36 protein-coding genes (1 of these 36 running past the window's edge) are annotated in these 52,258 nt (G+C 38.4%); 31 read left to right on the forward strand and 5 right to left on the reverse strand.

The window, feature by feature from the left end:
* On the reverse strand, nt 1-381 hold the 5' portion of the coding sequence (locus tag ACERJO_RS08960) for a hypothetical protein (RefSeq protein WP_373647272.1). Its footprint begins 171 nt before the window's first position; the window shows 381 of its 552 coding nt (coding positions 1-381); the start codon lies at nt 379-381; the stop codon falls past the left edge of the window.
* Between the two features lie 205 nt (nt 382-586).
* Here ACERJO_RS08960 and ACERJO_RS08965 point away from each other — a divergent pair, with 205 nt between their 5' ends.
* The gene (locus ACERJO_RS08965) at nt 587-1,939 is read left to right on the forward strand and encodes an alpha/beta hydrolase (protein WP_247104306.1); all 1,353 of its coding nucleotides are present in this window, start codon (nt 587-589) and stop codon (nt 1,937-1,939) included.
* A 19-nt stretch (nt 1,940-1,958) separates the two neighbouring features.
* Nucleotides 1,959-2,369 (forward strand): DUF3887 domain-containing protein, encoded by a 411-nt coding sequence (locus ACERJO_RS08970; RefSeq protein WP_247104305.1) that lies wholly within the window; start codon nt 1,959-1,961, stop codon nt 2,367-2,369.
* A 212-nt stretch (nt 2,370-2,581) separates the two neighbouring features.
* Here the strand turns inward: ACERJO_RS08970 and ACERJO_RS08975 are convergent, their stop codons facing one another.
* The gene (locus ACERJO_RS08975) at nt 2,582-3,073 is read right to left on the reverse strand and encodes a CBO0543 family protein (protein ID WP_247104302.1); all 492 of its coding nucleotides are present in this window, start codon (nt 3,071-3,073) and stop codon (nt 2,582-2,584) included.
* A 264-nt stretch (nt 3,074-3,337) separates the two neighbouring features.
* Between ACERJO_RS08975 and ACERJO_RS08980 the strand changes: the two genes are divergently transcribed.
* The 7 genes from ACERJO_RS08980 (at nt 3,338) to ACERJO_RS09010 (ending at nt 9,078) form a co-directional block, all read left to right on the forward strand.
* The gene (locus ACERJO_RS08980; RefSeq protein WP_373647273.1) at nt 3,338-3,787 is read left to right on the forward strand and encodes a MarR family winged helix-turn-helix transcriptional regulator; all 450 of its coding nucleotides are present in this window, start codon (nt 3,338-3,340) and stop codon (nt 3,785-3,787) included.
* Between the two features lie 102 nt (nt 3,788-3,889).
* Nucleotides 3,890-5,122: an MFS transporter gene (locus tag ACERJO_RS08985; RefSeq protein ID WP_373647274.1), complete on the forward strand. Its 1,233-nt coding sequence runs from the start codon at nt 3,890-3,892 to the stop codon at nt 5,120-5,122.
* 47 nt (nt 5,123-5,169) lie between these two features.
* The gene (locus tag ACERJO_RS08990; protein WP_247104299.1) at nt 5,170-6,228 is read left to right on the forward strand and encodes a flavin-containing monooxygenase; all 1,059 of its coding nucleotides are present in this window, start codon (nt 5,170-5,172) and stop codon (nt 6,226-6,228) included.
* A gap of 23 nt (nt 6,229-6,251) precedes the next feature.
* On the forward strand, nt 6,252-6,794 hold the full coding sequence (locus ACERJO_RS08995; RefSeq protein WP_247104298.1) for an NAD(P)H-dependent oxidoreductase: 543 nt from the start codon (nt 6,252-6,254) through the stop codon (nt 6,792-6,794).
* Nucleotides 6,795-6,839: 45 nt separating this feature from the next.
* Nucleotides 6,840-7,640 carry an arsenite methyltransferase gene (locus ACERJO_RS09000; RefSeq protein WP_373647275.1) on the forward strand — a complete coding sequence of 267 codons (801 nt, stop codon included), beginning with the start codon at nt 6,840-6,842 and terminating at the stop codon, nt 7,638-7,640.
* Nucleotides 7,641-8,184: 544 nt separating this feature from the next.
* Nucleotides 8,185-8,388 (forward strand): helix-turn-helix transcriptional regulator, encoded by a 204-nt coding sequence (locus tag ACERJO_RS09005; protein WP_247104296.1) that lies wholly within the window; start codon nt 8,185-8,187, stop codon nt 8,386-8,388.
* Complete coding sequence (locus ACERJO_RS09010; protein WP_247104295.1) at nt 8,389-9,078, forward strand: DUF3169 family protein; 690 nt, start codon at nt 8,389-8,391, stop codon at nt 9,076-9,078. It begins immediately after the preceding gene.
* Between the two features lie 134 nt (nt 9,079-9,212).
* On the opposite strand, the gene ACERJO_RS09015 is transcribed toward ACERJO_RS09010, so the two are convergent.
* A complete protein-coding gene (locus tag ACERJO_RS09015) occupies nt 9,213-9,755 on the reverse strand; it encodes a GNAT family N-acetyltransferase (protein WP_373647276.1) in 543 nt (180 codons plus the stop codon).
* A gap of 90 nt (nt 9,756-9,845) precedes the next feature.
* On the reverse strand, nt 9,846-10,811 hold the full coding sequence (locus ACERJO_RS09020) for a 2-hydroxyacid dehydrogenase (RefSeq protein WP_373647277.1): 966 nt from the start codon (nt 10,809-10,811) through the stop codon (nt 9,846-9,848).
* A 274-nt stretch (nt 10,812-11,085) separates the two neighbouring features.
* Here ACERJO_RS09020 and ACERJO_RS09025 point away from each other — a divergent pair, with 274 nt between their 5' ends.
* On the forward strand, nt 11,086-12,555 hold the full coding sequence (locus ACERJO_RS09025; protein WP_373647278.1) for a glycoside hydrolase family 43 protein: 1,470 nt from the start codon (nt 11,086-11,088) through the stop codon (nt 12,553-12,555).
* Between the two features lie 205 nt (nt 12,556-12,760).
* Here ACERJO_RS09025 and ACERJO_RS09030 read toward each other — a convergent pair whose 3' ends face one another.
* A complete protein-coding gene (locus tag ACERJO_RS09030; RefSeq protein ID WP_247104287.1) occupies nt 12,761-13,525 on the reverse strand; it encodes a response regulator transcription factor in 765 nt (254 codons plus the stop codon).
* A 269-nt stretch (nt 13,526-13,794) separates the two neighbouring features.
* Here ACERJO_RS09030 and ACERJO_RS09035 point away from each other — a divergent pair, with 269 nt between their 5' ends.
* The 21 genes from ACERJO_RS09035 (at nt 13,795) to ACERJO_RS09135 (ending at nt 52,151) form a co-directional block, all read left to right on the forward strand.
* Nucleotides 13,795-15,180, forward strand: a complete 1,386-nt coding sequence (locus ACERJO_RS09035) for an ABC transporter substrate-binding protein (protein ID WP_373647279.1) — start codon at nt 13,795-13,797, stop codon at nt 15,178-15,180.
* Between the two features lie 115 nt (nt 15,181-15,295).
* Nucleotides 15,296-18,193: an extracellular solute-binding protein gene (locus tag ACERJO_RS09040; RefSeq protein ID WP_373647280.1), complete on the forward strand. Its 2,898-nt coding sequence runs from the start codon at nt 15,296-15,298 to the stop codon at nt 18,191-18,193.
* An 82-nt stretch (nt 18,194-18,275) separates the two neighbouring features.
* Nucleotides 18,276-19,169, forward strand: a complete 894-nt coding sequence (locus ACERJO_RS09045) for a carbohydrate ABC transporter permease (RefSeq protein WP_247104507.1) — start codon at nt 18,276-18,278, stop codon at nt 19,167-19,169.
* Nucleotides 19,169-20,047 (forward strand): carbohydrate ABC transporter permease, encoded by an 879-nt coding sequence (locus ACERJO_RS09050; protein WP_247104285.1) that lies wholly within the window; start codon nt 19,169-19,171, stop codon nt 20,045-20,047. Before ACERJO_RS09045 ends, ACERJO_RS09050 begins: the two co-directional genes overlap by 1 nt.
* Before the next feature lie 17 nt (nt 20,048-20,064).
* Complete coding sequence (locus ACERJO_RS09055) at nt 20,065-21,525, forward strand: hypothetical protein (RefSeq protein ID WP_373647295.1); 1,461 nt, start codon at nt 20,065-20,067, stop codon at nt 21,523-21,525.
* Nucleotides 21,522-22,148: a YIP1 family protein gene (locus ACERJO_RS09060; RefSeq protein ID WP_373647281.1), complete on the forward strand. Its 627-nt coding sequence runs from the start codon at nt 21,522-21,524 to the stop codon at nt 22,146-22,148. The genes ACERJO_RS09055 and ACERJO_RS09060 overlap by 4 nt, the downstream gene beginning before the upstream one ends.
* Before the next feature lie 15 nt (nt 22,149-22,163).
* On the forward strand, nt 22,164-24,719 hold the full coding sequence (locus tag ACERJO_RS09065) for a DUF5696 domain-containing protein (RefSeq protein ID WP_373647282.1): 2,556 nt from the start codon (nt 22,164-22,166) through the stop codon (nt 24,717-24,719).
* Entirely contained in the window at nt 24,716-25,630 is a 915-nt protein-coding gene (locus ACERJO_RS09070) for a carbohydrate ABC transporter permease (RefSeq protein WP_247104280.1), read from the forward strand. Before ACERJO_RS09065 ends, ACERJO_RS09070 begins: the two co-directional genes overlap by 4 nt.
* 127 nt (nt 25,631-25,757) lie before the next feature.
* Nucleotides 25,758-26,705 (forward strand): carbohydrate ABC transporter permease, encoded by a 948-nt coding sequence (locus ACERJO_RS09075; RefSeq protein ID WP_247104279.1) that lies wholly within the window; start codon nt 25,758-25,760, stop codon nt 26,703-26,705.
* A 376-nt stretch (nt 26,706-27,081) separates the two neighbouring features.
* The gene (locus ACERJO_RS09080) at nt 27,082-32,373 is read left to right on the forward strand and encodes a family 43 glycosylhydrolase (RefSeq protein ID WP_373647283.1); all 5,292 of its coding nucleotides are present in this window, start codon (nt 27,082-27,084) and stop codon (nt 32,371-32,373) included.
* Between the two features lie 291 nt (nt 32,374-32,664).
* Nucleotides 32,665-33,684 (forward strand): endo-1,4-beta-xylanase, encoded by a 1,020-nt coding sequence (locus tag ACERJO_RS09085; protein ID WP_373647284.1) that lies wholly within the window; start codon nt 32,665-32,667, stop codon nt 33,682-33,684.
* Nucleotides 33,685-33,717: 33 nt separating this feature from the next.
* The gene (locus ACERJO_RS09090; protein ID WP_247104276.1) at nt 33,718-35,232 is read left to right on the forward strand and encodes a glycoside hydrolase family 43 protein; all 1,515 of its coding nucleotides are present in this window, start codon (nt 33,718-33,720) and stop codon (nt 35,230-35,232) included.
* Between the two features lie 426 nt (nt 35,233-35,658).
* Nucleotides 35,659-37,209: an extracellular solute-binding protein gene (locus tag ACERJO_RS09095; protein WP_373647296.1), complete on the forward strand. Its 1,551-nt coding sequence runs from the start codon at nt 35,659-35,661 to the stop codon at nt 37,207-37,209.
* A gap of 161 nt (nt 37,210-37,370) precedes the next feature.
* Nucleotides 37,371-39,110, forward strand: coding sequence for a sensor histidine kinase (locus ACERJO_RS09100; RefSeq protein WP_306421088.1), 1,740 nt, complete (start codon nt 37,371-37,373; stop codon nt 39,108-39,110).
* Between the two features lie 2 nt (nt 39,111-39,112).
* Nucleotides 39,113-40,741: a response regulator transcription factor gene (locus tag ACERJO_RS09105; RefSeq protein ID WP_373647285.1), complete on the forward strand. Its 1,629-nt coding sequence runs from the start codon at nt 39,113-39,115 to the stop codon at nt 40,739-40,741.
* A gap of 308 nt (nt 40,742-41,049) precedes the next feature.
* A complete protein-coding gene (locus tag ACERJO_RS09110) occupies nt 41,050-41,997 on the forward strand; it encodes a carbohydrate ABC transporter permease (protein WP_373647286.1) in 948 nt (315 codons plus the stop codon).
* A 15-nt stretch (nt 41,998-42,012) separates the two neighbouring features.
* Nucleotides 42,013-42,846 carry a carbohydrate ABC transporter permease gene (locus ACERJO_RS09115; RefSeq protein ID WP_373647287.1) on the forward strand — a complete coding sequence of 278 codons (834 nt, stop codon included), beginning with the start codon at nt 42,013-42,015 and terminating at the stop codon, nt 42,844-42,846.
* A 33-nt stretch (nt 42,847-42,879) separates the two neighbouring features.
* Nucleotides 42,880-44,247, forward strand: coding sequence for an ABC transporter substrate-binding protein (locus tag ACERJO_RS09120; protein WP_373647288.1), 1,368 nt, complete (start codon nt 42,880-42,882; stop codon nt 44,245-44,247).
* 154 nt (nt 44,248-44,401) lie between these two features.
* Entirely contained in the window at nt 44,402-46,234 is a 1,833-nt protein-coding gene (locus tag ACERJO_RS09125) for a sensor histidine kinase (RefSeq protein WP_373647289.1), read from the forward strand.
* A complete protein-coding gene (locus tag ACERJO_RS09130; RefSeq protein WP_373647290.1) occupies nt 46,215-47,816 on the forward strand; it encodes an AraC family transcriptional regulator in 1,602 nt (533 codons plus the stop codon). Before ACERJO_RS09125 ends, ACERJO_RS09130 begins: the two co-directional genes overlap by 20 nt.
* A 330-nt stretch (nt 47,817-48,146) precedes the next feature.
* A complete protein-coding gene (locus tag ACERJO_RS09135; protein WP_373647291.1) occupies nt 48,147-52,151 on the forward strand; it encodes an S-layer protein in 4,005 nt (1,334 codons plus the stop codon).
* The last annotated feature ends 107 nt before the right edge of the window (nt 52,152-52,258 follow it).

The following is a 52,258-nucleotide window of genomic DNA, read 5'->3' on the forward strand; positions in this document are numbered from 1 at the left end:
TGGGATGCCCCATGAATACCATTGACCTCTTGTCGATTCTGATACGAGCTTTCCATCAATGAATAACTGCTCTTTATTATATTTATTAACGATATGGAGACTGTGATTTTCATATGTAAGGTCCCATGATCTTTCGAAGTCTTTTTTCACTTCTTCCATCATCGCACTCCATGATTCAGGATCCTCTTCTTTAGTTTCTTTTGAGGGTGTTTTTTTCTGAATAGCCGAAAAGATGGATTCGACCACGAAAATAAAAATGAAAAGAGAAAGCAGCATGATAAAAAAGTTATCAAAGAAAGTATCTTTTGTTAATGATCCATATGCATATCCAATGAAAAAGAGAGCGGCTATGTAAATTGCGAACTTTGTTGCCTGTAACATATTCGTTTAAACTCCTCGTTGTATAAAATTTCCTGTTTATTATATCATAGCATTAGAAATTCGCGAAGAGGTGAATTTTTGAGAATATTAGATTTGTATGAAACCTTTTTTCTTTTCTTTCGTAAAAAATAGGTAGACAAACAATTGGTGATCCTTTTGCATAGTAGGAGGGAAAGGATGTTGAATATAAAAAGTGGTGAAGGTGATGAGTAACCAAGGATTGGTATCTATTATGATCTTTTTAATTGTCATGATTTTTACAGGTTGCATATCTCTTTCGTTTGATGAAGGTGAGATGGAAGACTTAGGAAAGGAAATAGTTGAGCTACTTATTAAGCAAGAATATGAAGTTGTTTATGATGAATATGGTGCTAATGAATGGATAGAATCAACGTCACTTTCAAGTGTCATTTCTAATTGGGAGAAGCAAATTGATTTAGAAGGTCGTTATGTTCAATTGACATCAATCGATGCTTCTGAGCGGGGAGAGCATAGTGTAGTAGAAATAGAAATTCAATATACAAATATGAGTGTGGATGTTCGAATGATATTTAATAAGGAGCAGGAGCTGGTCGGCTTACATAGAGCAAGTGGAGAGGTCAGTGCAGTGGTACCTAAGTCGATTATTGAAGAGGAACTGATTGTGGGAGAAGGTACGAAATTCGAACTTGAAGGCGTTCTCACAATGCCAAGTGAAATCGATCAAGCTCTACCTGCAGTTGTTCTCGTGCATGGGTCAGGACCGAGCGATCGAGATTCAGCTGTTCACTCATATAAGCCGTTTCGAGACATTGCATGGGGACTGGCGGAGCGTGGAATTGCAGTATTACGCTATGATAAGCGTACGTATTCATATGGAGATCAATTAACACCAGAAGAAATGACTCATTTTACCGTACATGAAGAAACAGTGGAAGATGCAGTTCGAGCTAGCAACCTTTTAAAGTCTGATGAACGGATTGATTCAACAAATGTTTATGTGGCCGGTCATAGTCAAGGTGGGATGTTAGCTCCGAGAGTTGACGATTCTGGAGGATACTTTGCTGGGATTATGATTTTAGCTGGTTCTCCTCGTCCAATGTGGGAAATTGTCTATGATCAAAATATCGCCTTTCTTGATAGTGATGTGATTGATGAGTCAGAGCGAGAGTCTTTAATAACAGAGGTCGAGCAGCATTATGAACTTGCGCAAAGGTTAGATGATTTATCTCTCAAAGAAATTGAATCAACTCAAGTGTTTGGGCTCCCAGCTTATTATTTACTCGATATGGACAAATATAATCCGGTTGAGCTGTTAGAAGGCAGTAGTAAACCGGTACTGATCCTACATGGGGAAACCGACTTTCAAGTCACCTATGAAGCTGACTTCTTGGCATGGCAAGAAGCGTTAGAAAGCCGAGAGAAAGTTACTTTTAAAAGTTATCCACAATTAAATCATTTTTTTATTGAATCACGAGGTGACAATCAAGGTACGATCGGTGAATATGAGCAACCAGGTATAGTAGCTGACGAAGTCATAGAAGATATGGCCCAGTGGGTATGGATTCAATCCGATTAAGAAAAAGGGAGGAAGTAGAATGAACATGAAGAAATATGTATCTGTTTTTGCAGCAGGATTAATCGCGTTAATGTTAGCTAGTTGTAGTAATGAAGAAGGGGATACAGGGAATACAGAAGGTACGGAAGGGAAAGAGCGAATAGCAGAATCCTTTATTCAGCAATTAGCTGATGGAAGCTATAACGAAGCAGCTGAGCAATTTGATGAAACAATGAGTGAAGCAATTTCTGAAGCGGAATTAGCGCAGACATGGGAAGAGATTGAGTTGCAATTAGGAGCGTATATTGATCACAGATATCAGTCAACAGAAGAGGCTGAGGGGTACTCAATTGTCATATTAGAAGGATTATTTGAAGGACAAGATGTGATTATTAGTGTATCTATTAATGAACATGAAGAAATTTCTGGTTTTTACATTCATGAAAACTAAGTAAATCTAAATGGAATAAATACGCCAATTCAAACAGGTGATAAAAAAATAATAATGGAAGAGCAGCTTCTTTGTATGTATTCTAGTTCGTCATTGATAAAACAAAAGGTGAGAGCATTAAAAGGTTTAATAGTTAACTTTTTATAGTGCTCTCGATTAAAGTAGGTGTAAAAGGGAGTGTATGAGGTTTAAAGGCACTCCCTTTTCTTGTATTATTTAACCGATACTGATCCGTTGTTTACAACACGAATTGTAGCAATGATGCTTCGACAAAGAAGGAATTTAATAGCTAAACTGCATAAAGAATGGTACCAGGTCCAACCTTTTTTCCAATTAATTAAGTGCGATTTCTTAGCAGCCCACGTCTCGACAATAACTAGAGGGATGATAAAAGGAAACAGCTTTAAGATACTGATAAAAGGCTTGTTGTGAAGAGTCCACTGGTTATAATATAGAAGCATTAATGGATAGTGGATAAAATCAAATGGGAAATGAATGGAGAACAGCTTTTTAAACGGTCTCACATTGTAACCTAAGTAGCCTTTAGAGACTAAGTAACGATCGATAAACGAATTACCGATGACACTTACTAAATATACAATGATCCAATCCTTAAAAGAACGTTTGATGATGGCAAAAGGAAGGAATACAATGGAAATGACTGTTATGATGAAAAGAAAGCTTTGCTCTTGTTTTTTTGACATAATGATTCACCTCCTGTTGTTAGAGTGAGTTGTTTTTGTAAAGTTATACATCCATTGATTAAAAGACGAGTGAATGAGCGAAGTATCCATCGGAAAATCGATCTCTTTAGGAAAGTAAAAGTCGATTGAAGAGAAATTTTCTAACGCAAAATAAGAAAAGAGTAGGGATCATTGTCATGAAAGACGAGTTACGGCTTCTTTTAGATTTATACTTGCAAATTGCAAATAAATGCTATATAATTAAAAGTGAGGTAGGTGATAAGAATGGAAAATGTTCGCGAACTATTTCAAATCATGACGCGCCGATTCGGCTTTCTTGATAAAAATTGCTGTTCGGTCGGTGGTACTGATATTTCGTTAATTCAAAGCCATATTCTTTATGAAATCGACCGTCAGCATCACCCGTCGATTCAGCAGGTAGCCGAAGCTTTGGGAACGGATATAACCACGTTCAGTAGACAGATTCAATCCTTAATTAAGATGAACTTGGTGCAGAAAACGCCCGATCTGGCTGACCGCAGAGTATCAATACTTTCCTTGACGACAGAGGGGAAATATGTGGCGACAACCATTGACGAACAAATGAAGATGTATTTGAACGAAATTTTCTCCCACATGAATGAATTTGAAAAAGAAACGGTGATCCGTTCCATCAAGCTACTTAATGACGCTATGGCCAAATCTGGAACGTGCTGTACGCCCCCAGTGGGGTGATTCTTTTGCCTTATATTTGTAAAATGCAAATAATTAGTTGGAGGTAGATACTCGGCTTCTAGACTCATTCAGTCAATTACTCAAAAGGCGGTATGCTAGCATATGACAGAAAAAGGTTTAAAACTTTCAGCACCGTCGTCGCAGGTGAAATTTGCGGCGTTCATAACGGCAATATGTTTATTGGGAGACATGATGCTTTATGTGGTCTTACCGATTCATTGGGAGCAATTTGGTTTGTTGTCATTGTGGGAAGTAGGAGTTTTGCTATCCATTAACCGTTTTGTACGGATTCCTTTACATCCAATTGTGAATCAATTTTATAAGAAGTTTAGTTTAAAACAAGGCTTTATGATTGGGCTAGTCTTAACGGTATTGTCTACAATAGCTTACGGCGTATTGAAATCATTTTGGCCTCTGTTGCTTGCAAGGGTTTTATGGGGGATTGCATGGACGTTTTTAAGACAAGGCGGACAATTGATCGTCGTTGAAGCGGCGATGAAGACGGGTGATGCCGGAAGATTGTCAGGGCTATATAACGGGTTGTCTCGCTCAGGTGCTTTGGTTGGCATGTTGGTGGGGGGAGCTTGCATCGACTTAATTGGAGTAGAATGGATTTCGCTTATTTTCGGAATCGTTGCGCTGATCTGCATTCCCTTATTGATAACCTCAAATTTTGGATATAGCGTCAATTATGATGAGATGGCACATTCAAGCAACGATGCACACCACCTAAAAAAGAAGCAAGTCTTTATTTATCTTCTCATCAGCACGTTCTTTATCACCTTTATTTTTCAAGGTGTATTAAAATCTACGCTCGGGTTATGGGTAGATGAACGGGATTTTACAACGTTGCTTCTGCTTGGCGCATTAGGCCCTGCGGCACTAACGGCTGTGTTGCTAACCTTTAGCTGGGGAATGGAACCTTTGATATCGCCTTTAGTTGGAAAATGGAGAGATCGTTCACGCGCAAAAGAGAGGTGGCTCATCACCGGACTCGGTTTGGCAGCTGTATTCTATGCCATCGTTCCGCTTTCTCTGCCCGTTAGCACTTGGATCATGGTCATAATCATTTTATTAATCCTCTCTACATTGATCACCATGCTACTAGATGCAACGATGGCCGAGTATGCAGTTACAGCGAAAACATCGAAACATAAAGTCATTTCAAACTACTTAATGGTCTCTGATCTGGGAGCTGCTGCTGGCCCAATGCTTGGTTTTATGATTATTGAAATGGCAGGGGCTTCAATGGTTGCATGGGGGGCTGCAGGACTGATATTAACGGTAGCTCTTATTTTAGGGAAAGTGGAACGGAGCAGTAATGCATCTAAGTAAACGTATCTAATACTTGTAAAATGCAAATGAAATAAGGGGGAATTTTGATGAATAAAATGTGGGATGTCATTGTTATTGGAGGGGGGCAAGCGGGGCTTGCTTCCGGTTATTATTTAAAAAAGAAGAAGCTACGGTTTTTGATACTGGAGGCTAGCCATGGGGCTCTCGGATCGTGGCCTCGTTATTACGACAGCTTGAAGCTCTTTTCGCCCGCACAGCTCTCGTCTATGCCTGGGCTAAAAATGCCAGGACACCGCACCCATTATCCTTTGCGAGATGAGGTCATTCAGTATTTAAAGAATTACGCTAAAGCCTTCGATTTGCCGATTCAGCCGAATCAAAAGGTCATCCGGATCGAGAAGGGCAACGGGTTTACGATTCATACGGAAGCAGGGGCCGTTTACCAGACAAAAACGATAATTAACGCTACTGGATCGTTCCACAATCCGTTTACTCCGAATATTACGGGAAGAGAGATTTTTAAAGGGGAAATTCTTCATTCCTCCGCGTATCGCAATCCGGATCGTTACAAGGATCAACGAGTTTTGGTAGTCGGAAGAGGGAATTCAGCGGTTCAAATTGCGATGGAGCTGACCGAGAGCAGCCATACTTCCTTAGCTGTTCTACAGCCTGTAAAGCTTGTGAACCAGAAAGTATTTGGCATTGACTTGCACTTTTGGATTAAGGCTATTGGCTTAGATACCTTTCAATTCTGGCGTTTCGGTAAGCAAGCGCCGATCCCCACTGCCGCAGCTGACTTAGGTGACTACAAAGCGCGATTAGAAGCAGGAAAGCCCGATCAACGGGATATGTTCGTTGCTTTTACCGAATCCGGAGTCATTTGGCCGGACGGGTTACAGGAGAAAGTCGATGCGGTCATCTTTGCTACCGGATACCGCCCGGGACTTACGTACTTTCAGGAAATTGGTGCACTTGATGGGGAAGGAAGGCCATTGCATACGGCGGGCATTAGCCAGACCGTACCGGGGCTGTACTATGTAGGCTTGGAAGGTCAGCGTTCCTTTGCTTCTGCAACCTTAAGGGGGGTGGGGCCTGACGCGAAATACGTTGTTCGTCATATCGGACGTTTCTTGCAAACAGGATGATGGACAGGAAGGAGAAGGAAATCATGAAGATTCTCGTAAATATTGCGCATCCCAATATGCAATGCTCACGTGTAAACGCTAGCTGGAAGCAAGAGTTGGAGCAGTCCCAGGCTGTTACGATTAATGATCTGTATGAACAATATCCGGATGAAACGATCAACGTTTCTCGCGAGCAACAATTGTTGTTGGCTCATGATCGAATTGTGTTTCAATTTCCGTTGTTTTGGTACAGCTCCCCCCCTTTGCTTAAAAAATGGATGGATGATGTCTTGATGTATGGTTGGGCATATGGAACTGGCGGTAGCGCTTTACATGGCAAAGAATTGGTTCTAGCGATCTCGATAGGTGGCCAAGAACAAGACTACCGAGCAGGCGGAAAAAATCTTTTTACTGTAAGCGAATTGACAAGGCCGTTCCAGGCGACGGCGAATTTAACCGGGATGAATTTTTTAGTTCATTTTGTGCTACATGGAGCTGTTTGGCTTGATTCTGCCTCGATCACGAAGAGCGCAGCAGCATACGTTGAACATATTACCGATAGACAGCTTAAACCCCTTAACGCATAGCAGACGTGCGTGAGGGTAATCCAAAATAAAAGGAGAGTTAATTTTATGAGTCAGGAAGTAAGCAAAGATCAAATCCGTCAAAATGTACGGAGTCGTTACAAAGAAATTGCAGTTCAAGAAATGGGAGCCTCTTCGTGCTGTAGTGATTCCCGAAATGTCACATCAACGAGTGGTGCATCGGCTCAATTGGGGTATTCACCTGAAGAATTAACGATGGTGCCAGACGGGGCAAACCTTGGGTTAGGTTGTGGCAATCCGCAAGCAATTGCTGCCTTGAAGCCAGGTGAAGTTGTGCTGGATTTGGGCAGCGGCGGGGGATTCGATTGTTTTCTCGCTTCTAGAAAAGTGGGCCAGACGGGGCGTGTGATCGGCGTCGATATGACACCAGAAATGGTAAGTCGTGCGCGTCATAATGCGAATAAAGGCGGGTTTGTGAATACGGAATTTCGGCTAGGGGAAATTGAATATCTGCCGGTACCGGATCAGACGGTGGATGTCATCATGTCCAATTGCGTCATTAATCTTTCTACAGACAAACAACTGGTATTCGATGAAGCGTTTCGAGTTCTAAACTCCGGCGGTCGCCTTGCGATTTCCGACATTGTAACGACAGCCGAGCTGCCTGACCCGATCAAAAATGATCAAGATCAAATGTATGCGGGTTGCATATCCGGTGCTTCGTCTATCAATGAAATAAAGCGTATGTTAATCCAGAGCGGTTTTCAAGATATTGAGATTGAAACGAAGAATGAATCAAAAGCGTTTATTAAAGATTGGGTTCCTGGACAGCAGATCGAAAATTATATCATTTCGGCTGTTATTCAAGCCGTTAAACCACAAATATAATGTGAACAAACGCACCGTAAACTGCTGCCTGTCTACTTCTAGCGATAGTTTACGTGTTAGCGCATAGAAGTGACGGACGTTTGCGGTTGCAATGTTTGTATTTAATATTGGATAACGTAATTAATTTATTTCGGTCTTGGCTTTCGGTTAGAATTGTTTCTAGATCATCTAACAGATCGTTGGCAAGTGTCGACATATTCATGTATGGCTGTTCCTAGGCTAAAGTTCGGAGCGCCAGCGTAACTTAAAGAAGAGTAATGGCTCCACTCGTTGCGCGCCTTGCTATGAGAAACCCACTCATTACAAGGCTTTCAAAATCGGGCAACGGCTACGCACATTACTTAAAGGTCACTGAAAAAGTGCGATTTTCACTTTTTCAGTGGCTTCTGTTCGGGCAGCATTAAAGCTGCCCATTTTTTATTTCCTTGATAACATATGAAAGGTATCAAAATTTATATATATATGACTACGATCTTAGCTTTTTTGACAATTTTACTTGTCAAAAAAGCTAAGATCATTTACAATGTAATGGAGGTGATCATAAATGAAAAGTCGGTTAAAGGAGTTAAGGGCACGTGATCGTATGAATCAAACGCAGCTAGCAAAGCTTGCAAAAGTATCCCGCCAAACGATCAGTCTAATCGAACGTGAGGAATTTATCCCTTCCTTGCTTATCGCTGTACGAATTGCTCGCATTTTTAGTGAGCCTGTTGAACAAGTATTTTTCTTTGAGGAGGATGAATTATAAATGAAGGCATTAGCAAGAACATTACAGCAGTTTGCAATCGGTGGTGTTTTAGGGTTTTTAGGAGCAATGATTATTTTAGGCAATTTTGCTATCGATCTTTCTCAATATACGAATGAAATTGTCATCTTTCTTTTTGCTAGTATTGTTGTATTCCTTATAGCAACAACTATTTCATTTAGACAAGTGAAGAAGCTTAATGCTATGGATTTTGAAGGAGAGGAGGAAGATAAGGTTGATGTCCTAAAATACCGAAAAGGTGCCGATCAATCTATATTAATCTATACAAGTACGATTATCGCGATTTTAACGTTAAGTATTGGAATTATTATGTCATTGCATATCGCTTATACGATCATTTCGATTGTCCTTATAATTGTCAGTTACAGCTTTACGGCTTATATGATGCATTTAATGAGAGTCAGTTATCCTGAGAGAAACTTACCAAAGCTTTCTGATCCCGATTATACAGAAAAATTATTAGCAGCATCTGACGATGGTGAAAGACATGTGATGCTAAATGGACTGTATAAAGCATACCATTTACTACCAGTAGCATTAATTATCGCAATTATTTTTTCGGTGCTTTATTCAATTTTGACAGAACATAATCAGTTGTTTTCGGTTATTGCGATGAGTATTGTTTTAATTATTGTGCAAGGAAAGTATTTTTTGGCGATTCGCAATAAGTAGACCTTTATGAAGTAATTAAAAACTATTTAGCCTAATGAAATCAATATATCGCTCCAATTGGATTGTAGTGAAGAAAGAGGGCATTGAAAAAGTTTTTCTACCTTTTTCAATGCCCTTAAATATGTGATTGTAGCTTATAAGTCGGTTTGTTCACATGCTAATGTTGAATAAAGAGCTAGGTCATGAAACGTCCCTTCATACTTTTCAACCTGTCTTAAAAGCCCCTCATAAGTGAAGTTTAGTCGCTCCAATAGCTTAATTGAAGGCTGATTTTCAAGCTCGACTTTGGCTTCGATTCGATTTAATAATAATTCTTTAAAACCATAATGGATGATAGTTGATATGGCTTCATTTGCATATCCTTGTCCCCAATAATGCTTTCCTAATTCGTAGCCAATCTCTGCTCGTTCATTTGTAAAGTCAAAGTGGTTGAATCCGCATGAGCCAATAATATCTCCAGTCTTTTGGAGAATAATGGAATAGCGAATCGCTTGATTTTCATTAGCTAGTTGACTGAGGTGAGTAATCATCGTTGTGGCTTGCTCGACAGAATCAAAACCACTAATATTCATATACCTTGTTACGGTCGGGTCTGACCAAATGCTGAAAAGGTGTGGTGCATCAGATGTTTTCATCTTCCGTAATTGTAATCGTTCTGTTTCCAATGTTGTTTTCATTCATTTTCCCTCCATTATCTTTTTATTCTAGAAAAAGATATGGCTACCTGGCATCGTTCACCCCTTTCTGGAAGGATAAAAAAGCTTTTACTAATTCTGTACTTTATAGCATGCTCCAGCTCCTGTTAGTGCGGCTACGATATTTTTCGCAGCTAACATCGCCATAGCATCTCGCGTTTCGCTTGTAGCGGAACCGATATGAGGTAATGTAACGACATTTTTTAAGTTTAGTAACGGGTTAGTTGGATGGATTGGCTCTTGCTCATACACATCTAACCCTGCTGCTAAAATTTCTCCTGTTAATAGTGCTTCTGTCATCGCTTCCTCATCGACTGTTTGTCCTCTCGAAGCATTGATGAAAATCGATGTTGGCTTCATTAACGTAAATTCGTGTGCGCCAATAAATTGTTTCGTTTCATTTGTTAGTGGAACCATGAGTACGATGAAGTCTGACTCACTAAGTAATACTTCTAATTCTTGATAGTGAAGACCGAGCTGCTGTTCCACATCCTCTTTCCGATTTCGATTAAAATAAGAAACATCCATATCAAATCCAAATTTTGCTCGTTTCGCAATTTTCTCTCCAATTCTCCCCATACCAATAATTCCAAGCTTCTTATGGTGAACATCGACCCCAAATAGCTGTCTAGAGTCTCCTTTTTTCCAACAACCACTTTTCGTTAGAGCATCGAGTTCAGGAATTCGTCGTGCTGTAGCTAACATTAAGCTTAAAACAAGGTCAGCAACAGTATCATCGAGAACGTATGGAGTATGTGTTCCGATAATTTGATGCTTTCTCATCGCATCTAGATCAAAATGATCATAGCCAACCGAAATGGTACTAACTGCACGAAGGCTATGAGTTTTTTGAAGAAGCTCCTCATTAATCAGTTCACCACTTGTCATAAATCCATCTACACCCTGAAGCTTCTCAAATAGTTGTTCCCTCTTTAGTTTGTGCGCCTCTTCCCACATCGTTAGTTTGACGTGATTTGCGAGATAGGTTTGAATCTCTTTAGAAAGTGGTTTGTCAGAAAATACAATTGGTTGACTCATCGTTTGCCCCTCCAAAGTAAAATCGTTTTCTACATAATTCTATTTTAAAGGGTGATGAAACAAAATGCGATGTTTTTATTAGAAACAGAGTCGATCTAACCTAGAAATTACAGGGCTAAATTAAAAGCATTTGACAGGTTGTTGGTAGATCATGCACACGATACACTTTCTTGAGAATACTTCGGGAGGTGTATTTGTAATACGTTATAAATGATCTGTTCGTTTGTTTAATGAGAGAGGCTTTGAAAAAATGACTAGGAGTTGACCATATAAAATGAAGAAACACATACAAGTAAATGCAGTGAATGGAAAAAAGAACGATAACGATGTTCAGGTAGCTAGTGCGATCGGGAAAGTTCCTCGAAATGGTAATCCGATTACGGCACATAAATTCGGTGCTGATCCTTATGCACTCGTCTTTGAGAATCGTGTGTATTTATATGCGACGAATGATGTACTAGAATACGATGATAATAATCAAGTTCTTGAAAATTCATATGGATCAATAAATAAATTGAGTGTCGTTTCATCTGATGATTTAGTGAATTGGACAGATCATGGAATCATCAATGTGGCAGGCCAAGAGGGTGCTGCCAAATGGGCCACCCAATCATGGGCTCCAGCAGCTACACATAAAGTCATTAATGGTAAGGACAAATTCTTTCTTTATTTTGCTAATAATGCAAGCGGTATAGGTCTACTAACGAGTGACAGCCCGACAGGCCCGTGGGAGGACCCAATTGGGAAGGCTCTTATTTTAAGAAGTACTCCAGGTGTAGAAGATGTGACGTGGCTTTTCGATCCAGCGGTTCTCGTAGATGATGATGGGAAAGCCTACATATACTTTGGTGGTGGTGTGCCTGAAGGACAATATGAATGGCCAGATACAGCTCGAGTTATGGAGCTTGGAGAAGATATGACGAGTGTCGTAGGTAAGGCTGTTCCTATTTCTGCTCCTTTTATGTTTGAGGATGCAGGAATTAATAAAGTTGGCAATACGTATTACTTTACTTATTGCTCAAACTTTTATGATGGCGATCGCCCAACAGGAAGTCCACCAGCAGGTGAGATTGCCTATATGACAAGTCAAAGTCCAATGGGGCCATGGACATACGAAGGGACAATATTAAAAAATCCTGGTCACTTTTTTGGGACGAGTGGAAATAATCATCATGCCATTTTTAAATTCCGTGATCAGTGGTATATTGCTTATCATGCACAAACTCTCTCTAAAGCAATGGGATTTTCAAAGGGTTATCGTTCGACACATTTAAATCAAGTTTCGTTTCATGCAGATGGGTTAATTCAGGCCATTACAGCTGATATGGAGGGCGTTGAACCACTCAAATGCTTAGATCCATACACACGTGTTGAGGCAGAGACGATGGCATGGAGTGCCGGTATTCAGGTAGAACCTGTGTCTAATAGTGATTTAGCTGTTACGGCGTTGGAAAATGGAGCATGGACAGCAGTAGCTAACGTTGATTTCGGTGAAGGAGCTTCAACATTTACAGCAAGAATATGTAATGAATCGGATGTAGGAGGTCTTGAGCTAAGGTTAGATCATCCCAATGGGATCGTAATAGGTAACGTATCCTTACCACTTGTAGATAGCTCAGAACATTGGCAAACCGTAAGTATTGAGGTCCGAGGAGTAAAGGGAATTCATGATTTGTACATTATTTATACCGGTATTCAAGCTGATAAGTTATGTAAGATGGACTATTGGCAGTTTGAGCAATAATGGTTTAAGAGGCTGGGACATAACAAAAGTGTTTAGCTGAGAATCCGAACATGTAGAGCACGTAGCGAAGTATATTGCAGAAGCGGTGGATGTGCTCCATTCTAGACTTGTTCGGTTTCTCATTTTTTAAAATACTTTTGACCAGCCTCTTTGTTTTCTTCATCATGATAACGGTAGTCTGAAATCATTAGCTTGATATTTTTTATTACTGTGCTTTGCTTTGTAATTTTCTATATTCAGAGGCGCTGACTCCAGTGTAGAGCTTAAATTTTTTATAGAACCAGTCTAAGTCCGTATAGCCGACATTGTAAGAAATTTCATAGATTTTCATGTTTGTATGGTGAAGTAAGTATTTTGCTTTTTCCATTCGACGTTGAAGCAAGTATTCATTAAAGGTCATGTTTTCTTGACTTTTAAATTTTTGACCTAAGTAGGAGCAGTTGTAATGTAAAGTGTCTGAAATCTCCTTTAACGTAATATTCTCATTGATAGCTTCTTCCACAAAGTCTTTTACCCTTTCAATAATATTCGTTGTTCGCTTAGGTGAATCGAATACTCTTTTGGCAGTCTTCGCATTTCGATTACTAGAAAAAAGCTTCCTCTCAATGGCTTGTTTGACTGTAAGTAAACTAGCTGAAAGCTCATCTGGGTTCACTGGATTTGGCAAGTAATCATTAACTTGAAGGTTAAGTGCCTTTCGAACAAGCTGGAAGTCCTTATTTCCTCCGATTAATAAAATAGGAATAGAGCTTATCTCGCGAATTCGTTCACATACAAGTAAACCTTTATCCTTCATTTGAGTCATGTTGATGATAATAATTGAATAATGTCGTTCGTTAAATAAATTCAGGGCGCTTATCTCGGTCTCTGCGTAGTCTTGAAAGGTGAAGCCGTAATGATTCCAATCGAGCATTTTCATTATATTATTCCTTGTATTGTGTTCTGGATCAACAAGCAGCACCTTATACACAAGCTTCCCTCCTTCAGTAACATTTGATATGAATTCACAATGAATACGCTTTCATTATGAATAATGTGATAGCGAAAAAAAATAGGCTTTTCTTTATATTGCACACAAATCTTTATAACTTAAATAAAAAAGATTAATCGACCAAAAAAATAAAAATACAAACTAGAATTAGACCGGTTTTTAACTAATTATTGGCAGGTTGTTACCTTTTTATGAAAGCGCTATATTTATCGGTGTATCAACAAATAAAACGATTGAGGGGGATTTAAATGAGATTTTTTAAAACAATGCTATACATGTTGGTTTTGGTCTTATTATTAATTGCTTGTAGTGACAACGCAGCAGATGGTGATGTTGAACGTGATGTGATCAACGATGCTGAAGATACTTCTGAAAATGGTGATATAGAGGAAACAGATGATGAAGCATCACAAGAGGATGAGGTGTATCGAACACCAGAAATGGATTTTGACTTGGGTGGCCAAACGATTAAGGTTGTATCTTGGTGGGATATGACAATTGATACAGATAACCCAGATAATATTCAGCGTCAGGAAAATCTAGAGGAATTAATGGATAAGCATAATTTTGAAATTGAATATATTGCGATTGATTATGAAGAATATCAAGAGCGTGTCACAGCTTCTCTCTTAGCTGGTGAACCAATTGGAGATATTGTTAGACTAGGCAAAACCTATACAATACCAGCACTCGTACAACAAGATTTACTATGGCCAATCGATGAGTATACGCAAAACTCTAATGCATTTAATCAACTTATGACTAACGAGCTTTACACATATGAAGGTCGGGGATATGGATTTACAGAAGATCAAACTAATTTAGTGCAAGGGATTTTCTATAATCGGACGTTAATGAATGAGCTTGGGATGAAGCCTCTTCAAGAATACGTAGATGAAGATAATTGGAATTGGGATACATTTATTGATGTTGCCAAAGAAGCTAATAAAGATACGAATAACGATGGAAGTGTCGATACGTGGGGACTTGCAAATGCTGGGCTACTTGTACATGCATTGTATTCAAACAATACGGGATTAACGGATGGAAATCAAGAGATTCTAGAAGACCCGGCTACACTTGAAGCACTCAATTTTACTTCTCAACTTGCAACGGAACAAGTGCCTAGACCGTCGGAAGGTGGAGATTGGACGGAGCCTGGGCAATTCTTTAGACAGGGTAATACTTTAATGTACGCGGGTGCCTTACATGAATTGTCTGGCATCCAAGCTGATATGGCTGATTATGATATAGGGTTTGTACCATTTCCAAAAGGACCTAGCGCAGATACGTATCACTCAGCTGAGGCATTATTACAAGCATTAACGATTCCAAAAGCAGTTGAAAATCCAGAACAGCTCCTTTATATCTGGGAGAAGATAAACGATATTGATTCAATATATGATTACCCAGGTCAAGCTTCATATGAGTCATTATTTGTTAACGAAGAAGATATTGAAAATGTTTTGATGGTTGCTCCTAATTTGATTGTGCTTGATCATCATACATTTCCGAATTTAGAGTATTACGAGTTTGAGGGTGAACTAAATGAAGGAACATCCGTATCGACTGTTGTTGAAACATATAAATCATCATTCCAAGCAGCAATTGATGAAGTATATGGTACGGAGTAACAAGGTTACATGCCTATTGGGGTATGAAAACCAAGTTCTTGTATGTCACTGACATTGAATGAAATGAAGATAATTTAATGCCAGTCTCTTGCAGTGGGAGGGGAGAGAGTTGTACATGATGAAGAAAAAATATGTCCGTGTCATATTCGTTCTTGTTTTATTTATATCACTCATTTCGGTTTATTCCTATTTGAATTCAAATGATGGGAAGTATATTCAAGTGATTGCTGATTTTGAAGCTATTGTTGACGAAACCGCTGAAGAGGGCTATGACCAATATTTACATCAGCATTTGAATGCCGACAGACCTAATGAAATCGTTCGTATCGAGGGCGAGGATTATGTGAAAACGAGCGGTGATGGCTTTGAAATCGTGGAACAGTATGAAGGATTAGATGGTCATGCAGTTCTTACGCCGGAGGAAGGAACCATAAGCTGGGATGTTCAAATTGAACATCCGGGCTTATACAATGTTAGAGTTCACTATTACCCGATGGAAGGAAAAAGCTCTTCAATTGAAAGGGAGTTCTCCATTAACGGAGAGATCCCTTTTGATGGTGCTGAAATTCTTTTGTTTGATCGCCTTTGGGATAACCTTTTAGACGAAATTTTAAAGGATGACCAAGGAAATGAATTGCGTCCCCGTCAAGTTGAACGACCAGAATGGACGATGAAAACATTCATGGATAGTGAAGGTTACTATGATGAACCTTTTTTATTTTATTTTCCTGAAGGGAAACAACAAATATCGTTAACGTCATTACGCGAACCAATGGCTATTGATTATATTGAACTTTATCAAGAACCAGTTGCTAAGCCTTATGATGAGGTAAAGAGACAATATGAAGAAGCAGGAATTGAACCAACAACAGGTCAATTTATTAAAGTTCAAGCAGAGGATGCGGTTAAAAAATCTTCACCTACGTTATATCCTTTAACAGATCGTTCAAGTCCATTGGTTGAGCCTTACCATGTTTCTAATCTTAGGATTAATACAATAGGTGGTTTCAACTGGAAACAGCCAGGTCAGTGGATTGAATGGGAAGTAGAAGTAGAAGAGGAAGGATTATACCATATAGGTTTGAAGCAGAAGCAAGATCTGCTTAGAGGTATTTATTCGACTAGAAGTCTTACGATTAATGGAGAAAGTCCCTTTGAAGAAGTGAATCGAATCCGTTTTCATTATTCATTAGATTGGCAAATGGAGGCGATTGGAGGCGAAGAGCCTTATTTATTTCATTTGACTGAAGGTACTCATCGAATACGAATGATGGTTTCACTTGGAGATGTTGCTTCTCTAATAAGGACAATTGAATCGAGTGTTCTTCAGCTTAACGAGATGTATAGGCAAATACTGATGATAACATCGAACACTCCTGATCCATTAAGAGATTATCAATTAGAAAGACGAATTCCTCACATGATAGACGTTTTTACAGAACAAGCTGAAGTGATAGAAAGCGTTGCTGCTTATCTTGAAGAATCTACTGGAGAAAAAAGTGATAAAGTTGCTGTTCTTCATTCAATGGTTAGACAATTAGAGGATATGGTAGAAAATCCTGATACGATTGCAAGAAGACTCGATACGTATAAATTAAATGTTGGAGGTTTGGGTACTTGGCTACAGACCGTTCGAGAACAACCACTTACTCTCGATTATTTGGTCGTGGCTTCACCTGACCAGGAGCTTCCAAGAGCACAGGCTACATTTTTTGAAAAAGCCCAACATGAAATAGGTGCCTTCTTTGCTTCGTATACCGAGGACTACGACAGTATAGGGAATATAGAAGAGTTGGATCGATCGATTACTGTTTGGATCACAACAGGACGTGATCAGGCGCAAATATTAAAGAGTTTAATTGATGATACATTTACTCCGGAATCGAATATCTCTGTACATTTAAGGCTAGTTCCACCTGAGATTTTATTACCGGCTACTCTCGCAAATGAAGGGCCGGATGTAGCTTTACAAATGGGTGAAGACGTTCCTGTCAATTACGCTATGAGAAGTGCTGCAGCGGATCTAAGTATTTACGAAGATTTTGATGAAGTTTCCGAGCGATTCCGTGAAAGTGCGATTTTACCTTACCGATATGAAGGAGGCGTATATGCTCTTCCAGAGACGCAGATGTTTCCGATGTTGTTCTATCGAAAAGACATTCTTGAAGAGTTGGAATTGGAGCCACCTGAAACGTGGGAAGAAGTTTATCATATGATTTCTGTTTTACAACGTCATAATTTGGAGTTCTTTTTACCAATTGAAGATCCAATGGCACAAGAAAATCAAACATTAGTACCTAATGCTGCATTTTCAATGTTGCTTTATCAAAATGATGGTGAATTTTACCAGGGGGATTTAACAGCAAGTGCACTTGATTCAGAAATTTCCATTGACACATTTAACAAGTGGACACAATTTTATACAAATTATAAGTTTCCATTAATGGCTGATTTCCCTAATAGATTCAGAGTTGGTGAAATGCCAATTGGAGTGGCTGATTACAATACGTACAATATGCTATCAGTATTAGCTCCAGAAATTAGAGGGATGTGGGACTTTACGATCGTGCCAGGTACAGAAATGGAAGATGGCTCAATTCGTCATGATGTGTCTAGTTATACCACCGCAGCAGTTATGCTCGATAATGCAGAAGACAAAGATGCGTCATGGGAATTTTTGAAATGGTGGACAAATAAAGAAACACAAATACATTTTGGTAGAGAGATGGAAAGTTTGTTAGGTGAGGCTGCGCGTTACCCGACAGCGAATATTGAAGCACTGGAAGAACTCCCATGGCCAGTTGAAGATTATAACAATTTAGACAGTCAGTGGGAGTGGGTTCGTGGAATACCACAAGTTCCGGGTGGCTATTTTACAGGAAGACATCTAGACAATGCGTTTAGACGTGTTGTAAATGCAAATGAAAATCCACGGGAAGCTCTAGCCGATTATATTAGATATATTAACGAAGAAATTGATATTAAGAGAAGAGAATTTAATTTACCTCAATGAGGATAGGAGGTGGAAGCAGGTGGAAGCAAAACCAGTCCAACAACCAGTAAAAAACCCCATCTATTCGACTAAGGAAACGAGAATGATGAAAATAAAAAAGGAGCTTAAGAGAGGGAAGCATTATTATATTTTAATGGCTCCTTATATGATTATTTTCTTTATGTTTACAATTATTCCAGTCGTGATTTCATTTGGGCTAAGCTTCTTTTCATTTAACATGTTAGAGTTGCCTAAATTTATCGGTTGGGACAATTACTCTAGATTATTCCTAAATGATGATATTTTTATGATTGCTTTAAGAAATACGTTTATTTTTGCAGCAATAACGGGGCCAATCAGTTATATTGCTTGCTTTATATTCGCATGGATTATCAATGAGCTTTCACCGAAAGTACGTGCGTTTATGACATTAGTATTTTATGCACCCTCTATTTCTGGAAATGTGTTTTTCATTTGGCTCATTATTTTTTCTGGAGATACGTACGGGTATTTAAATGGTTTCCTTATGCAGGCAGGCTTTATTTTAGAGCCTATTCAATGGCTAAAAGACGAACAATATATATTGGCAGTTGTCATTATCGTTCAGCTATGGTTGAGCTTAGGAACAAGTTTTTTGGCATTTATTGCAGGACTTCAAACGATTGATCGTTCGATTATTGAAGCTGGTGCGGTAGATGGTATTAAAAACAGATGGCAAGAGCTGTGGTTTATTACATTACCATCAATGAAACCGCAGTTATTATTTGGTGCTGTCCTACAAATAACGATGGCCTTTGCTGTTGCAGATATTTCCATTGCTCTTGCAGGGTTTCCAAGTGTTAATTATGCGGCACATACGGTTGTGACCCATCTAATGGATTTCGGCACGATTCGATTTGAAATGGGCTATGCTTCTGCGATTGCAACTGTATTGTTTGCGATTATGGTAGGAACGAATATGATTGTCCAAAAAATACTAAGAAAGGTAGGTGATTGATGTTGAGAATAAAGGGGAGAAAAATATCGATTTTCAGAAAAAAACTTAATCGTTCATTTACTGTCACATTCTTATTATTTGCATTCCTTGGTCTGTTCGGAGCATTTATGGCATTACCGCTAGTTTATGCGATCAATAATGCTTTTAAACCATTGGATGAACTATTTATTTTTCCACCACGTTTTTTCGTCAGAAATCCTACCTTGGATAATTTCTTTGATCTTATTGCTGTAATGGGGGATTCTTGGGTACCATTGTCGCGGTATTTTGCTAATACGATCATTATTACATTGATAGGAACAGCAGGGCACATTATCTTAGCATCGGCAGCAGCTTATCCGCTGGCTAAGTATCGATTCCCGGGTTCAAAGCTTATATTCTCAGTTGTTGTATTGTCATTGATGTTCTCACCTCATGTAACCGCGATTCCAAACTACATGGTGATGTCTTGGTTAGGATGGATAAATACACATGCGTCTCTCATCATTCCGTCAATGGCCTTTCCATTAGGATTATTCTTGATGAAGCAGTTTATGGAGCAGCTTCCAGATCCAATGCTTGAAGCGGCTAAAATTGATGGAGCTAGTGAGTATCGAATTTTTTGGACAATTGTTATGCCTAATGTGAAACCTGCATGGTTAACATTATTAATCTTATTATTTCCTATGTTGTGGGGTTCTAATGGAGGGAACTTTATTTATAGTGAGGACTTAAAGACATTAAATTATGCATTAGAACAAATTACACTTGGAGGAATTGCTCGGGCTGGGGTTGGAGCAGCAGTTGCATTATTTCTTATGAGTGTACCTATTATCATGTTCCTTATCTCCCAGAGTAGTGTCATTCAAACCATGTCCAATTCTGGGATGAAAGATTAGAAGGGAGCGGTGATTTGATAGTGAAAACGATTAAGAGAGTGAACATCTATCTTCTTATGATCATGATTCTATTGGTGGCTATAGGTACTGAAGTGAGCACAGTACAAGCTGCCAATCAGCCAGCTTCCTATAATTACTCATTTTGGGGGGAGTCCGTACATGCACCTGCAGCTTACCATCCGACGAGGCTAGTCGATGGAGAAGGATTAGGAATTGGTATGTTAAATAGTCCGACTGATTTCCATGTCTCAGAAGATAACTTGATTTATATATTGGATACAGGAAATAATCGTATTGTCGTCTTGAATGAACAATTTCAATTAGTAGAAACCATTCAATCTTTTGATAAGGAGGGAGAATTAGAAACATTCTCTAATCCGCGAGGTTTGTTTGTGACAAATGAGAATGACATTTTTATTGCTGATACAGATAATCAGCGTGTTGTTCATTTGGATGAAGACTTAAATTTGGTCAAAATCATCGATGACCCACAATCTGAGCTGATTAATGAGGGTTTTGCCTTTCATCCCTTGAATGTTGTTGTGGATAATGCTAATCGGGTCTATGTCATGGCAGACGGTGTATTCGACGGATTCATGGAATTTAATGTCGATGGTTATTTCACAACGTTTATTGGAGCAAATCGTGTACAAGTTGATCCCATTGAATATTTGTGGAAACGATTTGCAACACGAGAGCAACGAAGCCAAATGCTTATGTTCGTCCCTACTGAATTTACAAGCATGGATATTAATGAGGATGGTTTTATTTATGCGACAAATGGTGATGGCTCTGATGATGCTATTAAGAAACTGAATTCTAGAGGTGATGACGTTTTAAGAAGGGAAGGATATTTTAATCCGATTGGAGATGTTCGCTACACTACGGCTGTCGGCCCTTCTCGCTTGATTGATATTGATGTAACAGATAGTGAGATTTATTCAGTGCTCGATGCTCGAAGAGGTCGAATATTTACGTACAATGGAGATGGTCATTTAATGTACGTATTTGGTGGAATTGGTAATCGCTTGGGTGAATTTCATACGCCAGTAGCTATTGAACGGTTGGGTGATGATTTCCTTGTTTTAGATAGGGAGCTAGGGGAAATAACCGTTTTCGAATTGACGGAATATGGTCGAACGCTTAATGAAGCTGTGAGAAGTTATGAAAGAGGAGATGAGGAGTCAGCATTTGAACTTTATCAGGAAGCTGTTCATATGAATGCAAATCTCGAATTTGCATATGCGGGAATTGGTAAAGCGCTATTACGAAAAGAAGAATTTAATGATGCTATGCATAATTTTGAACAAAGCTTAGATCAATCCAATTATTCGAAAGCATTCTTGTTGTATAGAAATGAAATTCTTAGAGACTATTTCTCTATTATTATGACAGGGATGATGGTATTAGCTGTTAGCTCAATGTTTTTGAGGGTTTATTTTAAAAAGATTAGAAGAAAGAGGGCTGCTTCGATATGAACAAAGAATTAATTAAACACCCATTTTATCTTATCGTTCATCCCTTTAATGGTTTTTGGGAACTGAAATATGAGTATAGTCAACGTATTAATTTAATCATCTCGTTTGTTATCTTATTTTTATTAATTTTAACGAATGTGTTAAGTAGCCAATATAGCGGGTTTGTCGTGAATTTGTATAACCCAGAAGAGATGAATAGTCTAATGGAGATTGTATATGTGATTGTTCCAGTGGTATTTTGGTGTGTGGCGAATTGGTCGCTGACCACTTTAACGGACGGAGAAGGTAAATTTGTTGAGATTTTTATCTCAACTTGCTTTGCATTAGTACCTTTAGTTGTTATTAATTTTCCTTGGATTTGGTTGAGCAACTTAATATCGATGCAAGAGGTTACATTCTACTATTTCTCTCAAAGTTTCGCATTCCTCTGGTTTTTGTTTCTTTTATTTGTAGGAAACATGACAGTGCATCAATTTACACCATCTAAATCAATAGGAACCATCTTGTTGACGATAGTAGCGATGGGGTTTATGGCTTTTCTCTGCTTATTATTCTTCAGTCTAATCCAACAGGTGGTCGCTTTTGTTCATGTCATCTATCAAGAGATTATCTTTAGGTACTAGAGAGGAGTGGTAAAAATGAGAGAGGCCAGAAATGCACTACTGCTCGCGTGCTTTCTTGTCACGATTGTTCTAGTAGGTTGTTCGGAATCAACTAGATCGGTTGAAATAGATGAAAGTGAATTGACTGGATTAGATTATACTCAGGAACAAGCGTTGCAAGCTTCCTTTATGGATGAGCGTTTAGAAGGTATGAAAGGGATAGCCGAAAGCGATCATCTCCAACTGTTTATCGATGATCTGACTGGCTCAATTGCTGTTCTTCATAAGGATAGTGATGAAATATGGCATAGTAACCCGACTGACCGTGATGAAGACCCTATTGCTTCAGGTGTTAATCAAGACCTACTTTCATCACAAATGCAAATTCATTTTTATAATAATTTTGGTCAGGGTAGTGTCATTAATACGTTTTCAGATAGTGTTCAATATGATCAATATAAAATAGAAGAGATTACTGATGGCGTGAGTGTGACGTATCAATTGGGTAGATCGGAGAGATCTGTTGAAGATTTACCACTTATGTTAAGTTCAGCACGTTATGAAGAAATCACAAGTAAGTTAGATGATGGAGGAAAACGGGCTTTATTAATTGCTTACACTGAGGATACGGATCGAGAGATTTATGAAAGAAATGATAGTGCTCTTAGTGGATTACAACTTGAACGCGCTTTTATGGCCTTTGATGATGCTGGTTATACAGAAGAAGATTTGGAACAGGACATGCAGGAATTGAATTTCACTCAAGAATCACTTTCGTCACGGCATTTCCAAGCGACGATCGAATACACGCTTGATGAAGATAGTTTAATCGTAAATGTTCCAGTTTCAAGTATTCTGTACACGGAGGATTATCCAGTTAATCGTATTTCATTGATGAGATTCTTTGGAGCAGGTGGAGCGGAAGATGAAGGGTCATTGTTTGTGCCAGATGGTTCGGGAGCTTTGATTCATTTTAATAATGGTAAATCAAAGTATTCAGCATATCAGCAATCAGTGTATGGTTCAGATTTAACGATGGAACTATCTGATTATGAAAGAACAGAACAAACTGTCCGACTACCTGTATTTGGGATAATTCGAGAAGAAGGAGCTTTATTTGGAATCATTGAAGAAGGGGCATCTGCTGCAACAATCAATGCAGATGTTAACGGCAGGGTAAACAGCTATAACTATGTATATCCTAGCTTTTATGTTGTGAATAAAGGCGATGTCACTTTACAAGCGAATGAGCAAGAACGAACATTACCTCGCTTTCAAGAAGAACCGATGGACTCAGATTTCAAAGTGAGGTATACGTTTTTACATGGTGAAGAAGCTTCTTATTATGGTATGGCCAACTATTATCGCGAGTATCTTGAAAAGACAAATGGGCTTCCTAAAAAAGAGAATGAAGAAACACTAGCAAAGGATATTCCATTTTATTTACAGTTAGTGGGTAGTATACCTAAGCAGAAGCACTTTGCAGGCGTTCCTTACAAGTCTCTTGAAGCACTTACAACATTTGAACAGGCAGAAGATATTGTGAATCAGATGCAAGGTCGTGATATAACAAACATTAAATTAAATTACTTAGGTTGGTTTAATTCCGGTGTTGATCATAAAGTACCAAAAAGCATTTCAGTTGATCAAGCGATCGGTGGAAAGTCAGGATTGCATCAATTTGTTGATTTTGCCGAGGAGAAAGGCATCTCTCTTTTCCCTGAAGTGGCTTTACTTAATGTCAACTCGTCATCAGGATTTAATGAAGCGAGGGAAGCATCAAGGACGTTACGTGGTATGCCGGCAACTTTGTATCCTATGGATTTGACATTAGAGAGACGAGATCGAACGAAATCACCTTCATATGTCTTGTCGCCTGGGCGCTTAGAAGCATACACAGAGTCGATGCTAAATGATTTCGTATTACATGAAACAAATGGTATTTCATTGAGAGATTTGGCCGATCAATTAAATAGTGATTTCAGAAAAAACAAGCAAATTGATCGTACTGAATCTGAAAGAATATCTGTTCAAACGATGAAAATGATCCATGATGAAAACTTAGATATTATGGCTAAAGGGGGAAATCACTACACTTTGCCATACTTATCAGATATTATTGATGTCCCAATAAACAATAGTGGATTTAAAATCCAAGATGAAGCGATACCATTCTATCAAATGGTGATTCGCGGATCTATCGATTATACGAGTACGCCTTTTAATCTATCTACTTATACGAATGAGAGACAGTATATATTGAAATCCTTAGAATATGGTGCGGGTGTTCATTTCAAATGGATCCATGAACCTAATTATAAATTGAAGGATACAGAGTATAATCACTTATATTCTGTAAATTATGAGCAATGGATCGATGATGCGACTAGGATCTATCAGGAGATAAATGCTGTACTGAGTCATGTTCATAATGAATCTATAGTGGCACATGAGAAACTAGAAGAAGGCGTTTACAAAACAGTCTATAGCAATGGGATTTACGTTATTGTTAACTATAATGAAACAGCTGTGTCCATAGATGAAATGGAAATTGAGGCTCAAGGTTATATGACAGGTGGTGAGACGTTTTGAAATCGTTAGCAAAATTAAGTGGAACGTTGCGAACATATGAAGGTCAGAAGGTGTTTTGGGGTGTTCTTTTCGTCTCGCCTTGGTTATTAGGGTTTATCTTTTTCTTTTTCGTTCCCTTAGTGACGTCATTACAATATAGTTTTAGTGAAATTTCAGCAAGTTCAGAAGGAATGACCGTTTCATTTATTGGACTAAGCAACTACATTGAAGCATTAACAATCAATACAAGCTTTAATAGAATTTTAATTGAATCGATTATGAATATTGTTATTAATGTACCTTTGATTGTTATTTTTAGTTTATTTTTGGCGGTCATACTGAATCAGAATTTCCGTGGGAGGTCATTAGCAAGGTCGATTTTCTTTCTACCCGTTATCCTTGCTTCTGGAGTTATTTTAAGCTTAGAAGCAACTAGTCTAGTGCAAGATATTAATCAGCAAAATGCTACTTCTGGTGGGTTTTCAAATATGTTAAGTTCCTTTGAATTGCAAAGAATGATGATTAATTCTGGTGTGAATGTAACGATTGTTAATTATCTTACAGGAGCTGTTGATCGGATTTATGAAATAGTTAGTCAATCAGGGGTTCAAATTTTAATTTTTCTGGCAGCGATTCAGACGATTCCACCACAGCTGTACGAAGCCTCTAAGATAGAGGGTGCAACTGGATATGAAGCTTTTTGGAAAATTACGTTCCCGATGGTTAGTCCACTTATTTTAGTAAATTTGGTTTATACGATTATAGATTCGTTTTCTAGAAGTCCAGTGACTGAGCTGATCATGTCCACAGGTTTTGATAATTTTAATTTCGGTCTTAGTTCAGCAATGGCATGGCTATATTTTGTTTCAATTATGCTTATTTTGGCAGTAAGCACGTATTTTATTTCGAAAAAGGTATTTTACCAAGATTAGTACATGAGAAGCTTGAATGGTTGGGTATTACGGACAAAGAAGAGGGTTGATTTTCTAACATGAAGCAACATTTGTTTGAAAGTATATTAATTCATAAAGGAAAATTCGATTAGAGAGGGTGAGGGCATTGAAGATAGCTCAATGGTTAACGATTGAAAAGATAAAACATTGGGTTTGGTCGATTGTTCGGCTTGTACTAATAGCTGGTTTATCGTTTATCATTCTCTATCCTATCATTCAAAAGATTTCGACAGCTATTAAGCATAAAAGTGATTTGTATTCACCAATAGTCGTATGGATTCCAGAAAATTATTCACTTGATAATTTCCGAAATGCGATGTCGATTATGAATTATTGGGATACATTGTTTAACACGTTTGTTCTAGCAGCGACGACAACAATACTAACAGCTGCATCGTGTGCACTTGCGGGCTATGCATTTGCCCGCCTGCAATTTAAAGGAAGTAAACTACTTTTTGGAGGAGTGATTCTTACTATTTTGGTCCCTCCGACAACGATTCTTATCCCGATGTATATGAATTTAAGGGAATTTAGCTTAATGGGACTTATCCCACTAATAACAGGCAGTTCGGTTAATCTATTGGATTCGTATTGGCCATTTATCTTAACAGCATTGACGGCGAACTCTCTAAAGGCAGGATTGTTTATTTTTATTTTTAGACAGTTCTTCAGGGGGATTCCTAAAGCAATTGAAGAAGCTGCTTATATTGACGGGGCCGGAGTAGGGACAACATTCTTTCGTATTATGCTACCTAATGCATTACCAGCTATTGTAACTGTTATGCTGTTCTCATTTGTATGGCAGTGGAACGATACATTCTTCACGACAACGTATTTGACATCAAGTAATGTGATGTCAACACAATTATCGTCATTGCCCTATAATTTAGCGATTCATCTTGAGGGAGGCGATGCAACGAGTACCGATCCGTTTTACTTAAGTATGGTACAGGATACAGGGATCCTGCTCGCGATTCTTCCTTTAATTATTATTTACTTATTTGTTCAACGTTACTTTGTTCAAAGTGTTGAGCGTACTGGAATTGTTGGATAAATTCTATGAGTTGGAACACAGAATAAGTTTGGTATAAAGTTGAGAAAGCTTCTAAAGAACGATCAAATGATGAAGGGATATGCACAATCGATCGATTTTAACGATTGATGAAGTATCCCTTCCTTTCAGAAGCTTAGAAGATAAGTGAGAAAAGGTTTGAGGCATGAGGACAAGACCTTTGGGGAAAGTGCTTAAGCTATACGTGGGTCGCTCATTTCCGGTTGATCAAACTAATGCTCCATTAGTATATATACTCACCTTAAAGAGAAGCCAGCGTTTTGGGGTGTTGTTGATCCTTCGAAGTCATCAACTAGATGACACTATGGAATAATGGTTTTCAAATCGTTTTAAAAATAGTAAGGAGGACAATAAAACCATGAATAAAAAATTCTTTGCCGTTTTAATGACATTTGCGCTAATTTTAAGTTTGTTTTTACCAAATATGCCGTTACTTGCTCAACAATCAAATGAGACTTTTGAAAATCCGTTTATATTTTCTGATGTGCCAGATCCTGATGTTATTAGGGTGGGGGACGTTTATTATATGGCAAGTACGACGATGCATATGAATCCAGGTGTTCCCATTATGAAATCGTATGATCTCGTTAATTGGGAAATTGTTAATTATGTCTATGATATTCTTGAAACAGATGATGAGCAATCTTTAAGAAATGGACAAAGCGAATATTCAGCAGGTTCATGGGCACCTTCGTTAAGGTATCATGAAGGGACTTACTATGCGGCCTTTTCTTCAAATACAACAGGTAATACGTATGTTTACACGACGACTAATATTGAAAATGGCTCATGGACAAGGCATACACTTGATGCGCATTTCCATGATATGTCTCTTCTTTTTGATGATGATGGACGTGTATATTTAGTGCATGGGAGCGGCAATATTTCGGTTACGGAATTAACATCCGATGCTACGGCTGTTAAAGAAGGCGGTTTGAATGAAGTTATTATTCCGAATTCAGGTGAAATAGCTGGTTCTGGTGGACTACCAGGTGAAGGAGCAACGATTCAAAAAATAAATGGAAAGTATTATATATCGATTATTACGTGGCCAGAAGGCGGTATGAGAACGCAACTAATCTATCGTTCAGATTCGATAAATGGAGATTACGAGGGTCGGATCGTATTAGAAGACTCTGGCATTGCTCAAGGCGGAATGATTGATACCGTTGATGGCGATTGGTATGCGATGATATTTCAAGATAATGGAGCAGTAGGGCGAACACCATTCCTTGTGTCCGTTACATGGGAAGATGATTGGCCTATTTTTGGAGAAGACGGACAAGCTCCAAGAGAGTTGCCGATTCCAGTTCAAGGAGTCAATTCGACCAACCGAATTGTAGCTTCTGATGAATTTTATCAAAATACGAACCGGCTTTTTGAAACGAACCATGCAAACGTAACAGAAGATGTTCTTGCTAAGTCAGAGAGCCAAGTGCCAGTTACAACTGAACGTATACAATTACTTGATAATGGTAACTTTGAAGATGGAATAGAACCATGGGAAGGTTTCGGAGCAGATATCGAGCTTTCAAGTGAAGAGGCATATAGTGGGTCAAATAGTTTATATGTGACCAATCGCCAAGTTACGGGGGATGGCCCGAAACAAGATATTTCAGGTGAAGTGGAGCCTGGAACGGTTTATGAATTCTCGGCAAAAGTTAAGTATACAGAAGGACCTGATGAAAAAAACTTCCATTTCGCGATCCAAAATGGAGAAACTTGGGAAGGTATTGAGGTGATGGGCTTTACGACCGCTCAAAAAGGTGAATGGGCAACGATTGAGGGGTCCTATATTTTACCTGAGGATGTAGATCTATCAGAAACGTTTATTTTTATTGAAACACCTTGGACAGCTGAGCCTGATGAGGGAATAGATTTAATGAACTTTTATGTAGATGACCTCTCTATGACAACAACGGAAACTGGGTCAGACGAAGCTGATCTTATTAATAATGGGAGTTTTGAAGATGGTCTCGAGCCATGGGATGTTTATGGAAATGCTACCATTGAGGTAACAAATGAAGAGGCGTATAGCAGTTCTCATAGCTTACATGTAACCAATAGAGAACTGACTGGTGATGGTCCAAAATATGTGTTGACTGGAGCTGTTCAAGTTAACCATATTTATGAGTTTTCGGCGAAGGTCAAATATACGGAAGGGCCAGATCAGAAGAATTTTCAATTTGCGATTCAAAATGGACCAACTTGGCAAGGGATCGAAGTGATTGGTTCTGCAACCGTTCAAAAAGGGGAATGGGCAACGATTTCAGGGACGTATAGACTTCCAGTAGGTACTGATCTATCAGAAACATTTATTTTTATTGAAACACCCTGGGCGGATAACCCTGATCCTGTTACAGATTTAATGGATTTCTATGTTGATGATATATCATTTATTAATAAAGGTGGAGTGCCTGATACTGTTAATCCAGGTGAGCATGATTATAATGGATCAAACCTCGATTTAGTATGGCAATGGAACCATAATCCGGATAATACGAATTGGTCTTTAACCGATCGTCACGGCTTTTTAAGATTAACAAACGGCAACATTGATACGAGTATTCATGATACTAGAAATACGTTAACTCAACGAACATTTGGACCAGAAAGCTCAGGTAATATTGCAATAGAAGTGGACAACATGCGAGATGGAGACGTCGCTGGACTTGCTGCCTTCCAAGAGAAGTATGGTTATGTTGGTGTTAAAATGGAGGACAATGCTAAGTCAATTGTCATGGCAACGGGGACTTCTGAAGAATTACAGGAAGTAGAGAGTATACCTTTAGATGAAGAAAGAGTTTATTTTAAAGTGGATTTTGATTTTAAAGACCGTACAGATCGTGCTTACTTCTATTATAGTCTAAATGGTGTGGAGTGGACGCCTATCGGTGATGCATTAGAAATGGAATATACGCTACCGCATTTCATGGGCTATCGTTTTGCTTTATTTAATTATGCTACGAAAAATCCAGGTGGCTATGTTGATTTTGACTACTTTAGAGTGGAGGATGCGATAACAGGCTCTGAAAGTGTCGAAACGGTATTAAATGTTCAGTTAGATGATGTTTCTGATGTGGTTGGGGTGCCAAACAATGAATTTGAAGTACCTATAAAAATGGATGCGCTTCCAAATGGAGAATATGAGGCGTTATCAGCATCTTTTCATATTCCTAAAGGCTTGTCTGTTTCTAAAGTGGAATTTCATACTGAGAATATTCATGGTGAAGGGACCTTTAGCTTCATAAATAACCAGCTATTATTAACGGTTAGTGGAGATGACTTTCATTTTTCAAATGAGGACTCCCAACTCTTTGCTACGATTACGTTAAAGGTGGATGACTTTGTAACGTCAAATCGTAATGAAAAACTTAGAGCCAATTATATTAAAGTAGAAGGTGCAAATATTGTTTACAATGTGCATGATGCTGTTGCAAACATTGAATTATTACAATTGGAGACAGATGCTTTAGCGAAGGTTCCAGGGTATCACAACCCACTAATAAGTCACAAGTTTGGAGCAGATCCCAATGTGTTAGTCCATGATGAACGAGTATATATTTATATGACAAATGATGAGTTTGAGTATGATGAAAATGGTCAAATCATTGCCAATACGTATGCAAATATTAACACTTTGACAGTCATTTCATCAGAAGATTTAGTAAACTGGACAGACCACGGTTCTATCCCGGTTGCAGGACCTAATGGAGCAGCCTCGTGGGCTAGTCAATCGTGGGCACCGACAATTGCTCATAAGGAAATTAATGGTGAGGATAAGTTTTTCCTATACTTCTGTAATAACGCATCTAACATTGGTGTCCTTACAGCAGATAGCCCGCTTGGTCCTTGGACTGATCCAATTGGAGGGCCAATCATTCATGGGAATACTCCTGGAATAGAAGGAGTAGTTTGGAACTTTGATCCAGGTGTTTTTATCGATGATGACGGTATAGGGTACTTGTACTTTGGAGGCGGAGTCCCTGGTGGAGCAAATCCGACTCCTGAGCAAGCGGCTAATCCTCAAACAGCTCGTGTCATTCAATTGAGCGACGATATGATAGATACAGTCGGAGAAGCCGTCATGATTGATGCACCTTTCATGTTTGAGGCTTCAGAAATGCATAAGTATAATGGGCAATATTATTTTTCTTATAGTACAAATTTCTCAGGTGTACGTGAAGAGGGCATGCCACTTCATGGAGAAATCGCATATATGATTAGTGATGATCCGATGGGTCCTTTCACTTATGCGGGAACGCTTTTACGGAATCCATCTCGTTTCTTTGATGTCGGTGGAAACAATCACCATCATATATTTGAGTTTAATGATCAATGGTATATTACTTACCATGCCCAAACTCTGTCAAAGGAATTAATGGACGATACGATGGGGTATCGATCTCCTCATATTAATAAGATTGAATACTATGAGAATGGTAAAATAAAAGATGTTCAAGCGGATATGAATGGTGTCAGTCAAACTAGAACTCTTAACCCATATACAAGAACAGAGGCTGAAACGTTTGCTTGGAATGCAGGCATATCAACAGAGGTTTCAAAAGCACCAGGAAGTAAATTGGAGAGTCTCAACTTACATGTAACAAATATTGAAGATGGTGATTGGGTTGCAATATCAAATGCCGATTTTGGTGAAAATGGTGCTAGTACATTTAAAGCGAATATCGCATCGAGTGTAGGTGGAACGATTGAAATTCGATTAGATAGTCCGGTTGGAGAAGTAATAGGCTCATTAGAGATTGAACCAACAGGTGGGGAACAAGAATGGCTCCTTATGGAGACGGATGTAACAGCTGTAACAGGTGTTCATAATATTTTCTTTATGTTTAAGGGTGAAGGAGATAATCATTTATTTAACTTTGATTATTGGAAGTTTACTGAGGCTGATAGGGATGAAAATGAGGAGACACCTGGAGAGTTAATGTTAGATGCTGAGGAAGCAGAAGAGGTTCGTGCTGGCATTACGTACTCGATTGTTGGATCAAATAGTAAGATCAAGATGCCATTAGATTTACCAGATGGTACGAAATTGAAAGTAGCAACGAAAGATATTACAAATACAAATTACGAGGGTTTAATTCCTGCTGGTGATCAGTTAACGTTCATGTTTGAATATGCTGATGGTGCTACTATTCCTACGAATGAATTTACATTGCAATTAGGACATGAAAAGGATGTTCATACAGATGAATTGGGAATTTATTATTATAGTGATGAAGAAGATGAATGGGAATATCGTGGCGGAGAAGTGAATGAAGAGAGTCAAACGATCGTATTAGGTGTTACAACGTTCTCTGCTTATGGGGTATTTGTAGAGGAAGAGAGTGATCAGGACGGTCAAGATGGCCAAGATGGCCAGGACGGTCAGAACGGTCAAGATGGTCAGGATGGTCAAGACGGTCAGGATGGTCAAGACGGTCAAGATGGTCAGGACGGTCAGGACGGACAAGATGGCCAGGATGGTCAGGACGGTCAAGATGGCCAGGATGGTCAGGACGGTCAAGATGACCAAGTATTGCCTAGTACGGCGACGGATCTGTACACTTATCTTATGTACGGTCTTGCATTGCTCGTTATAGGTAGTGTAGCTTTATTGGTTATTCGTAAAAGAAGAATGAATATGTAGATTAGGTTGAATGAGGTTGGGACATAACGAAAGTGTTTATACGAAGTGTAGTTAGGAGAGTCATTTGCACCAATGTATTTGTTCGGGTTCTCAATTGTTTAAACACAATTGTCCCAGCTTCATTTAATATTCTAATTTAAATAATTTGAGTTAAAAAAGAGTTCTTTCGTTTTGGTAACCTATAAGGTATAGGGTTAAGAACCAATAGAATGACAGGTTGTTGTAAATATCTAAGTTCGCTAGACTAAACCATATATACACATTTGGATACGTGTAACGAGAGGATGAAAAATGGTGCAGAATCCTAAGGTGACAGAAAGTAAAAGGCTTCATGAGGTGTTTGGGGACTATTTTTCAATTGGAGCAGCTGTGAATTCGAAGACAATTCATACTCAACGTGATCTACTTAGTTATCATTATAATAGTATAACTGCAGAGAATGAAATGAAATTCGAAAGTCTCCATCCATGTGAACATCATTACACTTTTGAGCATGCGGATCGTCTTATCTCTTTCGCGAAAGAACATGAGATGGAAGTTAGGGGACATACGCTTGTATGGCACAATCAAACATCAAAGTGGGTGTTTGAGCAACAGGATGGAAATCTCGTAGATCGACAAACTCTTTTGAAGCGAATGCAGTCACATATTGAAACGGTGATGAAGCGTTATAAAGGGCAAATATATGCTTGGGATGTAGTTAATGAAGTAGTCTCTGACAAAAACGAAGAGATGCTTCGGCCTTCAAAATGGCTTGATATTGTAGGTGAGGACTTTATTTCAAAAGCATTTGAATATGCTCACAGTGCGGATCCAAATGCACTCTTGTTCTATAATGACTATAATGAATTTGTTCCAAAGAAAAGAGAAAAAATATATAGTATGGTTAAATCATTGAAAGAGAATGGTACACCCATTCATGGAATTGGATTACAGGCTCATTGGAATTTGGAATATCCGACACAAGATCTTATTCGTCAAGGGCTTGAGAGATATGCAAGCCTTGGATTACAGTTACATATTACCGAACTGGATGTATCCGTTTTCAATCATGATGACCGTCGTACTGATTTAGTAGAGCCGACAGAAGCGTTAATGGAAATGCAAGCTGAACGATATGAAATGTTTTTTAACATTTTTAAAGAGTATTCTGACGTTATTTCATCTGTTACTTTTTGGGGTGCAGCAGATGACTATACTTGGTTAAATGATTTTCCTGTAAGGGGTCGTCGAAATTGGCCGTTCCCTTTTGACTCGAATCACCAACCAAAGAAATCCTATTGGAAGCTATTGGATGTGGCACGTTCATGATCAAAGAATGTATTTTATTTAGGAGAGGTTATCATGAGTAATACAATCATTACAAATCCAATTATTTGGACCGATATTCCAGACCCTAGTGTGATTCGTGTAGGGAAATACTTCTATATGTCAAGTACGAGTATGCATTCAATGCCAGGTTGTCCGATAATGAAATCATGTAATTTAAAAGATTGGGAGATCGTTAATTATGTGTTTGACACATTTGCTGATAATGAAGAACATCGTTTAATTGATAGAAAGAACATTTATGGTAAAGGGTCATGGGCGACGTGCTTACGTTATCATAATCAAACATTCTATCTTTGTTTTTCAAGCAATGACACCAATCAATTTTACATGTATCAAACAAATGATATTGAAAACGGTGAGTGGGAATGTTCTGTTATTCCAGGGCTTCATCATGATCCGTGCTTGTTGTTTGATCATGAACGAGTCTTTGTTATTCATGGAAATGGTGACATCCGTATTACGGAATTAACGGAAGATGCTACTGCGAAAAAAGAAGGCGGAATAGATCAGGTACTGCTTGTTACGGAGTATGAAGGCATTGGCCTACGATGTGAAGGGTGTCATGCGTACCATTTAAATGGCTATTATTATTTATTTTTTATTGAGTGGCCAAAGTTTGGAAATAAACGTCGACGACAGATTTGCTATCGTTCGAAAGAGCTTTTGGGTCCCTATGAGCGTAGGATTGTTCTTGATAATGATATGGGTTATCAAAATCAAGGAGTTGCTCAAGGAGGTATTGTGGATACGCCTCACGGGGAATGGTACGCTTTTTTATTTCAGGATCATGGTGCTGTTGGAAGAATTCCTTGTGCTGTACCTGTTAGATGGTTAGATAATTGGCCGATATTTGGTTTTGATGGGAAAGTTCCAAAGGCTTTTGAAGCAAAGTTACCAATGCTGGAATCAGTGTCAATTGTTAAAAGTGATGAGTTTAATTATGAGGAAAACAAATTGTCTTATAATTGGCAGTGGAATCATAATCCTAACAATCAATGGTGGACAGTTACAGCAAGACCAGGTTATTTGAGGTTGATAACGGGACATTTAACAGAAAGTGTCGAATATGCGCGTAATACATTAACACAAAGAACTGAAGGCCCTGCTTGTAGTGGAATGACCTTAATGGACAGTCAATATATGAAACCAGGTGATTATGCGGGGATTGTTGCGCTACAGTTTCATTTTGGGACAGTTGGAATTCGGATAGATGAATCGGGAAATCGTTATGTTGAGATGTGTGTGAAAGGTAATACAGGCAAGCAGGAACTAGTTGAAAGCGTTCGATATGATAGAGATGAAATTTATCTAAAGATGGAATTTGATTTTAAAAATAGTATCGATATTTCTCGTTGTTATTATTCAGATGATGGGTTGAAATGGACGCAAATTGGAGGTGTGGTCAAACTACAATACACATTAGACCATTTTATGGGTTGTCGAATAGGGTTATTTAATTATGCAACAAGGGAAGTTGGAGGTTTTGCCGATTTTGATTATTTTCGATATACAAAACTGAATGTATGATCTAGATACTCGATAAATGGCCTGGATCGGTTGCTCTCATCAGAAAAACCAATCCAGGCCATTTTTTATATGAAGAGTATGATTGTTAATTACTTAAATCCAAAAGGTTTGCATAAGATAAGTGCAAATAGATGTGTAAAAGCAGGTGGATGATGAATGGTACGATTCAAATTCCAAATGAAATAAACAAATGGTAATGATCTAAATAAATGTGTATTGTAAAAAACAAACTATGATAGAATAATTTATAATAATACGCTATTTCAATATTACTAAACTATGAAATGGGGTCCATTACTTGTGTGGGTTAAATCAAATAAAGCCAGTATTCTTCTGACAGTGTTGTTCATGATGCCAATCTTGTCAACTTGTGAACAAGGTTTGGAGAGGGGCGAAGATTCTGTTCTACTTGGAGATCAAGACGAAATGATTGATCAGCATCCTGGACTAACTAAATATTCTCCTTCCATTGAAATTCATTTAGTTAGAGAGACAAGTGAGAGTTTAGAAAATATACTGAATGAGCTGCCTGGAGAAACATTAGATGATAATCGTTGGAGTAGGCTTTATGAACAAGTACTAGGTATAGAAGTTAAGTATGATTGGAAAGCGAAAGGCGACCTTTATCACCGAAAATTAGGTGCTGTTCTTGCTTCGGGAAACTTACCTGATGTAGCAAAAGTAAGTGCTCAGCAATTAAGACAATTGAACAGTGCAGGCTTAATACAAGATCTTTCTTCTGTTTACGAGACGTATGCGACTCCTTTTACGAAGGAGATTATGAATCAAGAAGGCTCAGGTCCATTTGAAGCTGCTATGATTGATGGGAATTTAATGGGGATACCTGAAATTGAATCTTCTATTGAGAGAGCACAGTTTATCTGGATTCGCACAGATTGGCTAGAGACGTTAAATCTAGATCCTCCAACAACTATGGATGACGTACTTGAAATTTCGAAAGCGTTTACAAATAATGACCCGAATCAATCAGGTGAAGATGATACGTTAGGTCTAGCCATTACTCAACATCTTTGGGACCCTGTACTAGGAATTACTGGATTCATGGCAGGGTACGGAGCGTATCCAACAATTTGGGTAGAAAATGAACAAGGAGAACTAGTTTTTGGAGGAGTTCAACCAGAGGTGAAAGTTGGTTTGAAAGCGCTACAAGAAATGTATCATGATGGCCAACTAGATCATGAATTTATGTTTAAAGATGGTGTGAAAGTTGAGAACCTAGTTGAAAAGGGAAAAGTAGGAATGTTTTATGGTGAACAATGGGCATCCTTTGTCGCGGGGACAAGTCGTTTAGATGATGAAAGTGTACAGTGGCAAGCTTACCCGATCGTTTCTCATTCAAAACAACTACCGAAAGTGCCTTTGAAGTTTTCAACTAATTATTTTTTAGTGGTCAAGGAAGGGTATGACTATCCAGAAGCGGTCATCAAAATGATTAATCTTCACTTAGAGAAAAACTGGGGGGAGACAGCTGAATATGAAGTCTATTATAGTACACCATTTCCTGTTTGGAGAGTGTCGCCCGTTACACCATATCCAGCGTTAAAAAATTTGGAGGCGTATCGTCAACTCGAACAAGCACGATCGTCTGGAGATTATTCCAATTTGAAGCCAGAGGCAAGAGCCATTCAAAAGAATATTGATCATTATATGAACCAGCATGATAAATCGGGCTGGGGATGGGAACGAACGTATGGACCAGAAGGTGCCTTTTCAATACTTGAGCAATATGCTGCTAATGATCAACTGTTATATGATCATTTTGTAGGAGCACCGACAAATACGATGATTAAAATGAAACCTATATTGGACGATTTAATGCACGATACATTTATAGATATTATCCTTGGTCGTTCTATTGATGAATTCGATCAATTTGTTGATGATTGGCATCGAATGGGCGGAGCAGAAATGACAGCAGAAGTGAATCAATGGTACTCAGAACGAGATAGAAAATGAAGTATTCTAGAGAGCACTGAGCCGTGCACAACGTCTTCAACTTTTGTTACTCAAATAAAGAGCATTGGAAAAGCTATTCTTAGTTTTCAGTGACCTCGTAGTCTGATGCAGTTTTGTCTGTCAAAAAGTCTACGGATCGAACAGCATCGGAGGGGAGTTTCTTGTTTAACAAACGTGCTACTATTTTTCGAAAAACATTATTTGTACGATTACTTATTATGTATCATGTTGTTATTCTTCCAATTATATTATTAGGTTTATATTTGTATAATTGGAGCTATAGTAATGCGAATCAGGAAATTTCAAGATATGCACAAGTGCAATTAACATCTTATTTAGAGAACTTAAATCGCGAAATTGAATGGATGGAAATACAGCAATTCGATATTTTACAGGAAAGAGAATTGCGTAAAATCGCTTTAACTTGGGATATGATGGATAGTACTGAAAAAAAATCAAGTATTAATTATATTCTCCACCGATTGACTTCTATTCGAAATACTAGTGCTTATATTAAGGATATCTCGATACACATTCGTTCTATTGATGTAACCATTTCAGCAGTTAATGCCGTTCAAAATGTTGATCATCAACTCTATGGTGCGACAGAAACGACTTTGAAAAGTAATCAAGATAGATTAATAAAAAACGATGATTTATTATACCTAAGTCCTTCAGTGATGGGAATTGATCAAGAGGGAGAGCCCCTGTATACAGTCCAAATCGAACTGGACGCTGAAAAGTTGAAGACATCGTTAGATACGTTAAACATGTATCCAGAAAGTGGTACATTTTTACTTTCAAAAGATTGGAGAGTGATGCTGTCCATAGGGGAGGAATCGAATAGAATTCCCAACCAATACTTAAATGTAGAAAGAAGATTAAAAGATAGTACGAATAGAGTGGACGTGGATGGCAGCCTGTATCATTTTGACAAAGCCTATTCTGAAGAGTTGGGGCTTTTTGTAGTAACCTATTTACCAGAAGAGATCGTAAAAAGTCCGTTAAATAAATTTAGTAATTGGGTGTGGGTATTTATCGTTACTTCTATTGTTACCATTATTATTTATTCATACTCTACTTATAAGCTCGTTCATAGACCACTATTACTTCTCGTTGATGGGTTTAAAACGATGGAGAGTGGTGGTTTGGATAAGCCTATTAAACATGAAAAAACAGATGAGTTCGGTTTTATATACGATCGCTATAATAAAATGTTAGTAAAACTAAAACAGCTTATTGATCAAGATTATAAGCAAAAGCTAATGATGCAAAAGGCAGAATTAAAACAGCTACAATCCCAAATAAATCCACATTTTCTATATAATAGTTTCTTTATCTTGAATTCACTTGCAAAGATAGAGGATACGGAGAGAATTGAAGTATTTACAAAAATGCTTGGCGAGTATTTTCGATTTATTACACGTAATGGCGAAAATGAAGTATCGTTAGAGGAAGAAATTAAGCATGCTCGCATGTATACAGAAATTCAAAACCTGCGTTTTTCAAGGCGTATTAAAGTGCAATTTGAAGAATTACCTGAGCAAATGAAACGGTTAAAAGTACCGAGGCTGATCGTACAACCGATTATCGAGAATGCCTATGAGCATAGTCTTGAAAAAATGTCGGATGAAGGGTTTCTACGCATACATTATGAAGTGTTAAATGATGAATTTTCAATGATCGTTGAGGATAATGGTGACACGGTCAATGATAATAAGATTGATAAATTGTCCAAGCAAATTATGAACATAAACGAGCATCAGGAGCAGACAGGTATGATTAATATTCACCGAAGAATGGTATTAACTTATGGGAATGGTAGTGGGTTGTTCTTGTCGAAAAGTGAACTCGGCGGTCTGAAAGTCGTGATCCGAATTAAAACAAAAAGGGGAGAATGAGGATGTACAGACTATTGATCGTGGATGATGAAGAAATCATTACTGATGGTTTATATGAAGTGTTTAGTCGCTTAATGCCTGACCGGTTAGATGTTTGCAAAGCATACTCTGGAAAAGAGGCTTTAAATTGGATGTCCAATACTAGAATTGATATTGTACTTACAGACATTGCGATGCCTGGAATGAACGGATTGGAACTAATTGAAGAAATACATGCATATTGGCCTAGGTGTAAAGCCATTTTTCTGACGGGTCATAGTAACTTTGAATATACATATAAAGCGATTCAAATGCCCAATGTTCGGTATTTACTCAAAACAGAAGGGTACGATAAGGTGACGGAAACCGTTATCGAAGTGATGGAGGAAATTCAACGCCGCCAACTTGATAACTTATTGTTAGAGCAATCTCGCGAGCAAATATACGCCTATGAAATGATGGCGCAAGGAGATTATTTGAGACACCTCTTACAAAAAAGCAATGCGGTGTGTGCAGATCAAGAAGTACTTCAAAGGGAGTTCAATAAATTAAATATTTCATTAGATCCTACAAGTGGGGTTATGATGGTTCTTGCTCATTTGGATTATCAAAAAGGAAAAACATATACGGAAAGAAGTGAAATTCTTTCCGCTGTTCGAGCGATTTGGGAGGATCACTTTTCTGAACAGATTCATTGTAATGGGATTGTCGATAAGCATGGAGATATTCTTTTCTTTATCCAACCAATCTCATCTACTAAAAATGAGAAAATGGATAATCATTTTAATAAATATTTAGAAGGTACGTTGGAACTCGTTCAAGAGGAATGTTTAAGTTCAATTGATATAACAATTGGATTTACGATAAGTGGTGGATTTAATAAATGGGGAAGCGTAACAAAAATGTATGAACACCTAAGACAGCTTCAGCAACTGAAAATAGGGGAGGACATTCCGGTTATTTTGCGTGCTTCAGAAGAGCAAAATAATGAATATACTAGTAACAAAGGATTAGAGTCTAGTCAAATAGTTGAAATCTTAGTCGTTCATCTAGAAGCGAATCGTTCAGAGGAATTTTTCATTGTGTTGAAAGAATTAGAACAGTCGTTACAAAATGGTTGTATACAACAAATGATCGAAACATACTTTTCTGTGGCAATTGTTCTGTATTCCTATATTAATAGGATGGGCTGGTCCAATAGAATTGATCATTCGGAAAAGTTATTGAGACTGGATGATCATGCCTCGATGAAAAGCGGTTTTCGATATTTAAATGACATTGCAACGGAGGTTTTCAAGGTCAAACAAACGGATGAACGAGACAGAGCCTCAAAAGTAATCGAGCGAATCTGCCAATACATTGAAAATAATTTAAGTGAGGATTTATCACTAGTTCGCTTAGCGGAGATTCATTATTTTAATCCATCTTATTTATCACATTTCTTTAAACAGGAATATGGCATTAATTTATCGGAATACATTGATAAATGTCGGATCAGAAAGGCAAAGAAGCTCCTTAGAGATGGAAATGTTAAAATACGTGAAGTTGGAATGGAAGTTGGCTATAATGCCGCACATTCGTTTACTCGTTTTTTTAAAAAAGTGACGGGATTGACGCCAAAAGAGTTTCGAGATAATTATACACTAAATTAATTTGATTAGTGAAAATAAATCATAGGAGTTCAAAAGAGTGGCCTTTTGGGGAGGTACCGAAAAAGTTTGGTTTTCAACTTCTTCGGTGTCCTCCTTTTAGGTTTCTTTTCTGTTGTTATTTGTGAAGTTGAAGTTATTTTTTGGGGAATAGACTGTTAGTATCGATGATGGTTATAACGACTATCGATTATGTTCAGTCAAAATAGTGTTATCAATTGACAAAATAATTTGATGTAAGCGCTTTATTATTCCGTTAAACTTATAGAAGCAAATATGGAAGAGAGACCGACAGGTTAGGAGTGAGATAAATGGAACCAGTGACTAGATCGCAAACGTCACCTAAACAGAAAACGAAAAAAAAGAGACGGTGGGCGCTAAATATGCAGACGAAAGAGACGTTGGCTGGTTATTTCTTTATTGGTCCAATGGTTATCGGGACGACGATTTTAGTCATCTTACCGATATTTGCTGCATTGTTTGTTAGCTTTACCGATTGGGTGTTTATTAGAGGCATTGATGATATGAATTTTGTTGGCATTGCTAATTATACAAGACTTGTTCAAGATGATTTGTTTATACAGTCGGTTCGAAATAATATGTGGCTTATTTTCGCTGTGCCGTTAACTATGTTCTTCTCATTACTGTTGGCAATCATAATTAATAAGCATGTATACATGAAGGCGTTTTTTAAAATTACGTTTTTTATGCCGTATATTTCAAGTATTGTCGCCATTGCGATTGTGTTTCAATTATTGTTCCATCCGTCTTATGGACCGATTAATGAGTTTTTAATGGCACTTGGAATTGAAAATCCCCCACGTTGGTTAGCAGATACGAGGTGGGCGTTAATATCAGTTATCATGATTAGTATTTGGGTGTCTATTGGCTTTAACCTCATTATTTACTTAGCAGCTTTGCAAAATATTCCAATGGAGATGTATGAAGCTGCCGATATGGATGGAGCCAATATGCTGAAAAAGTTTTGGTATATTATGCTGCCTATGCTTTCGCCAACGACATTCTTTCTCCTAATAACGGGAATCATTTATAGTTTTAAATCATTCGAATTAATTGTTGTATTAACGAGTGGCGGGCCAGGCTATTCGACTTCGGTTATCGTCTATTATTTGTATGAGCAAGCATTTGAAAATTTACGTTCAGGCTATTCTTCTGCGATTTCAATGGTACTACTGTTGATATTATTAATTATTACCGCCGTTCAGTGGTGGGGGCAGAAGAAATGGGTCAATTATTAGTCGGAGGTGGAATAGATGGGTCGTAATGACATTAAAAGCAAAACTGTTAAGCTCATGCTGACGATCTTTATGTTGATAATTGGAATCATCTTTCTACTCCCTTTTATATGGATGATTTCTGCATCATTAAAGCCTGAACTAGAAGTGTTCGTATACCCAATTCAATGGATTCCGAGTGAATGGCGCTGGAGCAATTATGTAGAGGTATGGAGTGGAGATTTCCCACTGTATTATTGGAACTCTATTAAAGTAACGGTTATGACAACACTCATTTCTACAGTTGTTTCTACGATGGCTGCTTATGGCTTTTCAAAGATTCATTTTAAAGGACGCCATCTTATTTTTATACTCGTATTGGCGACATTCATGATTCCTGCACAGGCCATTTTAGTTCCGCAATTTATGCTGTATATGTATTTGGATTTATTTGATACACATTTAGGGCTTATTTTATTAAATAGTTTTAGTGTATTAGGGACATTTATGTTAAGGCAGTTCTTTATGGGGATTCATGATGATTATATCGCTTCAGCTAAAATTGATGGAGCCGGTCATTTGACGATCTTTCGTAAGGTGGCTGTACCGTTAGTACTGCCAGCGATCTCAACGTATGCGATTCTGCGTTTTATTTGGACGTGGAATGATTATCAAGGACCACTTATCTTCTTACGGTCAGATCATTTATCAACGGTTCAAATCGGTATTTCACGGTTTACTTCGATGAGTGGTGAGTATTACAGCTTGATTATGGCTGGTACCGTATCAGCTATCCTTCCATTACTTATCATTTTCTTTCTTGGACAGAAATATGTCATTGAAGGAATTGCTATGGGTGGAGTGAAAGGATAAATATTATTTTTAATAAAAGGGGAGGTTTTTGTATTGAAGAAAAACAAATGGATGCACTTATTATTGAGTTTATTGTTTGTGATGGGATTGGCTGCTTGTTCAAGTGATGATGGAGGCACGACAACAAATGAAAATGATACACCAGAAGAAGAAGAGAATACAGATGGGAATGAGCCTGTAACGATTCGTATGCATCATTGGTACAATGAGGAGCAGGATAGGTGGCATGAGGTGGTAGAAGCGTTTGAAGCCGATCACCCACATATTAAAGTGGAAACAGTCAGTCCAGAAAATAATGATGCGAATGAAACGATGCAACAGATTGATTTAGCAGCAGCATCTGGTGATCAGTTGGATGTCATCATTGTCAACGATGCAGCAAATTATTCACAACGTGTAGCTCAAGGCATGTTTGAACCATTAGATGAGTATCTAGATGTAGCAGGAATAGAATATGAAAATGAGTATCGAGTGAATACGAATGTGGATGGTCATTATTATGCATTACCTGGAAAATACAATATGTTCTTTGTGATGTTGAATCAAGATGCACTTGATGAAGCTGGATTAGATGTGCCAACTGATTGGACTTGGGATGAATATATGGATTATGCAGCCGCATTGACGGAAGGTGAGGGACCAAGCAAGCGTTATGGTACGTTCTTTCATACATGGATGGATTATGTTAAATTAGCAGCGTTCAACCAGCCGACAGACAGTAACATCATTAAGGATGATGGAGTCACGTCCAATGTCGACAGTGATCACATTAGACAATCACTTGAAATTCGTGAAAGAGGTCATGAAGAAGGGTCAGCGACTCCGTATGCTGATACCATTTCTCTTGATTTAAATTATCGCCCACAATTTTTTGGTGAGAGTGCAGCGATGATTATGACAGGGAGCTGGATGATAAATGAACGAGGTGGGGTGGATGATGCTCCAGAATTTACTGTAGCGTATGCTCCTTATCCGAAAGCGAGTGAAGGCGACCCAATTACAACGCCAGCGGGTGCGGATTTCTTAACGATGTATTCAGGTTCTGAGCATAAGGAAGAAGCCTTTGAATTTATTCGCTGGTATACGACAGAAGGAATTGTATTACAAGAAAAATATTTACCAGACTATTTAGGTGCTGATTTGGAAGATGTTATTACACGCTTACACGATGCAAGTCCAGAGGTGGACATTGAATTGGTTAATATGGAATCACTTATTCATACATTAGACGTTTCAGAGGCGGCACCTGTCTTCATCCCACCTGCTTTCATTGGTGAAGTTGAGACAGCGTATCGTAATGAGGTTGAGCGTTTCTTGTTAGAGGAGCAAGATCTTGATGCGACGATTGAAAATGCCCATGAAGCTGTGCAAAGTGTCATTGATGCAAATGTTAGTGAATAGATTTTAAAAGGACGATTGCTAATATGCCTAATGAGAAGAACGGTGCTTCTCATTAGGCTTTCATCAAATGTAGAGAAAGGAAACATCTAAAGCTCGTTATGGAGGAAACAGTGTCTGTTATAATAAATGAAAACGGATCAGGATGTGAAAGAGGATGAGAAGGATAAAGGAGAAGATGTACAAGATTAAAAAAGCAATCTCCTTTCGTCAAAAGCTACTGCTCATTATTTTCGTATTTATGGCACTGCCGATCCTCTTTAGTATGGGGAATATTATCGTAACAAGTCTAAATGTGGTGAAAGAGCAAACGATTAAAAGTGAGAAATACAACTTAGAGCTAGCAGATGTATATTTTTCAAAATTGGTCGATGACGTCATTCAATCGATGAATTATGTTCATTTTGATTCGGAAATTAGAAGTATATTAAATCGTGGATTACAAGAACCGATTCCACCTAGAGCATTTCTCGATATAAACGCAAAGTTAGATCACATTACAAGGAATAGCTACATTCGAATGGCCATTCTTCCAGCAGAAGGTGATTATTATTTTTCAAATACGTCGTTCAATGGCAGTTTTGAATACGAACAATTAGAAGCATGGTTTGAGAAAGTGGAGAGTATTTCGACATACCAAGTGTATCGTTTTCTTGCGAAGGATTTACAGGATGCCCGAGAGCCAGGTCATTTACTTTATCAAAATGATCAAGTGATTGTGCTCGGCCGAAAGCTAACGAACTATAGAGGGGAAACAACAGCATATATGTTTGCTGGTGTTAACAAAATCGCGCTTGACCATTTAACGAAAAACCTTGCCGAGGATCGAACTATTTTTTTGTTAGACGAAAATGGAAGCGTTTTATATGATGATTCTGATATATTAATTAGTCAGCTCTTTCCATATTATGAACAGATGGATGAGGAAGACTCATATTTAATAATGGATTCAGGCGATGATGACAATTTATTAATCTATCAACCTTTTTCAAATGGTGATTGGACGATCGTTAGTGCTATGCCTTATCATAGTGCGATTGACGAGTTAGGAAATGCGTATACATTTAATGTATATATACTAACAATGGCACTTATCTTATTAGTAATTATTTTATTATTTGTTGTCAATCGCTATTTGCAACCAATCGGAAATTTAGCTGCTATTGCCAAAGAAATTGATGCAGGGAATCTAGAGGTTCGCTCGAATATTAGACGTAATGATGAAATCGGACGGTTAAGCATGGCGTTTGATTTAATGCTTGATCGAATCCAAGAGGCTCTCGGTAAAGTGAAGCTTGAGCAACGAATGAAAAGGAAGGCCGAAATGGCTGTACTACAATCAAAAATTAAGCCTCATTTTATTTTTAATGTTCTTAGTACATTACGAATCCAAGTACTAAAAAATAATGACGAACAATCAGCAGATTTAATTCTATCATTTGGCAAGTTTTTACGTAGTGTGTACAAAGGAGATGAATCGATTTCGCTTGAAGAGGAAGTTGAGCACATGACTGATTATATCGATGTGATTAATTCGATGAGGCGGCATCCGATTAAGCTTCATACACACATAAGTTATGAAGCTAAGCATGTCATTGTTCCTAGGTTCTTCATTCAACCAATTGTAGAAAACGCTTGCAAGCATGGCATTCAGAATCATCATGGTTCGATAACGATCACGTCCTATGTTGAGGATGGTCATGTGATCGTTTACGTTCAAGATGATGGAGAGGGCATGGATGCAACTGATCTAAATACCTTGCAAAAGAGTCTTAAATATGACAAAAGGCAAATGATTGCAACATATCTTAAGGAGCCTAGGAAGGAATTTGGCATTGGTTTAAAAAATGTGTATGAACGAATGACTTTGATTTATGGGGATCGATTTGAACTGTATATTCAATCAAAGAGGAAGAAGGGATCAACGGTTCGATTACGTTTTCCTGCTGACACTAAAATGGAGGTGGAGGATGAAGGTTCTTCTCGTTGATGATAATTTTCAAATGTTGGAGTTTATGTATGGGATGATTTCGTGGAGAGAGTTAGGTTTAGAGATCATTGGGAAATGTGAGACAGGAATCGATGCACTCGAAATAGCTCGAGACACAACACCAGATATACTCATTACAGATATTGATATGCCGAATATGAATGGCTTAGAGCTAATTGCGCAAATGAAATCACTTAATGAACATATTCAAGCACTCATTATTTCCTGTCATGATGACTTTCATTATGCTCAAAAAGCTGTACGACTCTTTGTGAATGACTATATTTTAAAAGAAACACTAGAACCTAAAACGTTTCGAATAGCGGTTAATAAGCTTGTGTCTGAGGCTAGAAAACAGAAGCGAGAACAAGCAAAGGTCGCCTCTTTAAAAACAATCGTCGATCAAAATAAAGAAAATATGAAAAAGCAATGGCTGCAAAAGTTTCTGTCATCTTCTAATTTAAGTGAGCGTGAATGGAGATATACAAACGAGTTCTTTCAATTGAATATGGATGAATATCATTACATTCCGATTAGTGGAAGAATGGTGAACATTGAAGCTGGCTGGGAGAAATTTCATTCATCAGAGGAGCTATTTTCTTTTTTTGTTGAGAAAGTAGCTAAGGAAACGCTTGGGCAAGGAGACGAGCTTGGAGGTGTTCTTTATGAACCGGATCAATTGATATGGTGCTTTCCATTTGTACCAACAATGAAAGAAAATCCTTATGAGGAAGTTCGCAAAAGGCTGAAGCAATTTCAAACTACATTAAAAAAATGTAGTGGAGTGTGCATAACATTTGCTTATAAACAGGCCGTTACATCAATGGTAGAATTAAAACAATCACTCAAACAATTAACGAGTTGTGAAGCTAGATGGTTTTATGTTGAAGAGGAAGAGATTATTCATTTGGAACAGTTTAACGGATCTGAACCGGATCAAACGATTTTTCACTGGTACAATGAAGCGTTAGAGGAATGGAAGAAGGTAACGCTTGAAGGGGACCAAGTAAAAGCCTCACAGGCAGTTGATCGATGGATTACGATTATAAAAGAGGGGCATTATCACCCAGATTCCGTTAGAAGCTGGCTTCATAATCTTATTATCACGATTGAGCTTCATTACCATTACACCTTTGCGCATGAGCAACATCATAATTCAGATCATAGTAGCATCCATGAATTAGCTAATGTGTGCCAGCTTAAGAAGTATATGAACGACTTCTTCCATCGTATCATTCATTTTGTGCAATCATCTAGTCGTACCGAACGGTTAGAAGTGTGGGAAGCGAAGAAATATGTTGAGCAACATCTACAAGAACGGATTACGATGGAAGCTGTTGCTAATCACCTTTATATGAATCCGAGTCATTTTAGTCGATTGTTTAAAAAGGAAACCGGTGAAACGTTTATAGAGTATGTTATACGGGTGAAAATGGAGAAGGCAGCAACTTATTTACGTGAGACCAATAAGGCAATTGAAGATATTGCCCACATGCTTGGGTATGAAAATACGAGTTATTTTATAAAGCTTTTTAAAAAGCGTAATGATATATCGCCACTAGAGTATCGAAAGGCAAATTAAACACACAGCTGCTGAAGCGGCTGTGTGTTTAAGCGTTTTAAGACATAACATTCGATATCTAGAAATCAAATATGCAAAAATAGCACTATAGATAGTCAAGATAATGGCATAGAAAGTAGGTATGCTTATGTTAAAATGTAAGCGCTATTATAGATGCTGGTCTCAAGATTAATAATCATTTTACTCAACGCAGGAGGTGATTGAAGGAATTTGTCTTTTCATCATGAGTGACACCTTGTTGTAAGGAACAAGTCAAATGATGATCAGGATCAACTGTTTACCTTATACTCTCAGTCATGATTGTTTCCTGATAAAAGGGAGAGTTGAAAAATGGTTAATGAAATGAAACGTTATTCAATGTATTGGTTGTATATTGTGATAAGTCTCATCATGATTACTTTGCTTGTCATGATGATGGCTGGAAATGAATCAAGAGCAGAGGACAGGACGAGAACAATTGTTATAGATGGAACGGATGTCGATGAGTATAACCGGTTTAAAGGATTTGGTACAGTTTCAGCAAATAACACGTCTCGTTTAATGATCGATTATAAAGAAGAGCATCCTGATCAATATTGGGAGATGATGCACCAACTATTTGATCCGAATACAGGTGCAGGGCTCGTTCATGTAAAAGTGGAGCTAGGTGCAGATGTCGATTCTTCTTCAGGGACAGAGCCTGCGACGATGCGTTATGCTGATGAACCGGCAAACGTGTTACGTGGAGCAGGGTTTCAATTTGCTGCAGATGCGAAGGCTATTAACCCTCACATTACAACTGAAATCCTTCGCTGGGGAGAGCCTCGTTGGACGTGGGAAGGTGCAGCTAATCAAGAGTACGAAAATCGATATCAATGGTTTAAGCAGACGATTGACGCAGTTTATGAAGAGTTTGGCTTTCGTCTTGATTATGTTGGGATTTCACAAAATGAACGAGCTCAAAATAATGGAAGGAATGAGCTTGAGTGGTTGAAGTATTATACGTCACGAATGAAGGAAGAGCCGAATTATGATGAATTTTATAAGGACATTAAATTAGTTGGTGGTGATGGTTATCGTGATACGAGAACCATCAGTCAGACATTGCTTGATCATCCTGACTTAATTGATGAAATTGGTGTCATTAGTAGTCATTACGGCTTAACTGGTTCAAGTGAGCTGACACAGCTTCAAAGCCATTTAATAGCTGAAGGTAAAGAGCCGAAAGAGATATGGTCTTCAGAAGGGGTCTCACCAATGATTAATGCTAGGTATCGAATTAATATGGAGCCACATTATCAAGGCCTTGGTGGACGCTATAGTATTGTTGATGTTACGTCACGAATAATTTCTATATACAGCTGGGAAGGTGCAGGAGAACATCCACTCCAAGCAGTTTCTTTTGATTTTCAGCCTTCTGTAGGGGCATTTTATCAAGGTTCTTCTTATACACCAAAACATTTAATTAATGCATTTACACCATGGAATGGTTCCTTTGAAGTTGATGGAGGATTATTAGGAGTGCGTCATGTTATGAATTTTGTTGGATACAATAATACAACTACAGAAGAAAATGAGCGCTGGATGTATATTAAAGGTGCCACCTTTAGTGACGGGAATTTCATGGATGGTGGAGTTGATGTGGATACGAGCACTCATAACTATTTGACAGTAAAAGACCCACAATCTGATGATTATACAACAGTATATGCCAACAATACGCGAGAGACACGTCACTATCAAATCGAAGCGAAGAATTTAAATGGAAAAGAAAATGCGCCTTTATACGTGTGGGAAACAAGAGGTCCAGACGCAGGTCAGTCCTATGATGCGAACTGGTTTCAGCAAATTGATAAAATTGAGCCAGTTGATGGTCAGTATGAAATCGAGGTGAAGCCTTATTCGCTTTTGACAGTCACAACTCTCGATCAAAAATCTAAAATAGAAGGATTTGAGTATTCATCTAGTCCTTTTGATAGTTCACAGGATACGATACTTCCGTTACCGTATGTTGATGATTTTGAATATAGTGAGTATCCTACCGATGATCAAGGACGAGATTACGTTGAACGTCGAGGAGGTACACCACGTTATACGACTGATCAACGGGGAGCATTTGAAGTCGTGAAAGAAGCCACGATACAAGAGACGAGTGGAAGTGCGAACCGTATCGCGCGAGATATTCCAGAGGCAGATGAACGAGGCAATATGCTTCAACAAAAAATAACACATGACATTATCGGCGCGGATTGGGCTGTTTGGGGAGGAACGGACGGGTCTGCAAGTAATAGTAACCCACATACGAACTTTGGGGACTATCGCTGGGTGAATTATAAGGTGTCTTATGATTTTTTACTTGATACTTACACACCTGAAGTGAGTGAGAGAAGTAATTATGCGCTAATAGGATTACGACATGTGAAGGCAGGTGGAACGGATTCGCATGCACCATACAATGCACGTATATATTCAGATGGAAGGTATGAAATCTTAAAGCTTGGTAATGTCGTTTCAAGTGGCACAGTAGATGGTTTCAAGCCAAATGTTTGGAATAACCTTGCATTTGAAGCTAAGGAAAATATTTTTACTTTATATGTGAATGATGAAGAAATAGCGTTTTATAAGGATGAGGACTCGCTTGTTATGTCAGGAAGAGCGGTTATTGGATCAGGTTATTATGAAACCCTTTATGATCAGCTACGTGTCGATCCAATTGATGGCTACCCATATATATCTGAAAAATATGATAGCGCGCAAGGTATGAAGGTAGGCACAGTAGAAGAAGCACGAAATAATAACGATCGTAGTAATCCAATCGGCTACATTGGTCAGTGGGAATTCGGTCAAGTCGGGTATGCTCATTTTAATCGTACACGAATGACGGCAAGTATAGATGTACCTGTATGGAATGGGGTTACTGTCGGTTTTAGAGATGCAGCCGATGAACGGGGCGAGTTAAATCATGTGTATTATTCTGGTAGTTGGTCATCGAATAATACGAATACATGGTCAGGAGTAGGAGGATCGTTTGAAATTACATTTAAAGGAACAGAGGTTAGGTTGTTTGGGATAACAAATCCTTCGAATGGTACGGCTGATATTTATTTAAATGGCGAGCTAGTAGGCGAAGCAAATTATTTAAATAATAGTTCAATTGAGCAAGTCGTTTGGTCAGCAAAAGGGCTTGAAGATGAAGAACATACGTTAGAAGTGGTTACCACTGATCGATATGTGAGTTTTACAAAAGCAGAAATAGAGACAACTGATCCAGTATTAGCTGTTACAAATCTTGCTCCAAGTAACTTCATTCCGATAACAGAAGATTCTGAAGTTGGTGAGGAGGAAAATACGGTTTATGCGTTAAGAAGGAATGGGAATGTATGGGGATCTAATCAAACGAATGCTTGGGCAAATTTTAATGATGATCCATATTTAGTTATTAACTTCACTGGTTCAGGAATTGATTATTTCTCTGGAACAGGAGATGAAACTCTATATAATTTTGAACTAAATGGTGAGGACATGGGTGATTTTTCTGTTAATCCGCAAACCGGAATTAGATTCTCGATTAGAGATTTAGAGGAAACAACTCATACGTTAAAAGTGTCATTAAAGGACAATGAGATAAAAGAAGATTTTATGGATTACAGGGGTGTCGATATTTACAGCACACCAAACCTTGAAAGTAGCGATACTAGTATGCTCTTTCATTTTGAAGGAACGGGGTTCAATTTGTTTGGTGCAACACCAGATGCAGTTATTGATGTTTACATTGACGGAGAATTAACCGAAGAGAACTATCGAGTGTACTCACGAGGAGACAGACAAACGTCCTATCACCTGCGCGGTCTTGATGAAGGCGATCATACTGCTCACATTGTTGTGAAAGGCGGAACATTCATAATAGAAGGTTTAGATATTATAAGAGGAGCTAGTCAAAACGGAGATGAAGGCCCAGGGGATGGAGATGAAGGCCCAGGGGATGGAGATGAAGGCCCAGGGGATGGAGATGAAGGCCCAGGGGATGGAGATGAAGGCCCAGGGGACGGAGATGAAGGCTCAGGGGACGGAGATGAAGGCCCAGGGGATGGAGATGAAGGCCCAGGGGATGGAGATGAAGGCCCAGGGGATGGAGATGAAGGCCCAGGGGATGGAGATGAAGGCCCAGGGGATGGAGATGAAGGCCCAGGGGACGGAGATGAAGGCCCAGGGGATGGAGAAGATAAGGGACAAAATGATGAGCATGGATTACCTGCAACAGCGACAAATTTGTATAACTGGTTACTAGTAGGAATTGCATTGTTTGCAATTGGTTTAGTTACAATCGGTTATAGAAAAAGAATGACGGTTGAGTAATAAAAAACATACTAAGATTAGTGGGTAAGGTCATCGGCGGGTGATCTTACCCACTATTTCTTTTTTAAGTTATAGTGAGGAGTGAAAGAAAGCCCGGACAAAGTCTC

This window comes from Halalkalibacter sp. AB-rgal2 (assembly GCF_041821005.1).
In the GTDB taxonomy this organism is placed as follows: Bacteria; Bacillota; Bacilli; order Bacillales; family Bacillaceae_D; genus Halalkalibacter.

What these genes read in the sequence shown, in the direction of transcription:
- ACERJO_RS09010 (WP_247104295.1), top strand. Translation starts at nt 8,389, where the DNA reads ATGAAGGCATTAGCAAGAACATTACAGCAGTTTGCAATCGGTGGTGTT.
- ACERJO_RS08970 (WP_247104305.1), top strand. Translation starts at nt 1,959, where the DNA reads ATGAACATGAAGAAATATGTATCTGTTTTTGCAGCAGGATTAATCGCG.
- ACERJO_RS09080 (WP_373647283.1), top strand. Translation starts at nt 27,082, where the DNA reads ATGAATAAAAAATTCTTTGCCGTTTTAATGACATTTGCGCTAATTTTA.
- ACERJO_RS09060 (WP_373647281.1), top strand. Translation starts at nt 21,522, where the DNA reads ATGAACAAAGAATTAATTAAACACCCATTTTATCTTATCGTTCATCCC.
- ACERJO_RS09085 (WP_373647284.1), top strand. Translation starts at nt 32,665, where the DNA reads ATGGTGCAGAATCCTAAGGTGACAGAAAGTAAAAGGCTTCATGAGGTG.
- ACERJO_RS09125 (WP_373647289.1), top strand. Translation starts at nt 44,402, where the DNA reads ATGAGAAGGATAAAGGAGAAGATGTACAAGATTAAAAAAGCAATCTCC.
- ACERJO_RS09105 (WP_373647285.1), top strand. Translation starts at nt 39,113, where the DNA reads ATGTACAGACTATTGATCGTGGATGATGAAGAAATCATTACTGATGGT.
- ACERJO_RS09040 (WP_373647280.1), top strand. Translation starts at nt 15,296, where the DNA reads ATGATGAAGAAAAAATATGTCCGTGTCATATTCGTTCTTGTTTTATTT.
- ACERJO_RS09005 (WP_247104296.1), top strand. Translation starts at nt 8,185, where the DNA reads ATGAAAAGTCGGTTAAAGGAGTTAAGGGCACGTGATCGTATGAATCAA.
- ACERJO_RS09135 (WP_373647291.1), top strand. Translation starts at nt 48,147, where the DNA reads ATGGTTAATGAAATGAAACGTTATTCAATGTATTGGTTGTATATTGTG.
- ACERJO_RS09110 (WP_373647286.1), top strand. Translation starts at nt 41,050, where the DNA reads ATGGAACCAGTGACTAGATCGCAAACGTCACCTAAACAGAAAACGAAA.
- ACERJO_RS09035 (WP_373647279.1), top strand. Translation starts at nt 13,795, where the DNA reads ATGAGATTTTTTAAAACAATGCTATACATGTTGGTTTTGGTCTTATTA.
- ACERJO_RS09020 (WP_373647277.1), bottom strand. Translation starts at nt 10,811, where the DNA reads ATGAGTCAACCAATTGTATTTTCTGACAAACCACTTTCTAAAGAGATT.
- ACERJO_RS09025 (WP_373647278.1), top strand. Translation starts at nt 11,086, where the DNA reads ATGAAGAAACACATACAAGTAAATGCAGTGAATGGAAAAAAGAACGAT.
- ACERJO_RS09115 (WP_373647287.1), top strand. Translation starts at nt 42,013, where the DNA reads ATGGGTCGTAATGACATTAAAAGCAAAACTGTTAAGCTCATGCTGACG.
- ACERJO_RS08980 (WP_373647273.1), top strand. Translation starts at nt 3,338, where the DNA reads ATGGAAAATGTTCGCGAACTATTTCAAATCATGACGCGCCGATTCGGC.
- ACERJO_RS08975 (WP_247104302.1), bottom strand. Translation starts at nt 3,073, where the DNA reads ATGTCAAAAAAACAAGAGCAAAGCTTTCTTTTCATCATAACAGTCATT.
- ACERJO_RS09015 (WP_373647276.1), bottom strand. Translation starts at nt 9,755, where the DNA reads ATGAAAACAACATTGGAAACAGAACGATTACAATTACGGAAGATGAAA.
- ACERJO_RS09000 (WP_373647275.1), top strand. Translation starts at nt 6,840, where the DNA reads ATGAGTCAGGAAGTAAGCAAAGATCAAATCCGTCAAAATGTACGGAGT.
- ACERJO_RS08985 (WP_373647274.1), top strand. Translation starts at nt 3,890, where the DNA reads ATGACAGAAAAAGGTTTAAAACTTTCAGCACCGTCGTCGCAGGTGAAA.
- ACERJO_RS08990 (WP_247104299.1), top strand. Translation starts at nt 5,170, where the DNA reads ATGAATAAAATGTGGGATGTCATTGTTATTGGAGGGGGGCAAGCGGGG.
- ACERJO_RS09130 (WP_373647290.1), top strand. Translation starts at nt 46,215, where the DNA reads ATGAAGGTTCTTCTCGTTGATGATAATTTTCAAATGTTGGAGTTTATG.
- ACERJO_RS09045 (WP_247104507.1), top strand. Translation starts at nt 18,276, where the DNA reads ATGATGAAAATAAAAAAGGAGCTTAAGAGAGGGAAGCATTATTATATT.
- ACERJO_RS09095 (WP_373647296.1), top strand. Translation starts at nt 35,659, where the DNA reads ATGATTGATCAGCATCCTGGACTAACTAAATATTCTCCTTCCATTGAA.
- ACERJO_RS08965 (WP_247104306.1), top strand. Translation starts at nt 587, where the DNA reads ATGAGTAACCAAGGATTGGTATCTATTATGATCTTTTTAATTGTCATG.
- ACERJO_RS08995 (WP_247104298.1), top strand. Translation starts at nt 6,252, where the DNA reads ATGAAGATTCTCGTAAATATTGCGCATCCCAATATGCAATGCTCACGT.
- ACERJO_RS09090 (WP_247104276.1), top strand. Translation starts at nt 33,718, where the DNA reads ATGAGTAATACAATCATTACAAATCCAATTATTTGGACCGATATTCCA.
- ACERJO_RS09065 (WP_373647282.1), top strand. Translation starts at nt 22,164, where the DNA reads ATGAGAGAGGCCAGAAATGCACTACTGCTCGCGTGCTTTCTTGTCACG.
- ACERJO_RS09050 (WP_247104285.1), top strand. Translation starts at nt 19,169, where the DNA reads ATGTTGAGAATAAAGGGGAGAAAAATATCGATTTTCAGAAAAAAACTT.